Genomic DNA, 55,039 nt, shown 5'->3' with positions numbered 1-55,039 from the left:
GCGCATCTTCTGCATGCGCTCCATCTTGTCGGCCGGCGCCGCCATTTCTTCGGCTGTGATGGCGCCGTCGCCATCGGCATCCAGATGCTGGAAGCGATCCACCATCATCTCGCGGATCATCGCGCTGTGCAGCGCCTCGAATTCCTCGATAGACAGGGTGCCGTCACCGTCGCTGTCGTATTCGGTCAGCTTGGCCTGCAGTCCGGCGCGCATTTCCTCGGGCGTCACCGTGCCGTCGCCGTCAGCGTCGAACATCTGCATCATTCCGCCGCCCATCGGACCCATTCCGCCCATCATGCCGCCGCCCATCATCTGGCCGTGCATGCGCTTCATCATGCCCATCATATCGGACATGCCGCCCATGTTGCCCATCATTCCGGAACCGCCCTGCATCATGCCAGCGCGATCCTTCGGGCCGGACTGGCCCCCATGTCCGTGATTGGAATCCGCGATCGCGGCTCCTCCGATTGCAGTTGCGGCCAAAACGGTCGCTGCGAGCAGGGTTTTGCGGGTCATCGTTATCTCCTCATGTTTCGGTTTCGATAGATTTCATATGGCAGCGTTAGGCCGTGATGAAATGCGAGGAAACAACGGTATTGTATCGCCGTGTCACAAGCGCCGCCCCTGTTACATTTCGTGACAAATCTCTTCGGGAAACCAATGCGGCAACCGTTAGAAGGAAGAACATGAACGATCAGCCTCATATCCTCGTCGTCGACGATCATCGCGAAATCCGAGACTCGGTTTCGCGCTATCTGGAGAAGAACGGCCTGCGTGCGACCTCGGCGCGGGATGCGGTCGAGATGGACGCCAAGCTCGCGATGGGTCAGTACGATCTGATCGTTCTGGATGTCATGATGCCCGGCGAGGACGGGCTGTCGGTCTGCCGCCGTCTGTCATCCACGGGTGGCGTACCGATCCTGATGCTGACGGCGCTTGGCGAAGAGACGGATCGCATCGTCGGGCTCGAAATCGGCGCGGACGACTATCTGGCCAAACCATTCAATCCGCGAGAGCTGCTTGCGCGGATCAAGGCCATCCTGCGGCGTTCATCCCTGCCCGAGACCTATGCCGGAAAACTCTCGGGAAGACGCATCGCATTCGCACAATGGACTCTCGATACCGACAGCCGGTTGTTGACCGATGAAAACGGTGCGCAAATCGATCTCACCGGTTCGGAACTCAAGCTTCTGGTTGTCTTGCTCGAACGGCCCCGCCTCGTCCTCAACCGTGATCAGCTTCTCGATCTCACTGCAGGGCGCGCGGCCTCCCCGCTCGATCGGACGATCGACAATCAGATCAGCCGCCTTCGCAGAAAGATCGAGGCCGATCCATCCAGGCCCCGGCTGATCACGACCGTGCGCGGTGGCGGATATTGCCTTGCCGCCGATGTGACGGAGTTGGATTGATGTGGCGCTTCTTTGACAGTCTGCGCGGCCAACTGGTCCTGTTAATCATCGCGGCACTCGCCGCCGCCCAAGCGGTCAGCCTCTGGTTGTTCGTTGACGAGCGCGGCCTGGCCGTGCGGGCCGCGCTCGGCTTCGAGGCAGCGGGGCGGGCCGCGAACGTCGCGCGGTTGATCGAGGAAGCGCCGGCAACGCTGGAACCGGCCATTCTGCGCGCGGCGAATTCACCGCTGGTGCGCTTTGACCTGTCTGATACACCGACCGTCGATCACGACAGCCACGCGGACAGCGGTGCTATCGAGGCAAGAGTGCGTGGTCTTCTCGGAGCCAAGGACAACCGTGAAATTCGCGTGGAGGTGCACGAGGTCGATCACGGCATCCTTCCGATGCCGCATATGGCGCCCGAGATGGCGGAAATGCATCTGGCGATGATGCGGGGCGATCTGTCGGCCATCGAGATGCAGCTGTCCATCGCCCTGACGGGCGGACAGTGGCTCAATGTCGGCACGCGGTTCGAGCGCCCGCCCCTGCAATGGCCCTGGGCCTCTTTCCTGAGCTTCGGGCTCACGGCTGCCATTATTCTTGTTGCCGCCTGCTGGTTTCTTCTGACCCGTCTGACTGGCCCGCTCTTGCGCGTGTCCCGTGCCGCCGACAGTCTCGGGCGCGGCGAAAATGTCAGACCACTGCCCTTGATCGGACCCGCCGAGGTGCGCGACCTGACCCGGACATTCAACCGGATGCAGGCCCGGCTGACCCGCTTCCTCGCGGACCGGACCCGGCTTCTCGCGGCCCTTGGACATGACCTGCGCTCGCCTCTCACGGCACTCCGCGTTCGCTCGGAGATGGTCGACGAGCGGGAAACACGCGACAGCCTCATAACCTCAATCGAGGAGATGCAGGAGATGGTGGACTCGACGCTTTCCTTCGCGCGCGGGATCACAAGCTCGGAAGACTACGAGACCGTCGAAATGGGCGCGTTTCTGGGTCAACTCCGCGCCGATATGCTGAACGGTTTTTCTCTGAAGGAGGGCGAAACCATTCACCTGCGCTTGCGGTCGCAATCAGTCCGGCGCGCGCTTCGCAACCTCATCGACAATGCCGAACGCTATGGCGGAATGGTTGATGTCAGCTATGGACGCGAGGACGATCACGCCATTATCCGCGTCGCTGACAATGGCCCCGGTATACCGGACGGCGAGCTTGAACAGGTCTTCGAGCCCTATTTCAGGCTTGAGAAATCCCGCTCGAGAGAGACCGGCGGCACCGGACTTGGACTGTCCATCGCCCGGACGATCGTCCGGGCGCATGGCGGGGACATTGGCCTCACCAACCGGGCAGAAGGCGGCCTCGTGGCGACCGTGACGCTGCCGCTGGGACCGGAACCCCTGAAACAGGAAAGGACAACGACATGAAACTCAACGGCTCAGTCATCTCTGCAGGATCGCTCCTCTTCGTCGCAACGCCGGGCATGGCCGATATCTACGATGGCTCCGGCCACATGATGTGGGGTGGGCACGGTATCTTTGGAGGCCTGATGATGGTGATTTTCTGGGCACTTATCATCGGTCTGATTTTTCTTGCGGTTCGCGGCTTTTCCAACCGCTCCGACACCGGGAATGGTCAGACTGCGATGGATGTCCTTCGTGAACGCTATGCCCGCGGCGAAATCGACGAGGATGAATTCGAGCGGCGGCTGGCCAAACTGGAGGCCCGAAAACGATGATGTGTACGGAACCGGACCGGTACTGAAAGTGCCGGTCGGAGTCCTCGTCAGCCCGGCACGTCGGTGTTTGCCCGTCTTTACACGAAAAAATTGTCTCTCACTGTAACAGGCTCCGGCATTGCGACAAACGCTTACATGAAAGGCCGCGAGGCTGTCTTGATAGTCGCAATCCCGTCCGTACGTTCTCGATAGACGCAATTACACCCATGAAAGGAAATACATCATGCGCATCACGACCCTGACACTCAGTGCGGTCTTGATGACCGGCAGCGCCGCGATTGCCGACGTCTACATCCCCGAAGGCGAGCTCGGAACAGTGCTTCATCTGGATCGATCCTTCAATGAGATGGGTCGCATCGAAGGGCTCGATAACGTCCACGGTCTCGCCGGTGCGCCCGAACGGGGCATACTGGTGGCCGGCAGCCTGTCGGAATCCACACCCGGCGATGTGGCCAAGCCGGCCGCCGTCTCGGAAGAGGAGCACGCGGCCCATCACGGGGGTGGAAACACGGCCAAGCCGGACGCGGTAAGTCTGGTAACGCTGGTTGACGCTGACAGTCGCGAAATTCGGCGCCGAATCGAGGTGCCGGGCATCGTTCACCATGTCGGGATTTCGTCGGATGAACGGTTTGCCGCCGTGACCCACCCCGGGCTCGATGCTGTTTCGGTAATTGACCTTGAGAGTGGCCAGGTCACCGCGACGGTCGCCACCGGCCCGATTCCGGAATATGCGGTCGCCGATCCGAAGACCGGAAACTTCCTTGTCTCCAACGCCGGCAACGCAACGATCAGTGTGCTTGATCCGGAGGACGGGATCGTGACGCGAAATTTCAAGCTGCAGGGGCCACCCAAGCACATCCAGCTCGATGCCGATACCCGTCAACTGATCGTCAGCGAATCCGACAACGGAACCGTTTCCATCGTCGATGCCGACAGCGGCGAGATCCTCGACAGGTTCGACATCGGCGGAGAATTGCATGGCGTAGCGGTTGACCCGGACGCGATCTGGTCGAGCGCGCGTGAACGCAATCTCGTTGTGCGTGTCGACCGGTCGACCGGTGAACGCCTGGAAGTCAACGTCGGACCTGAACCTTACCACATGGCGCGCGTTGAGGATGCCTTGCTGGTGAGCAGTGCCGGCAAGCCGGAACTGTGGATTCTCGATCCCGAGACGCTGGAGCTTCGCCAGACGATTGCCACGAACAGTACCGCCCATCAGTTCGCCGTAATGCCGTAGGCCGGACCGGGTAAACGGCAATGATCCAACTAACGGCAATGTGAGACCGGGTGCCGATACCGGACTTGACGTTCCAGTCCGGGAAGGCGGCATGCACCGCCAAAACGAGAGATTGACGAGGAATCGACATGACACCTGAAATCGGACAATTCGCGCTGGCACTGGCGCTGATCATTGCCCTGGTGCAAAGCGTTCTACCGATCCTCGGCGCCTCGCGCGGCGATCTGGTCTGGATGCGGAGTGCGCGGACATCGGCGCTCGCTCAGCTGGTTTTCATCGGTATCGCGTTCGCCGCCCTCATGCGCTCCTTCATGGTCAGCGATTTCACGGTGGCGAATGTCGTCGAGAACTCGCATTCGCTCAAGCCGATGCTCTACAAGATCGCAGGGACCTGGGGAAGCCATGAGGGGTCTCTGCTGCTCTGGGTGCTGATCCTCGCGGCTTTCGGCGCAGGTGTCGCCCTGCTCGGGACGAACATTCCCGATGCGCTGAAGGCGCGGACCCTGTCCGTGCAAGCCTGGATCAGCACGGGATTCCTATCCTTCCTGCTGCTGACCTCCAACCCGTTCGAACGTGTGTTCCCGCCGCCGCTGGATGGCAACGACCTCAATCCGCTGCTGCAGGATGTGGGGCTGGCGATGCATCCGCCGCTTCTCTATTTCGGGTATGTCGGGTTCTCGATCGTCTTCTCCTTCGCGGTTGCCGCACTGATCGAGGGCCGTGTCGACGCGGCCTGGGCCCGCTGGGTCAGGCCGTGGACGCTGGCGGCTTGGATGAGCCTGACGGCGGGCATCGCGCTCGGATCATGGTGGGCCTACTACGAACTGGGCTGGGGCGGTTGGTGGTTCTGGGATCCGGTGGAGAATGTCAGCTTCATGCCCTGGCTTCTGGGCACGGCGCTGTTGCATTCGGCCATCGTCACCGAAAAGCGCGATGCCTTCAAAAGCTGGACGATCCTGCTGGCCATCCTGACATTCTCGCTGTCTCTGCTGGGCACGTTCATCGTCCGGTCGGGCCTTCTGACATCCGTCCACGCCTTCGCCGTCGATCCCGAACGAGGCCTCTACATTCTCGGCCTGCTGGGCCTCTCCATCGGCGGCTCGCTCGCGCTCTATGCCTGGCGCGCCCCGTCGATGGAAGGCGGCGGCCTCTTCGCGCCGATCAGTCGCGAGGGTGGCCTCTTGATCAACAACCTGCTGCTGGTCGTGGCCACCGGAACCGTGCTGGTCGGCACGCTCTATCCGCTGTTCACCGAAGCCCTGGCCGATCAGAAGATTTCGGTCGGACCACCGTTCTTCAACGCGTCCTTCATACCGATCATGCTGCCGTTGCTGGCGATCATGGCCGTCGGGCCGCTCCTGTCGTGGAAACGCGCCGACCTGAAGGGGGTATTCCAGCGCCTGCGCTTTGTCGCGCTGCTGTCAGGGCTGGCCGCACTTGCGGTCTGGTACCTGACCGAGGGCGGGCCCGCCCTGGCCTATCTTCCAATCGCGATAGCCACCTGGCTCCTTCTGGCGACATTGCGGGAATGGGCGGCCCGGATCAGACTCTTCGATGTGCCGTTCGCGCAGGCTGTTCGGAGGGCGCGCAACCTGCCCCGCGCGGCCCACGGCATGACGCTGGCACACGCGGGACTTGCCGTGGCGGTCTTCGGCTTCGTCGGGTCGAGCGCCTGGAAATCCGAGAAAATTGTTTTCGTCCAATCCGGCGCCGTGACCGAGATCGCAGGTTTCGACGTGCGCTTCGACGGTGTCCAAAGGGTGCAGGGTCCGAACTATGTCGCCGACCGCGGCACGCTGGTGGTCACGCGCGATGGTGCACCCGTCACGACACTCTACCCCGAGCGCCGTTTCTATCCGGTCGCCCAGAGCACGACCACCGAATCTGCCATCCGCTCGACGCTGGCGGGCGACCTCTACGCCTCGCTGGCCGAGCCGGCCGCGGAGGGCGCGGCGCAATCTGGGGCCTGGACCTTGCGAATCCTCTACGAGCCGCTGGTCAATTTCATCTGGATCGGGGCGGCGCTTCTGGTGCTGGGCGGCGGTCTGTCGCTTTCGGATCGGCGCCTGCGGGTCGGTGCGCCGCGCCGCGCTACTATTCCGAAACCACAAGCAACGCCGGCGGAGTAAGTCCATGACCCGAGCCCTCGCCGCCCTGCCGATCCTGATTGCGCTGATTGTCGGCGGTTTCTTTCTCTGGGGCCTCAATCCAAGCCGCGACCCGAACGCGATCCCGTCGGTGCTGATCTCTCAGCCGGCACCGGAATTCGATCTGGCGCCGGTGGATCACGTGGGTGTGCCCGGCCTGTCACGGGCGGACCTGACGGACAATCCTGCGCCGGTCGTGGTCAATGTCTTCGCCTCCTGGTGCGTCCCCTGCCGGGCCGAACATGCGGTCCTGACCCGAATGGTCGAACAGGGCGGCGTGCGACTCATGGGCATCAACTACAAGGACAAGCCCGAGGACGCGCGCGCCTGGCTGGAGAACCTGGGCAACCCCTATGAGCGGATCGGATCCGATCTGAACGGCCGCGCCGGGATCGAGTGGGGCATTTCAGGCGTGCCGGAAACCTTCATCGTCTCGGGCAACGGCACGGTTCTTTTCCGCTATGTCGGCCCGGTCGTCGGCGCAGAGGCGGAAGAGAAGTTCGCAACCGCGCTCGCGCAGGCACGTGCTGCAACAGGAGCGGGAACATGATCCGAATTGTCGTGCTGACGATCCTGATCGTGATCGCCTTGCCGCTTGCCTCCCATGCCGTCGAACCCGACGAAATGCTGGCTGATCCGATCCTTGAGACCCGTGCGAGAGAGATCTCCAAAGACTTGCGCTGTGTGGTCTGCCAGAACCAGGACATCGACAGCTCGAACGCGGGCGTTGCGCGCGATCTGCGGCTGCTGGTCCGTGAAAGGCTGGTTGCCGGAGACACCGATCAGCAGGTGCTGGATTACATTCAGGCGCGCTATGGCGATTATGTCCTGTTGAAACCGCCATTCAAACCGGAAACCTATGCTCTTTGGTTGACGCCGCTCGCACTCTTTTTGCTGGGGGCCGGCGGTGTGGTCGCGGTCCTTGCCAGGTCCGGTCGGCGCAAGGCGAAGGCAGGCCTGAGCGCCGAAGAAGAGCGCCGGGTTTCCGAACTGTTGGCGCAGCGCGAAAGGAATGAGCCGTGATGCTCTGGATTGTCTTTGCGTTTCTGGCGCTGCTTGCCGCAGGTTTCCTGCTGCTTCCACTGCGGTCCTTCGGATCGAAGGTTTCCGACCGAACCGACGGCTCCATTTCCATCCTCTCCGATCAGCTGCGGGAGGTGGACGCCGATGCGGAACGCGGCCTGATCTCGCCGGAGGAAGCCCGCGCCGCCCGGATCGAGATCAAGCGGCGTATCCTGTCGCTGGAACGGAAAGGCCAACGCGCGCGGCCGGCCATGTCGGGTCGCTCCGCCGGCGTCGTCGTCTGGGCGACCGCCTTGACGGTGCCTGTGGCCGCGGCAGCGCTCTACCTGCAACTGGGATCGCCCGACATGCCGAGCATCGCGTTCGCCGAGCGTGAGGCGGAGCGAAACCAGCAGGTTGAAATCGCCGGGTTGACGGTACGTTTGCTGGAGCGCCTGCAAAGCGATCCGGGCGGTGGCCCGACCGAGGGGTGGATGTTGCTTGGCCAAACCTACATGCGCATGGGCCGCTACAGGGATGCGGTATCCGCCATGGAGAACGTGACCGAGCGCCCGGATGCCAGTTCGGCCATCCTGTCGCAATACGCCGAGGCGCTGATCGCCGCGGATGACGGGATCGTGACGCCCGCGGCCCGCGCGGCCATCGGACGGGCACGCGACATGGATCCGTCCAATCCGGCGGCCACGTACTACGAGGCCATCGCGCTCGATCAGGCGGGCGACGGCGCGGAGGCCCACGATCTGCTGATTGCCCGGCTGGACGCGGCCAATGGCCCCGCGCCCTGGATGGAGGCGTTCGTCGCGCAGGCCAACAGCATCGGCGAGACGCTCGGCCGCGAGCCGGTCAGCCTCGCGGCATTCGCGCCCACGGCTGGCGGCGATACGCCGGGCCCCACCGCGGGCGATGTCGCCGCCGCAGCGGACATGAGCGAGGACGACAGGGCCGCCTTTATTCGCTCGATGGTTGAGCGGCTGGCCGAGCGGCTGCGGGACGACCCTGATGACCTGGATGGCTGGATGCGACTGGGCAACGCCTATCGCGTCCTCGGTGAGGCGGCGAAGGCGCGGGAGGCATATCTGACCGCCAACAGGCTCGCCGAGACCCTGCCTCCCGACGACCCGCGTGCGCAGGAAATCCGGCAGGCGATGTCAGAGCTGCCCGGCTGAGGCCGAAACAGCGCTATGGTTTCCCTGCCAATGCGATCAGGTGCACTGACAGGGATGCGCCGCAAGGTTTGGATCGTCCCGGGTGGTCAGACGGGTCAGGACGAACCCGGCCGTCAGAAGCAACGCGCCGCCATAGATCATGCCCGTCGCCGGGACCTCTCCGAATACGAGAAAGCCCAGCGTTGCCGCAACCACCGGCGATACGATGATGTCGACCAGCGAATAGACGTTGGCGTTCAGCGTCTTCAGCACAAGCGAGATGCCGAAATAGGCGAACCCGGTAGAGACCAGTCCCAGCATCAGCGCCCAGAGCCCGGCCGGAGCAGCAATGCCGATCCGCTCATTGACTGTCATTGCCATGATGTCGCCGGGTCCGAAGATCACCAGCACCGGCGACAGCACGAGGGCGGCAACAAGCATGGACCAGGCGATGTCGTTACCGGTCTCGGATTTGCCTTCGTGGCGCATGTAGGTGATCATCGCGGCATAGATCGCCCCATCGGCAAGCGCGACAAGATTTCCGACCATGTATCCGCCCTCCAGCGGTTTCGCGAGAACAATGCCCATGATGGCGACCGCGAAGGTCAGGTAGTGACCCCAGCTTGCTTTCTCATCGAGAAACAGCGCCGAGAATATGAAGGTGAAGAACGGCGCGATACTCCAGAAAATGACCGCGTTGGCAATCGGCACCAGGGTCATGGCGTAATTGAAGACGCTGATCTGGGTGGCGATCAGCATACCGATGATGGCGGTGTCCTTGAGGTTCTTCCACGGAACGCGAAGCGGGTTCCCGGTTGCGAACGGCATCAGAATCATGAGGAACAGCGCGGCCGTGAGGATGGCGTAGAAATTCACCGTGTGGATCGGGATCAGACCGCCTGTCAGCTTGACGAAGACGCCGATTGTCGCCTCCGAGAAGGTGATGAGAAGCAGTAACAGGATGGTGCGCATGGGTCGGTTCTGATCCTCTCTCGTTCACGCTCTCAGGACGCCGCCGGCTCGTCGCGGTCCTCCTGGCCACTTATTGCGTCGCGGCTCGCGTTCCCGATCCAGCACATGTCGCAGACCGGGTCGCCATGGGACAGAGTACGCCGGCGGCGATAGTGACCGCGCTGGCCATCCCCGGCGATGACGTCGGCACCGGGCCAGTCGTAGCGGCACCAGCTCTGCCGGAACGACTCCAGCGACTCAGGATCGTCCTCCGCCCGGGCGATGCGGCGCACGAAGCTCTGCGGCGGGCAATGGGTGAAATGCGTGAACAGGTCGTCCCCGTCCCGGCTGACCCGAACGGCGTAACCCGGCGCACCGGAGGGCGCGAAGGGAAACACCAGCAGCGCGCGGATGGTCCAGCGCAGCCGACGGCCGGAATCGCGGGTGAGCAGGCGCACGGGCAATGCGCTGAGCGCCAGCATCCGCCGGTAGATGTCCCAGCCGAGATCGGCGACCACCTGTCGCGCGGTCTCGGGCGCGATGCCACAAGCGCGCAGGCTGCGGTCGGCTGCAATCGTCCAGATCGCCATTTCCACCATCAGCCGGCTACCGAAAGTCGGAAGCTCTGCCTGCTGCGCATGGGGGCGAAGGCGGACGGTTTCCGCGGTCATCGCCACCACGAATGCCTCGATTTCGGGCGTCAGCCAACGGATCTCGCACCCCTCCGTGTCGCGCAGGCCGCGCGTGGCAAGGCCGCGCCCCGCCGCCCGGGCGACGATGCGCCCGATCAGCTTGCGTGCCAGCCACAAGCGGAGCGAACCGTCAGACATGGCCGACCTGATGGCCCGAGGTGATATCGATCGTCTCGGCACCCGACTCGTCCAGACACTCGGTTTCAGTCTGGAGCGTTACGAAGAAGAAGCCGTGATCGCGGCGCAGCAAGCGGTGCGCCCGTCGTTGCACCGCCTGCGGGTCCACGCCGTCACCCACGCGAAGGTGCGCCGAAAACACGTTCCGCCCGCTGGTCAATGTCCATGCGTGGACATGATGCGCGTCGTGCACACCGTCGAGCGCTTCCAGATCCGCGATCACCGAGTTCAAATCTATCTCGCTCGGCGCTGCCTCCATCAAGAGCCGCGCCGCATCCCGCAGGATGCCCCAGCTGGCCCAGAGCAGCACGAAGCCGAAAGCCATGCCCAGAAGTGGGTCGATCATCAGGAAACCGGTAAAGCGGATCACCAGCGCCGTGACGATGATGAGCAGGCTGCCCACGAAGGTCTGGATGATGTGCCAGAGCGCGCCGCGCACGTTCATGTCGCTCCGGCTCTGTTTCCAGATGAGGCCAAGCGAAATGAACTCCGTCACAAGACCCCCGGCTGCAGCAAGCAGCATTGGCCCTGTCGGCAGGTCGATGGGCGCGTTCAGCCGCATCGCGGCCATATAGATAACGACGAAGGCCATTCCGGCCAGGAACCCGCCATTCACCAGCGCGCCGAGGATTTCGGAGCGGTACCAGCCAAAGCTGAATGTTGCATCGGCAGGCCGCCGGGAAAGCCGGGCCGCGCCCACGGCGACGAGGATTCCGCCCACGGCGGAAAACGTGTGGAATGCATCCGACAGGACAGCGATCGATCCGGTCCAGAGCCCGATACCAAGCTCAATGATGAAATAGACGCCGGTCAGCCAGGCCGAGATGACCATACCCCGCCCGCTTGTCGGCATGTGCGATCCGTGTCCACGAATATGGAATTCTGTTTCGGAACTCATCGAACCTCCTTTCCGTGGCAGTTTATTGATGCCTCCCCACATGAAGAGCGCGCCCTATCCGCCCGACGCCACCGCGCGCTCCGCCGCCTTCTCGAGCGCTGATAGAACCGCTTCGGACGACAGGAGCTCGGGCAGGACGATACCCTCGGGAGCGCCGGGTCCATAGACAGCGTTGAACGGAATACCGTAGCGGTCGAAGGTCTCCAGATAGCGCGAGATTGCCTCGTCGGGCCGGGTCCAATCGGCCTGCATCGCCGTCACGCCCGGCGCGCGAAGGGCCGTTCGAACCGGCGCGCGGTCAAGCACGAGCGCCTTGTTGGCCTTGCAGGTGAGACACCAATCGGCGGTCACATCCACGAAAACCACCTCTCCGCGCGACACGAGCTTCGGAATTTCTCGACGGTCGAATGCGGCCCAGTCCGTCGCCGGCTTGGCGTTCGGCGTGCCGGCCGCAGAAAGGAATCCCGCCAGGAAGATGGCCAACGCGCCCGTGGCCGCAGCCCCGGACAAGCGAGCACCTGCGGCCAGGCGACTGAAAGACAGAATCACGACGAGGACTGCGCTGGCTGTCAGAACCGCAAGCGCGGACGTCATGCCACCGACACCGATCAGCACCCAGAACAGCCAGCCGGCTGTGCCCGCCAATGCCAGCCCCAGCAGGATCTTCAGCCACAGCATCCAGCGGCCCGGTTTCGGCAGGCGCGAGATCGCCGCCGGAAACGCGGCAACGATGAGATAGGGCAAGGCCAGACCGATCCCCAGGGCCGTGAAGATCACCGCGATATCGAGCAGCCGCCCGGCCAGCGCAAAGGCAACAGCCGTGCCCAGGAACGGCGCCGAACAGGGTGTCGCGAGGATGGCGGCAAAGGCACCTGTCGCAAAGTCGCCGCTATAGCCTTTGCCACCGCCGGCGCGGGCGAGCCGGGTCTGCAAGGAAGACGGCAGCTCGATTTCGAATGCCCCGAAAAGGTTGGCGGAAAACACGGCCAGGACAATGAACATCACCGCCAAGAATACGGGGTTCTGGAATTGCAGCCCCCAGCCCACGGTCATCCCCAGACCGCGCGCCGCGAGGGTCAAAGCGGCGAGCGACCACATGAACGCCAGAACGCCGAGTGCGGAGACGGCAAACCCCTTGCGAATACGGCCCACGCCCTGGTCGCGGCTCTTCATCGCCGAGGACAGCTTGATGGAGAGCACCGGCAGCACGCAGGGCATGACGTTCAGGACAAGACCGCCGAGGAAGGCGATTGCGGCGATCCAGGCCAGTTCCGCCAGACCCGGCAGCACGCGGTCCAGGGCGAAGGGCGGCTGCGGTGCTGCATCGGCCAACTCCGTGAACAGGCTGGCCGCACGGTCGCCATCGGTCACGGTGATCCGCAGATCGGGCAGATCCGCGGCCGCGCTCAGAACGGGCAATCGGGCCCAGAGCAGACGGCCCCCGTCGCCCAGACGAATATCCGGCTTGCCGAATGCCGTGCCCGCGCCCAGTTCGGGAAAGACATCCGGGCCCGCGAAGGGACGCTCACTGTGTGCGACCAGCGTCAGGGCGGTCATGTCCGGGTCGAGATAGGCCGACTGGATCGAGATACCGCTCTCAGCCCCCTCCTCCGGCACCTTTTCGGCATAGGCCGAGATGAGCGCCGCCGCATCCGCGTCGATTCCGCTGGCTCGTGGCAGCGACAGGGTCAGTGTGAACTCCTGCGGGACGCAAACGGTCGAGCAGGTCAGAAGCGTGACATTGGCGTTCAATCGCACCGGCGCGCCGGGGTCGGACAATGCGATACGCAGCGGAAATACGACCTCGTCGTGATATCCGAAATTCTCGATCCCGAAGGCCGTGAACCGTTCCGGGGCGGGCCAGAGCAATTCGACCTCTTCCACATTCTCCGATCCCGCCCAGTCGATCGAGGGCGGGATGCCGACCTCGCCCGGGGACCGCCAATAGGTCTTCCAGCCCTCGCCCAACTCCAGATGCAGCCCGGCGGACAGGGACGTCGCGTTCGGGCCGACTCCGTTTTCGGCTGCGATCAGACGCGCCTCGAGAGCCGGGTTGGAAAAGCTCCCGGATTCGGCGGCGTTCGACATACTGGCCAGCCCCGCGCCGAGAAAACCGAGGCAGACCAGCAGAATCAGCTTTGCGACGAAAAGCCGCGAGAATTTGTTCATCACGCTGTCTGACACTGGGACGTCCAATCTTCCTCGATTTCCATCTCGGCAACACGCAGAATGGTCTTCTCATCGATCTGGCCCTGGATGATCGTTCGCCCGATTATCAGGGCGGGCGTTCCAAAAATGCCGAATACCCGTGCGAGAGCAGCACTGTTTTCCAATTCTTCGGTAACAGGGGCGCTTCGCATGTCGGTAATCAGACGTTGGTGATCGACACCGATGTCTCGCGCCAAAGCCTGTAAATATTCCGGTGTCGCCACAAACGAGGATTTCATGAGCCGTTCATGAAATGCGACATAGGCACCCTGGCGTTTCGCCGCCAGCGCCGCCTTGGCCGCGACCTCCGACGATTGCCCGAGAAGCGGCAATTCGTGCCAGATGGCACGCAGGTTGCTGTCGGGACGTGCATCGAGCGCCGCAAGCGTCCTGGTCTGAACACGGCAATAAGGGCAATAATACTCTGTAAAAAACGCCACCGGAACGCGCTGTGTTGCAGACAGGTCATCGCCGTAGAGCGCACCGCAGATATCTGCCCTGACCCGCGCTTCGGCATCCGCCAGACTATCCGGACCCATGGCGTTCATTCCGATGAAGAGATCGAAGCCGCTCGAGCTTTCGCTGGCGGACAGCCTGCGAAAGCCCCGCGGGTATTGAACGTCCTCGAAGTTGAGTTCGGTCGAACCGAGTTCCGGAAAATACCAAAACCCGGCGTAGGCGGCCGCAACAGTCGCAAGAACTGCCAATGTATTCCGCCGTCCTTCAATCATATCCCGTCACCTTCACAACTATTCCAAAGCGAAGGCGAAGCCCTCCCTGCCGTCCCGACATTCAAGCACTGCCAGCCCACTGCCCGTTATTTCCTTTACCTCACAACCTGCAGGCAGGTCGGCCACCTGACCGCTCGAAGAGAGCCGGACATCACCGCTTCGCTCGCATTGCGCGATGGTCTGGGCGCAGGCGCCAAGTAAGAGCATCGCCCAAAGCGGCAGAAGACGGCGAACGATACCCAATCTCACCCCGGCCTAATTGGCGGCTACTTTTTGATCCACCTGGATCGCAACATCATCGGTCCGCTCGCTCTTCGTATCATGGCATGATTTTCCCATCATCTGATGCATGATCAAATGTGCGGCGACGCACAAAAGCAGAGGTGCGAAGACGTAGAGCCCGGAGGTCAATCCGCCCGCAAGTCCCCCCGTCATCACGAACGCTGCGATTGGAAGCAGCATTACCGCGCAGCAGGCCCACATGGCGTATTTCATCACCGGCATCGTGCTCGATTTCTCAACAGGAGTTTCAGATTCATTCATTTTCGTTGCATCTCCAAGCATACAGGAGATGGGCTAAAGCCTTCCTGCGCCGGAAGGTCAACGATACAAACCGATACAAAAATCACGGTCTTGTCAGGGGGCATCTGCTTGACCTTCCGGTGCTGGAAGGTGGTTTATCCCGCTAAAACAGGCAAGAAATAGATGTGAGAGCAGGTTATGATAAAAAATGGCGAAAAGCCCCTCAACCGGCGCGGATTTCTGGCGGCGGGTGCCAGCGGTGTTATCGCGCTGGCGACCCCAACACTCCTTCGGGCGGAGGAAGCGTCCGTGGTGAGGCGCAACATGTCTTCCTTCCGGCTACACGCTTGGCAGGATCACTTCGACAGCCTTGGCAAAGGCATCCTGCTCTCGGACACGAACACCAGGGTGCTCCAGCATTGGACTGCCGATGGGGAGATGCGTATCTATCCCACCTCGGTGCCGTTGTCCGACGAGCTGACACGCCGCGGTTATACCGAAGTGGTCTTCAAGGATGAGGCCCCCGATTGGGCGCCGACACCCTCGATGATCGAGCGCGATCCGACGCTGCCGCGCTATGTGGCGCCCGGGCCGGACAATCCGCTGGGTATTCGTGCCATGCACCTGAGTTGGCAGTACTATCGCATTCACGGCACCAACGACACGCGCAAGATCGGTCGCAAATCGTCGAATGGCTGTATCGGCCTTTATAACGAACAAATTGTCGGGGTTTTCGACAGATCGCCGGTTGGTACACAGGTCAAACTTATTTGACCGAAGCATTCGGTTGCGAGGGGCAAGAAAAGTATGAACAAGACATTGCTGGCGATCGTCGCCTTCTTTCTCGTCGGGGGGTTTGCGGTCTACTGGAATGCGACGCAACGGGCGACGCAAGGCACGGGCCATTCGATGATTCCGCCCGATACCAGCACCCTGGCCGAGGGCGCACCGATCGTCGAGGTGGCGCTTCCCGCCGAACTGTCGGCGGACGCGCAGATCGGAAAGCGGGCGTTCGACGCCAAATGCGCCGAGTGTCATGGTGCGAATGCGGCGGGCCAGAACGGCGTCGCCCCACCGCTTGTACACAAGACCTATGAGCCAAACCATCACTCCGACATGGCATTCGTCCTCGCGGCAAAAAACGGCGTCCGTGCGCATCACTGGAACTTCGGCAACATGCCGGCGGTGGAGGGTGTGACCGATGGCGACGTGAAAATGATCACGCGTTACATTCGTGAGCTTCAGAAGGAAAACGGCATCTTTTGAACGAAAGACGCAAAATCGAACCTGTCGGCTTGCTACGCGCGATGATTCTCTGCGCGCTTTTCGCATTCGGCTTGACCCCTCAGGGCGCTGAAGCCCATTCTTCTGCTCCCGCCGCGACAAGCTCAACGCACGCCGTGGTCGACGATGATCATGGCGAAGATCATACTGTCATCCAGGAGGCATTCGGACATTGCCATCCGGGAATTGACTGCGCACTTGCGGCGATCACGGTGGATTCAGAGCGCGCACACCCCGTCAGGCGTGCCGCGACCACGAAGGTCCGGCCTCCTCACGTGATCGGACCCGTCTCGAAATCAGGATTTGAAGGACAATGACATGAAACCTACAGGGATTATCACTTCCGCCGTGCTTGTCGGCGTGGCATCGGCGGCGCTCGCCCATAGCGGCGCGACCGGTATCGTGAAGGAGCGCATGGACGCGATGTCGGCAATGGGCAAGGCCGTGAAACACGGTCGCCCCGATGATGAGCGGCGAGACGGGGTATGATGCTGATACCGTGCGGCACGCTGCGGAAACCATCGGCATGCACGCTGGCGATGCCATGACCCGTCTGTTCCCGGACGGCAGCGCAGGCATGCCATCGGTCGCGAAAGACGCCATATGGAACGATTGGGAGAGCTTTGCAGGCCTGGCCGAGGAGTTGCACAGATACGCCGAAGGCCTGGCTCTTGCCGCTGACAACGCACCCGCAAGTCAGTCGGACACCAAGTCGAATACAAGCGCCATGATGGGCGGCTCCGACATGATGGGAGCCAACTCGATGATGGGCAGTGGTGACATGATGGCCGATGACACGATGGGGCGCGAAGAACTGGCCGAGATGCCCGCCAACGCGGTTTTCGCGAAGGTCAGCGACACCTGTTCGTCCTGTCACACCCGCTTCCGCGCGAAGGTGAAATGACATGAGGCGGGTTCTTGCAGGTGTTGCCGTCCTTGCCCTTTCCGGCACGGCGGCAATCGCGGCGTTGGTGGTTTGGCCGATTGGCCGACCGCCCGCCGAGATCGAGTTGACCGGCGATGTCCAGCGCGGTGCCTATCTGGCGCGCGCGAGCGGTTGCATCGCCTGTCACACGAATTTCGAGGATGGCGGCGCTCCGCTGGCGGGCGGTGCCCCGCTCGAAACCCCGTTTGGCGTCTTCTACCCGCCGAACATAACCACCGATCCCGAGCACGGCATCGGAGACTGGAGCCTGTCTGACTTCGCGATGACTGTCAGGCAGGGCGTTTCGCCCGATGGCGAGCCCTTGTTTCCGGCATTCACCTATCCGTTCTATGCGGATTTTTCCGATCAGGACGTCGCCGATATGTGGGCAGCATTCCAGACCGTCGCACCGGTAACCAACCCCGCACCACCGCACGATGTCGGTTTCCCGTTCAACCAACGCTGGGGCCTGAAACTATGGCGTGCGCTTTTCATGCATGATCCGCAGACCGAACCGGTGGAAGGAAAGAGCGTCGACTGGAACCGCGGCCGGCAACTCGTGCGCGGCGCCGCCCATTGCGGGGCCTGTCACACCGGTCGGAACCTCGCGGGCGGCCGGATGCCAGATGCCGTTTTTGCCGGCAACGACGACCTGCCCGGTGGAAACAAGGCACCATCAATCCTGTCCGACGATCTGGCAGATCGCGGATGGACCGTCGCCAATCTGTCATATGCTCTGCAAAGTGGTGTTACCCCGTCAGGAGACGTGTTCGGCGGCAGCATGGGTGAGGTTGTCCAGAACGGAACGCGGTTCCTCTCAAAGTCCGATTTGAAAGCGATGGCGATCTATCTTCTCGACAGCGATGTACCGGAAGGCAGGGCTTTGGCGGGGACGCCGAGTATCGGCAAAACCATCGATTGACACGGGCGGGGCGGCGTATCGCCCCGCACATTTCAAGGACACGGAAAAGATGACGACACGGCGAGAATTTCTTGAGCAGGGCGCGGCGACGATTGCGGCTCTGGCCGTTCCGGCCCTGGCGCGTGCTGCAACGCCACGCTTTGCCGAACTCAAGGCCCGGCCCGCGCGCGTCCAACTTGCACCCCCAACCTATCCCAAGACTGAAATCTGGGGCTATGACGGCGCGATGCCGGGACCCGAGTTGCGGATGGCTCAAGGCGCCCGCATCCAGAGATCGTTCCTGAACGAACTGCCGCAGGCAAGTTCGGTTCATTGGCACGGGATCCGCATCGACAACGCGATGGACGGGGTTCCCGGGCTGACGCAGCCAGCTGTCGAACCGGGACAGGGTTTCGACTATGATTTCGTGGTGCCGGACGCCGGCACCTACTGGTATCACGCGCACAACCGGTCAACCGAGCAGGTCGCGCGCGGACTCTATGGTGCGCTGATCGTGGAAGAGCCCGAGGCGCCGGATATCGACCGCGAGGAGGTATTGATCCTCGACGACTGGCTTCTCGATCCCGAAACGGCACAGATCGACCCCGACTTCACGTCACGCCATGATCGCAGCCATGCCGGGCGGCGCGGCAACTTCATCGCCACCAACGGGCGCTTTGATCTGTCGCTGGACGTGAAGCAGAACGAACGCCTGCGGCTGCGGCTGATCAATGCCGCCAACGCCCGGATATTCGTTCTTTCGATTTTCGGGATGGAAGGCTGGACCGTGGCCCTTGATGGCATGCCGCTGTCCGAGCCCAAGCCAGTAAGTGAGGTGCTGATCATTGGGCCGGGCCAGCGCGCCGATCTGATCGTGGACGTCACAGCGGCGTCGGGCGAGACAGCGCATCTTGTGCGCGTCGAGGATCAGGAGGGCGTCTCACAGGTGGCGTTTCCGGTATCGGGCCGCGCGGCGGCGGCGCGGCGCGGGTCGCCACATCCCCTGCCCCCGAACCCACGCATGGACATATCCGGCATGGAAAAAGCGGTAACGGCGCGGCTCAATATGCAGGGCGGGGCAATGGGCACACTCGATGCCGCCACCCTCGACGGCGAACGCAAGAGCTTTCGCCAGTTGGTCGAGGCAAACCAGTTCTGGTCCTTCAACGGGACGATCGGGATGACCGACACCCCGCTCGTGAGCGTGCCCGTGGGTGAGACGATCAAGCTGGAAATCTACAACGACACGTCCTTCCCCCATGCAATGCACCTGCACGGGATGCATTTCCGCGAGGTGACCAAGGACGCGGCCCTTGGTCCCTTCCGCGATACGCTGCTGATGTTCGGCGGCGAGACCCGGACCATTGCCTTTGTCGCCGACAACCCGGGAAAATGGCTGTTTCACTGTCATATGCTGAGCCATGCGGCTTCGGGCATGATGACGTGGCTCGAGGTGACATGATGCGGAAATACCTGATCCTGACCGTCATTCTGGTGTCCGGTGCGGCAGCAGGTGCCTGGCTCATGACGCAGGCCGGCACCCAAACCAGTGCTGCTCCGGAAGACTTCGATCTGGCGCAGGGCGAGGACCTCTACCAGGGCTACTGCGCCTCCTGCCACGGCGCGAATCTCGAGGGTCAGCCCGACTGGCATTCACCGGGCCCGGCTGGCGTGTTGCCCGCCCCACCGCATGACGAAACGGGTCATACATGGCACCATTCTGACAGCGTGCTCTTCGACTACACCAAGCTCGGCGGCAAGGCGGCCCTCGCCGCACAGGGCGTCGATTTTGAAAGCGGCATGCCCGGTTTCGGCGACCAACTGACCGACGATCAGATCTGGAATATCCTCGCCTATATCAAATCCACATGGCCGGATCGGCAACGGCAGATTCAGGCCGAACGCAGCGCCGCCGAAGCCCAGAGAGAAGGAAATTGACAATGCACCCGATGAAAACCACAGCCCTGGCGCTTGGTCTGGCTATCGCGCCGATTGCCGGCTTCGCGCAAGATCTGAGCGATGCTCGGATCAAGGAACTGGCGCTGGAAGCGATCCGGGAAAACCCGCAGATCATCATGGAAGCCGTGCAGTTGCTCGAACAGCAGCAGGCGGCTACGCAGGCAGACGCAGCTGCCGACGTTCTGAAGAACCAGCGCCAGTCGCTCGAACATGATCCGAACGCGCCGGTCCTCGGAAATCCCGACGGCGATGTCACGGTCGTGGAATTCTTCGACTACAACTGTCCCTACTGCAGACGGGCCATGTCCGAGGTTCAGGGGCTGCTCGATGCCGACCAGGATGTCCGGCTCGTCTATCGCGAATGGCCCATTCTCAGCGAAGGGTCTGTCTTCGCGGCCAAAGCCGCCCTGGCCGCGAGGGAACAGGACAAATACGAGGAGTTTCACTGGGCGCTGATGGGTATGGAAGAACGTGCCGAGGAAGCATCGGTCATGCGCCTGGCCGAGGAGATCGGGCTCGACGTCAAACGACTTCGTACCGATATGGACGAACCCGAAGTGCAGGAGCATATCGACGAGTCGATGCGCCTGTCCCAGGCGCTCGGCTTTAACGGAACACCGTCTTTCGTGATCGGAGACGACCTCGTGCCCGGCTTTGTCGAACAGGATCAACTGGAGGCTCTGGTCGACAAGACACGGGAAAGCGACTGATCTCGCTCGCCAGATCAGATGTTGGAATGGCGCCGGACCCGCCGGCGCCATTTTTCGTATCAGGTCGCTTTCGTATCAGGTCGCTGCCGGTGTTTTTGCATCATAGCCGGCATCGCGAATTGCTTCGGACACGGCCCGCTCGCTTAGAAAGCTCTCCACCTCGACAATATGCGCCCCAAGGTCACAGGAAACCCTGGCGGTTGGATCAATTGCCTTGATCGCCTTCTCGATTGCAGCGGTGCAGTGCCCGCAGCTCATGTCCGGTACGCTCAATCTGGTCATGCCTATCTCCTTCGAATTCCAGTTCAGGTGAGGTCTTCCACCGCAGGAAGGTCAAGGACGGAATGGAATATTTTTGAACCCTATTGACCTTCCATCAGGTGGAACCCCTATCTTTCGGACAAATCCAGACAGGAGTCCGCCATGCCAGATTCGCAAACCCTTCGGCTTTCCGTGCAGAACATGTCTTGCGCTTCATGTATCGGACGGGTCGAGCGGACCCTGTCCGCGCTGCCGGGCGTCGATGACGTCCATGTGAACCTCGCCAATGAGACCGCGCAGGCGCAGATCGATGCGCCCGAGCGGATCTCCGACGTCATGACAGCGCTGGATGAGGCGGGTTATCCGGCACGGACCCAGGATGTGCGTCTGAACGTGGCGTCGATGTCCTGCGCCTCCTGCGTGGGGCGCGTGGACAAGGCGCTGGCGGCGGTACCCGGTGTGCTGGAGGTCAACGTCAACCTCGCCTCGGAAACCGCGACCGTGACCTATGCCGAAGGGGCGGTGGAGCTTGCGGATTTGCTGAAGGCGGCCGAGGACGCAGGCTACCCTGCGGAGCCCGCAGAGGACACCGCCTCGGAGGATCGCAGCGCCCGCAAGGACAGCGAGGCCAAGGCGATGGCGCGAAAAACCGCGCTGGCCGCCGCCTTTGCCCTTCCCGTCTTCCTTCTGGAAATGGGCGCGCATGTCGTGCCGGGTGCGCATGACCTGATCGGGCGCACCATCGGCCATCAGACAAGCTGGATGATCCAGTTCGTGCTGACCACCATCGTGCTGGCCTGGCCGGGGCGTGCCTTCTACACCAGGGGCTTCCCGGCGCTCTTCAAGGGCGCGCCGGACATGAACAGCCTCGTCGCGGTCGGCACCTCGGCGGCCTATCTCTTTTCGCTGGTGGCCCTCTTCGCGCCCGCACTGCTGCCCGAAGGCTCGCGCGCCGTCTATTTCGAGGCGGCGGCGGTGATCGTGGTGCTGATCCTGCTGGGCCGCTGGATGGAGGCGCGCGCCAAGGGCCGCACCGGCGCCGCGATCCAGAAACTGCTGGGGCTTCAGGCGCGCACCGCGCGGGTTCTCGTTGACGGTGAGGCGCAGGACGTGGCGATCGAGAGGATCCGCGCGGGCGACATCCTCGTCGTGCGTCCCGGCGAGCGGATTGCAGTGGACGGAGAAGTGACCGACGGCAGCGCCCATGTCGATGAAAGCATGATTACCGGCGAGCCGGTGCCGGTGGCCAAGGGCACCGGCGATCCGGTCACGGGCGGCACGGTCAATGGCACCGGCGCCTTCCAGTTCCGCGCCACGCGCGTCGGCGCCGATACCACGCTGGCGCAGATCATCCGCATGGTCGAACAGGCGCAGGGCGCCAAGCTGCCGATCCAGGGCATGGTCGACCGGATCACGCTGTGGTTCGTGCCTGCGGTGATGGCCTTCGCGGCGCTGACGGTTCTGGTCTGGCTGGTCGTCGGCCCCTCGCCCGCGCTGTCCTATGCGCTGGTGGCCGGGGTGTCGGTGCTGATCATCGCCTGCCCCTGCGCGATGGGTCTGGCCACGCCGACCTCGATCATGGTCGGCACCGGACGGGCCGCCGAGATGGGCGTGCTGTTTCGGAAGGGAGACGCGCTGCAGCAATTGTCCGGCATCGGCGTCGTGGCCGTCGACAAGACCGGCACCGTCACCGAAGGCCGTCCGGAGCTGACCGACATGGTGCTGTCGGGCGGGTTCGTCCGGACCGAAGTTCTGGCACTGGTCGCTGCGGTCGAGGCGCAGTCGGAACATCCCATTGCCGATGCCATCGTCCGCGCGGCCCGGGCCGAAAACGTGGCGCGGCATGAGGTGGAGAGCTTCGAGTCGATTACCGGCCACGGCGTCCGCGCGCATGTCGCCGGGCGCGATGTCCTGGTCGGGGCCGACCGGCTGATGACCCGCGAAGGGTTGGAACTTGGTGCCCTCGCCGAGGCGGAAACGCGCCTCGCCGAACAGGGGCGCACCGCGCTCTTTGCCGCCATCGACGGGCGGGTGGCCGCGGTGATCGCGGTGGCTGACCCGGTGAAGCCTTCCAGCGCGGCGGCCATCGGTGCGCTGCACGATCTGGGACTGAAGATCGCCATGATCACCGGCGACAAGCGCGAGACGGCGGAGGCGATTGCAAGGGAAACCGGTATCGACCAGGTGATCGCGGGCGTTCTGCCCGATGGCAAGGTCGCGGCGCTGGACGATCTGCGGAAAGGCGGGCGGCAGGTGGCCTTCGTCGGCGACGGCATCAACGACGCGCCGGCGCTTGCGCATGCGGATGTGGGCATCGCCATCGGCACCGGAACCGATGTGGCGATTGAGTCGGCCGATGTGGTGCTGATGTCGGGCGATCTGCGCGGCGTGGTGAATGCCTATCAGGTGTCCACCCGCACCATGCGCAATATCCGCCAGAACCTGTTCTGGGCCTTTGGCTATAACGTGGCGCTGATCCCGGTGGCGGCGGGTGTGCTCTATCCACTGTTCGGCCTGTTGCTGTCGCCGGTTCTGGCCGCGGGCGCGATGGCGCTGTCCTCGGTCTTCGTGCTGACCAACGCGCTCAGGCTCCGCCGTGTGTCCCCCGCAATGGACGAGACGAGGTCGGTCCGCCCGGCCGCCAACCTTTACCCCGCCCCTGCCGAATAAGGAGGATTTTGAGATGAACATCGGAGATGTCGCGGAACGCTCCGGCCTGCCGGCCAAGACAATCCGCTATTACGAGGATATCGGGCTGGTCAAGCCGCTGCGCAGCGCCAACGGCTATCGCAGCTTTCGCGACCGCGACGTGCACAAGCTGGCATTCCTCGGGCGCGCCCGCGCGCTCGGCTTCAGCATCGAGGATTGCCGCAATCTCCTGAAGCTCTACGAGGACGACGACCGCACCAGCTCCGAGGTCAAACAGATCGCCGAAGTGCAGCTTGATCGGATTGACCGGAAGATCGCGGAGTTGACGGAGATGCGCGCGACGCTTGCGCATCTCGTCGATGCCTGCGCCGGAGACCACCGGCCCGACTGCCCTATCCTGGCCGATCTTGCAGCGAAAGAGGAAGAAATCGCTCTGCTGAATGAAGCCGGTTAAGAGGGACAGTCGCGTATGACACTGGCTGCAGGGCTGGCCATCATTCTTTTCGGATTGTGCGGCGGCCTGCATGCGCGTGCGATGGCATTCGCCATGCACCTTACCGACCGGAAGCACATCACCGGCACAGGTGCACTGTTGATCGCCCTTTACGTCCTGGCGGCCGCGCATATTGCCGAGGCAGGGCTCTACGCGGTCGGCTTCTTTATCGGCGAATCGACGGGCATTGGCGGTTTTGCGCAATCTGACGTGAACTCGTTCATGGATGTGTTCTATTTCTCAGTGGTGAATTATTCTTCCCTTGGGCTGGGCGACATCTATCCGACAGGTCATCTGCGCTTTCTGGCGGGGATTGAGGCGCTGAACGGTTTCTTGCTGATCAGCTGTTCGGCTTCGACCATCTTTCTGGTCACGACCAGACGCCATTCCTGACGCCTGCCGCATATCTGGACTTTCCAAAGCTTGGGAACCCTCCAGCGCTGGAAGGTCGTTACCTTGTTTTAACGCGAATCTGAAAGGTCACTCATGTCATATTGGAGATTTGCCGCAATGATCGCGACCTCGACGGTCGTGATGTTCATTCTGATGTATCTCAATACCTACCTCTGGGCGCATGTCTTCTGGTCGGAGACGCGAGCCTACATGGCGGTCCTGATGGGCGCGACAATGGCCTTCATCATGCTCGGATTCATGTTGTCGATGTATTCCAGCAAGGCGATCAATGCCGCGATCTTCGCGGGCGCGGTCCTTGCCTTCGCCGCCTCGCTCTGGCTGGTGCGCAGCCAGGTGACGGTGGGCGATACCAGCTTCATGCGCGCGATGATCCCGCATCATTCCATCGCCATCATGACGTCGAGCCGGGCCAATATCGAGGATGTCCGCGTGCGCAAGCTGGCCGATGAAATCGTCTATGCCCAGGACAAGGAAATCGCCGAGATGCGTTATCTCGTCGACGAGATCGAGGCGTCGGGCGTGGTGTCGGGATCGCAAGAAGCACCCGCCGGGGACGTGATGAACCTGGAGCAGGCGCTTTCCACGGCCAATATCGCGGTTCTCGATCCAGGGTTCATGACGGAAGCGGACATCGCCCGCCTGTTCCCCGATGGCCCCATCTGCACCTTCGCCTATACCTCGGACAGTCCCGCGGTTCTGGCGATCGGTTCGGTTGGCGACGGGATGGCCGGCCTGTTGAAACTCAGCGGCGATCTGGTGCGCCTCGACGTTTCCTCGGACGGCGACATCGCGACCGGCGCCGCGCCGCGCGCCGACGGCCTTGCCATGCATGTAAGCGCACCGGGTGGCGGTGCCCTGAACGCGGGCGGAACCATGCAGGAAGCCGACCTGACGCTGGAGCTGGACGCGGGCCTGACCGCCGGCTTCCGCGGCTTCTACCGTTGTGCGGCGTGAGCGTTGCTTCGGGTTGGCGCAGGCAGGCGCGATTGCAGCAGGATATGATCCTTCGCGAAAAGGGTGGTAAAGCGTCGGGAAAAACGCCGCATGGGATGTGAAGGAGGACAGCACGATGACCGAGATTGCGATGCCACTCATTCTTGTGCTGTTCGCCGTGGCCTTTGCGCTCGCGGTGCAGCGGATCGGGTCGCAGGACGGAGCGACATGGCCAGGGCGCGCGGCCTTTCTCGGGGGCGGCCAGCCGGAAGCCCATGCCTGGCAGCGGTTCCATGTGCGCTATTATCCGATGACGCTGCTCTTCATCGCGTTCGAGATGGAGATGATGTTCATGTATCCGTAGGCCGTGGCCTATGTGGAGACCGGGGCGAAGGCGCTGGCGAAGATGGGGATGTTCCTCGGCATCCTCTACGGCTGGCGCGAGGGGGTGTTCCGGTGGCAATGAGGCTGCTCACCGCGCTGGCGCGCCGGGCCGAGGTACCGGTCTTTCCGGTCGTCGGCGCACGGGGCCTTGCGCGGGTCGAGACGCTGCGCCGCCGGCCCGGCCTGCGGCTGGTGGACAGTTCGCGCCACGCCCGCGTGCTGCTGGTGGCCGGAGAGGTGGCGCCGGCGCACAAGCGCGCGCTGGAGCGGCTGCACGCCCAGCTTCCCGCCCCGCGCGGTACGGTCTGGTGGCAGGGGTCGCCTCTGGGGTCGCGTCTGTTCGAGCGCGGTGAAACGGTGGCTGGGGACGACCCGCTAGAGGCGATCCGCCGGGCGGCGCACGCGGGCGACCCCGACCAGCGCCCCGACGTGCCGCCGCACCCGTGGGAGAGGCCGCGAGCCACACCCGCGTATTGCTCGGAACCGGGATCATGCCATCAGACCCTGCACGAGGCCGACAACCGATGACAGCGCCGTCGACCCTTCGACAACGACCCGTCGTCCATCCGACAGCGTGATGTCGACCCTATGCGCCAGAAGGCGGGCAGATGTCAAACCCGCTGTCGCGTTGCCCTTTAATCGGCTCTGCCTCACTTTGTGTGGCGCAACTATCCTGAAACTGGAAAATTCAGGAGGGATAATTGTGAGTTCGAAGCACCATTGGTCGCCCGGGGGCGAAGTTTCGGTTCAAAGCGTCGAGCGAAGTGATTCCGGCGGGTGGATTGTATCGGGCAGTCTGACACCAAACGGCATTTGCCCGGACTGTGGATTGCATTCACGCCGACGTCACGGATGGCGGCGTCGGCGGCTGCAGGATTACCCCGCCCATGGAGACGGGGTTACGGTGGCTCTCTGGGTTTGCCGTTGGCAATGTTTGACGCCCGCTTGCCCACGTCGGACGTTCTCGGACCAGATCGCCTCGATTGCGCGTCCTTATGCGCGGCGCACCTCGCGTGTCGGGGGGATTGTCAGCCATCTTGGGCATGCGACCGGCGGGCGGCCGGCCGAGCGGCTCTTGCACCGTTTGGGCCTTGGGATCAGCGATGACACAGTGCTCAGGCAGTTGAAGAAGCGTGCTCAAGACACCGCCGCGCCGCCGACAGTCATCGGGATCGACGACTGGAGCTGGCGGAAGTCGCAGACCTACGGCACGATCATTGTCGATCTGGAGCGGCGCGTGGTCATCGATGTTCTCGAGGATCGAGATGTCGTCACCTGCACCAACTGGCTGAAGCGACATCCCGAGGTGGAAGTGATCAGTAGAGATCGCTGCGGTCTTTACGCCCAGGCCGCACGGCAAGGGGCACCGCAGGCGAAGCAAGTCGCTGACCGGTTCCATATCGTACAAAACCTGCGGCAGGCCATAGAGGAGCAAATGAACCTTCATGGCCGTGCGACCGGCAGGGCGCTGCTGTCCGACGCCGACAACATCACCGCCGCCGGCAACCTTCTGAAGTCACGCCTTGCGCACAGGACGTCTCGGGAAGAGATTTTCGCCACCATTCATGCACTCCGAAATCAAGGGCTTTCCTGCAGCGAGATCGGGCGACGAACAGGGTTCCCGCGTCGTAGCATCGCGAAATGGCTGCAGTTCGAAACACCACCGGACCGCAGGCGGGCCGCTTTGAAACCAACTTCGCCGTGGTACTTTGAAGAGTTCCTGAGCCAAAGCTGGAAGGAGGGCATTCGAACTGGCAGCGCCCTGTTCCATATGATCCAAGAGCGTGGTTACGAGGGGAGTCAGTCGCATTTGCAGCGGCTGCTGGCGGGTTGGCGCAGAGCCGAACAGCAAGCGAGCGACCCCAAGGTAGAGCACGAAATCCTTAAGCCAGTCCGAGACCCGGAAACTGGGCACGCGATCTCCCCGGTCATCGCGGCCGCGCTGTGCATCAAGCCGCGCGGAAAGTTCACCCCGGATCAGGCGCGGAAAGTCGACACGCTCAAGACCGGCTCTCCCGCCTTCGCAACGATGCGCAGCCTCGCCATGCGGTTCAACGGTATCATGCGTGGCCGCCAAGCAGACCCGCTCCCTGCATGGATCGACGACGCGATCGAAACCAACCTGGCGCCCATCATGCGCTTCGCCCGCACCTTGAACCGGGACTTCGATGCGGTCAAAAACGCAATCGAGATGCCTTGGAGCAACGGCCAGGCGGAAGGTCAGATCAACCGCCTGAAAACCCTCAAACGCGCCATGTACGGCCGGGCTGGTCCAGAATTGTTGCGGGCGAGAATGCTACCGTTCTGCCACACAGATTGAGGCAGAGCCTGATTGATGACAACATGACAGCCGAAAAAGCAGATCCCGAGATCGAGAAAACCAGACTTCAAGATGAACGCGAGGCGGCCATGCCGCCTCCGATCAAAGCTGCGGCAGAGAGCGACGCGCTACGCGCCCGGATTGAGGATTTCAGCTTTTACTACGCCAACGGCTTTCAGGCGATCAAGAGTGTCAGCATGCCGATCCTCGACCGTAAGGTGACGGCGATCATCGGCCCCTCGGGATGCGGCAAGTCCACCCTTCTGCGCAGACTCAACCGGATGCACGATCTCTACCCCGGCAACCGCTATGAGGGGCGGGTAATTCTGGAGCCGGAGGGCGAGAACCTGGTCGGTCGCGACGCCGATCCTGTGCTGGTGCGACTGCGCATCGGCATGGTGTTCCAGAAACCGAATCCCTTTCCCAAGTCGATTTACGAAAACGTGGCTGCCGGCTTGCGCGTGCGCGGGATCAGCAAACGCCAGGTGATCGACGAAGCGGTGGAAAGCGCATTAAAGCGCGCCGCGATCTGGGACGAGGTCAAGGACAAGCTCAATGGCTCGGCCTACGACCTTTCGGGCGGGCAGCAGCAGCGTCTGTGCATCGCACGCGGTCTGGCTCCGAACCCGGAAATCCTGCTTCTGGACGAGCCGACATCGGCGCTTGATCCGATAGCGACGGCCAAGGTAGAGGACCTGGTCCAGGAACTCGCGAAATCGGTGACCATCGTGATCGTCACCCACAACATGCAGCAGGCGGCACGCATCTCGCACCGCACGGCATTCATGTATCTGGGCGAACTGACAGAATTCGGCGAAACGAGCCAGATTTTCAATAATCCCCAGCATCCCCGCACGGAGAACTACATCACCGGGCGCTACGGTTGATGAGATGTCGAAAGGAAGCAAATGGAAAAGCGACATACACTGCAAGCCTTTGAACAGGCACTGAGTGACCTGTCCGCCGCCGTCCTGATCATGACGGAACATGTTCAGGCCATGGTTGCAAGCGCAGCCCACGTGCTTCTCGACAACGATCTGGTGCGCGCCGGTGAAGTGGTTGAAAACGATCTGGTGGTGGACCGCGAATTGGAGACAATCCGCGCCCGCTGTCTGGATATACTGGTGCGCTATCAGCCGGTGGCCGGTGACCTTCGTCAGGTCATCGCCATCGAGCACAGCGCGGGAAACCTTGAGCGCGCGGCGGATCATGCGAAGAATATCGCCAAACGCGCCATTGCGGACCGCAACTCCCGGATATCGGCGGATGCAGCTGAACTGTTCAGACAGCTGCATGCCGCGGTTCTTGGAGCATTGGAAGATGCCAATGATGCCCTTGTGCGCCGGGATGTTGACCTGGCGCACAAGGTGGTGCGCGGCGACAGGCGTATCGATGTCCTCCATGATGATCTGTTTCACCTTGTTCTGGCGGGCAGCCGGCGAGACACCTCGAAACTGAAGTCCGATATCCATCTGCTGTTTGCCGCCAAAAGCCTGGAGCGTATCGGTGACCATGCCACGAATATTGCCGAAGAAGTGATTTTCATGAGCAGACGCGAAGCGCCAGACGGATCGATCGACACATAAGACGGGTCAACAAATAAGACGGGAACCGCCATGCTGAAGCAGAAAGCACTCGATCTGCTGAAACCCAGAATTCTCGTGGTCGAAAACGGGATGGTCGAACGGGACTCCCTGTTCCGGCAACTGCAGGACAGCGGATATGCCGCGTGTGTGGCGATGGACGGCAAGACGCCGCTGCAGGCGGCAAGAGATGAGAGGCCGGACATCGTCCTTTTCAATTGGGTCGCACCGAATGATTATGGCTTCAACCTGTGCCGCAGCTTCAAACAGGACAGCGCCACGAGGCAGATGCCGCTGATTATTCTGTCCGGCAGTTCCGGCGAGGAAGACAAGGTCAAGGGGCTTGAACTGGGCGCAGACGATTACCTGTCCAAACCCTACTCTTCATCAGAGCTGGCGGCGCGGCTCCATGTCCAGCTTCGTCGTATCGATTCCGGAAAGGTAAGGCCCTGCCTCACCTTTGAGCGCATCGCTCTGGATGAAGACGCGCTGCGGGTCTATATCGAAGGACGCCCCGTGCATCTCGGTCCAACCGAATATCGCATGCTTGCGGCCTTCATGAGTCGTCCTGGACGACCCTTCACCAGGGAACAGTTGTTGGAACGCGCCGGACGGCGCAAAGGCGATGTCGATATTCGCAGTGTGGATGTGCATATCGGCCGTCTGCGCAAGGTGCTCAACCAGAAGAAAACGAACTACCCGCTCCGAACAATCAGGGGAATAGGGTACGCCCTCGGCTAAACCTTGCGGCTGACACAAAATCGTTGTCTCTTCCGGTCATAAGCATAAATCGGACTTATGACTGCACTGAAGAGGCATGCACGTAATGATAGATGACATGGTCGGGATGCTCGATGCGCTCGGGCACGCCGAACGGCTCCACGTATTCCGCGTTCTGGTTCGACGATATCCGCAATCAGTGGCAGCCGGTGAACTGGCCGAAACACTTGGCTATAAACGCTCGACGCTTTCTATCTATCTATCGGTTCTGCGGCGTGCGGGTCTCGTCCATCAGGATCGCGACGGGAACTCGTTGTTGTACAGCGCCGATCTATCCGGCGCGAAGTCGCTGATAGGCTTCCTCTCGGAGGATTGTTGTCGGGGCCGAACAAACAATGACCATCGCACGATAGATTTCGACGCGAACGATCACCGCAGATATAATGTCCTGTTCGTCTGTACGCGCAATTCAGCGCGGTCAATCTTTGCCGAAGTCATCCTGCGTGACACCGCGCCTGAGCGGTTTGCAGCCTATTCCGCAGGCACATCGTCACATGGCGCGGTCCATCCCTTGACCCTGCAGGTTCTTGAAGAAAACGGACACGAGATTTCAGAACTGGGGACAAGCTCGATCGCCGAGTTTCAGAAGCCGACCGCGCCGCAAATGGACTTCGTTTTCACTGTGTGCGACCAGGCGGCCAATGAAGAATGCCCGGTCTGGCCCGGACAGCCGGTTACAGCGCATTGGGGTCACCCGGATCCTGCCGCGGGCGTTTTCAGCGATGAAGAACGCCTCGAATTGTTTCGCCAGACCTATCAGGCCATGCGCCGGCGCATTCAACCCTTCGCTCAACTCCCGGGACCGACCCTCGATCGCGCCGCCCTTCAGGAGCATGTTGACGATATCGGTAGGCTGCGCCTGGCCCGAGTCTGAATACTGTCGAAGAGCGGCGCTTTCACGCTGTCTTGGGCAGGATTCGCCTTCTGGCCAGGCGACCAACCGGCTATTACGACAGCGTCATCGTGCCGACGGCAACTTCCAGGCAGCGAAACTCACCGCGCCATGACCCAAGATGCACCTATGGCGATGGCGGTAGAGCCGGTAGCCAGAAAGCCAGGGCGACCAGGCTTGCCAGCAATACCGGCGGTGTTATCAGAAGACCGATTTTCATATACTGGCCCCAGCCAATCCTGTAGCCCTTTCCGGCCAGCACATGGAGCCAGAGCAAGGTCGCGAGACTGCCGATCGGGGTGAATTTGGGCCCCAGATCATTGCCAATGACGTTGGCGTAGATCATCAACTCCCGCGTTGCCGCAGGCACGTTGGCCCGATCGATAGACAATGCACCGACCAATGTCGAGGGCATATTGTTCATGATGGAGGCTGCGATGGCGGAAAGCACGCCGGTGCCCAGCGTGGCGACAAACTCACCATGTTGCGCCAACCACTCAATCGCCAGGGCGCCGTAATTCGTCAGCCCCGCATTGCCAAACCCGTAGACGACGAGATACATGCCGATTGAGAACAGAACGATCTGCCAGGGGGCGCCGCGAAGCGCGTCCGATACGGAGACGATTGCACCGCGGCCGGCCTGCCACCAGCGCCCGGCAATTGCCATGAGCAGAACTGCGCCAGTACCTGTCACAAACGCGATGGGAATGCCCAGCGGGGCCGTCACGAAATAGGCGGCAAGCAGCACGGCCAGCAAGGGAAACGCAGCCCGGAAGACCAGTGGATCCTTGACGGCCATGTGCGGCGGGTCCAGGCTCTCGACGGAGTAGTGTTTGGGAATTCGACGGCCGAATGCCAACCAGAGCACGGCCAGTGTTGCTGCCAGGGAAACAAAATTCACAGGGACCATGACCGCCGCGTAGCGGTCGAACCCGATATCAAAATAGTTGGCACTGACGATATTGACGAGGTTGGAGATCACCAGCGGCAGGCTTGCCGTGTCTGCGATGAACCCGGTCGCGATGATGAAGGCCAACGCCGCCGGCGGCCCAAAATTCAGGCGCAGGAGAATAGCGATGACAATGGGCGTCAGCAGAAGGGCTGCGCCGTCATTGGCAAAGAACGCAGCAATGATCGCCCCCAGTATAACGACAAGCGGGAAAAGCAAATGGCCGCGTCCGTTGCCCCAACGTGCCACATTCAGCGCTGCCCACGCGAAGAACCCAGCTTCGTCCAGGATCAGCGAAATGATAATCAGCGCCACGAAAGTGAAAGTGGCATCCCAGACGATATCCCATACCACGACGATATCGTCCGGATGCACCACGCCCGTCAGCAGTGCCACCAAAGCGCCGCCGAGCGCGCTCCAACCAATCCCCAGACCTTTCGGCTGCCAGATCACCAGAACCAGGGTGACGACAAAAATAGCCAGTGCCAACATGAAAAGACCTTATCGTCAGTGCGTGTTCTGGTTGACGCGTCGAGAGAGCTCCTCAGCACTCTCGACGCGCTCTGAATAACGGTCAGTGAGATAGGCAGACCTGCCGCGCGTCAGCCAGGTGAACTTCACAAGTTCCTCACACACATCGACGATACGCATGTAGAGGGGTGAAGGCTTCATGCGCCCGGCTTCGTCAAACTCGGTGAAGGCCTTGGGTACGGATGATTGATTGGGGATGGTGATCATACGCATCCAGCGCCCGAGGATTCGCATCTGGTTGACGGCATTGAAGCTCTGGCTGCCGCCCGAAACCTCCATGACCGCCAGTGTCTTGCCCTGGGTGGGCCGGATACCGCCCAGCGATAGCGGTATCCAGTCGATCTGCGTCTTCATGATGCCGGTCATCGCGCCATGCCGCTCGGGGCTGACCCACAGCATGCCCTCGGACCATTGGGCGAGGTCGCGCAACTCCTGGACTTTCGGGTGGCCGGAATCCGCATCGTCAGGCAGAGGTAGACCCGACGGTTTGAAAGTGCGCACTTCGCAGCCGTACCAGCGCAATAGTCTCATCGCCTCTTCGGAGGCCAGGCGTGAAAAGGAGCGCTCGCGCAACGAGCCGTAGAGCACCAGAATCCTGGGGGGATGGCGCGGCGCATCCGGCCCCGCCAGCAAATCGACGTCAATTGGACGTAACTTGTCCGGATCGATATTCGGCAGGTCATCGAGGCGTTCAGTCCCGCTCATTGAGTTGCCCCGCCGAAGCGTAACACATCGCCGTCTTCCTTGGTAAACACCGCCACCGGGTTTGCCAGCAGTTCAAGGACCCGCTCTGAAGGCCGGCATAACCGCGCACCTTTTTCTGTCACCACAATTGGACGATTGATCAGGATCGGGTGCGCCATCATTGCATCGATCAGTTGATCATCACTCAGCGTCGGATCATCAAGATTGAGTTCCTCAAAAGGCGTTCCCTTGCGGCGCAGCAACTCTCTTGGCGTGATGGCCATCATCGAAATCAGCTCGATCAGCCGTTCACGACTGGGTGGGGTCTTTAGGTATTCTATCACGGTCGGGGTTTCGCCCGACGCCTCGATCATCGCTAGGGTATTTCGGGAGGTTCCGCATGCCGGATTGTGAAAGATTATCGCTTTCAAGCGTTCTCGCTCCTTCTTTTGTCGTTGAGGCCACCTTCACTCAGAGCCGCCGAAAACGGCTCGCAAACTTCTGGGTGGCCAGCGCAGCAGTCGCGAACCAGAAAACGCAGAGTTTCCTGCATGTGCTCGAGATTGGCGCGATAGATGATTGAGCGGCTCTGTCGGCGCGATATCACCCATCCTGCCCGTGAAAGCACCGCAAGATGTGCCGACATGGTGTTGTGCGGTACAGATAATTGACGTGCGATCTCCCCGGCAGGGAGCCCGTCGGGTTCATGGCGAACAAGGAGACGAAACGCCTCAAGACGGGTCTCTTGGGAAAGCGCGCTAAAACTCGCGGTGACGATGCTTATTTCCATGTGTCCAATAATATGGACAAAATAAATATTGGCAACCGAGTTTCGCCGATTATACGATCTGTCTTGCCCTGCCTGAAACCATCTTTGCCGAACTCGAAAATGGCGATATTTAGCCAAGAGTGACCGCGCTGGCAGCCTCCCTCAATCGGCCCGGTCTGTTCCTCTCCTATTCAGATTCTGTTTTTGACGAAGGACCCAATTTTCGTTTCGGGGGTGACCGTCTCCGTCGTGTTGTGTCGGGAATTTCCTCGCATCGAAGGAACAGAGCCCCTTTCGGATTCGCTGCGACAGGCCGTTTCGTGCTTTGTTGTCCATGCAGACTGTGTTCTTTGCCAGTATCGACACCCTGTTGCACAAAGCTGACGCGGGCTGCCATGGCGAAGGAATGTCCAGCCGTTGTTGTTTGCGAGCAATTGACGATGGGACTGTAAGGCCCGGGGTCTGTCAGCAACGTCTCCGTCCAAAAAAGACGGCTTCCACCTTCGGCGGACCCTCCGTCTTTTCCGGTCCTGCGCCGCCCTTCGCTTCGCTGCGGCCCTGAAGGGTGCAGTCATCCTTTTCCCGGTCCTTGTTGGCGTCCCCGTCAATTCGATCAAACAACGGAGACATACCAATGGCAGACCTGATCAACTTCATCCGCTTCAACGACAACGGCACTTTGGCGGGTAACATCGCCGCACTGGACTTCGACTTCGACATCACTGGCGAAGAGCTCAACAGCACGAACCCGAAAGCGCCTGTCTACCGCTTGTATGGCGTATCTCCGCGAGGCCGGAAGATCGAGGTTGGCGGCATCTGGCGTCAGACGAACCAGAGCGGTGAAGAGTATCTGCAACTGACTGCTGCGACCCCGAGCCGGGCGTTCCGTGCAAACCTCGGCAAGTTTCCCGGCCAGGACGATGATGATCTGATGACCGTGATCCCCTGGAGCTAAGCTCCCTCGGCGCGGCGGATACCGCCGCGCCGGTTCCGGCAAATCCGCGACGTACCTAATAGTCCGCACTTGTTTCGCTTCTGTCCTCACTTTAGGTATTATGGGTTTGCGAAAAGTGCCAAATCGCTCCTTGCTCTTTCGGCGTCATCCCACCGGATCACAATGGCAATCGGGCCTTGAAGCACATATAAGAAACACCATGTGGGTTCGAACAGCTGTCGCGAGAGAATGACAAGAGAAGAGATTATAAAGGGGCTGGGTGCGCAGCCACATGACCCGTTTGTGTGGTTCGATGGACCACCGATTCTGGAGCAAATTCCGCCCGGAACTGTAGGTGTTAACGCTCTCAAGGTTGCGACCGCCATTGAGAACCGGCCGAGCCGCTACGTGCACCTGCTTCCGATGTTGCGCGTGAGCCTGATTGGCTTGATCTACGATCCGCAGCTGGACGGAGGAATCCTGCCCCTGCAAATTCTTGCGGAACGCCTGGGCGTCAGCCGGTTTACGGTTCCGCGCAACTGCGTGGTGCTCGAGGAAATGGGGCTCTTCTATAAAGTCACGAAGAACGGCCGCTACGCTGTCGAGCCCGATACGGCACTGGTCGTGTTTCATGACCTGTTCGTTCCGTTGCCTGCGAAGCGGCTCCGCAAAGACGATTGATGCACCCGATAACTGGGTCAAACATATAAAAAAACAAGAGAATTCTTCTTCCGATTCTGGTATAGTTGGCGTGGTCAATAGACTTACGCTGAATTTGTCGTCCAGGAGCGAGAGTGCATAGCAGGACCGTGCCGGTTCAAGGGTTGAGAGATTCTAGGAAGACCGGCCTGCCTGTAAAACCGCACCGATCTTAAGAAGGAAAAGACCATGGCGAGCACCCTTGAGAAAGCGCGCATCTCCGATGCCGAGATGAAAAAGCGGCGCCGGCTGGTCAACAGCGCCGATCACTCCAATGCCATGGAAGGCCTGAAGCGCGATCCTGCCACCGATCACATTTTCAAGGCTTTCATTCGCGGCGAGATCGAGGCCACCGATATCGTTCCGATGCTGAAAGAGTTTCGCGCCGCCAACGGATGACGAACTACGCTTACGAAAACGGCACCCTCAAGAACATCGATGGCTTAACCGATCCCGACAAACTCTCTGCCGTTGAGGCTGAACGTGTTGCCGGCCGTCTCATCGAACTGCGTCTTGGGGGCGGGCCGCAGCCGACCTTCGACGCTCGGCACCTGAGAGCGCTTCACCATCATCTTTTCCAGGACGTCTATGAATGGGCCGGGCGAACCCGCGATGAGCGGGTTCAGCTTTCTGACGGCACGGTCGCGACCATGCCGGCCATGCAGAAGATCGACGGCGAGCAATTCGCGATCGGCCCGGCCATTCCCAGCGCGCTGGACCGATTTTCCGAGGACCTGCGCGGTCAAGACCTCCTGCGCGATCTCGACCGGGAGACGTTTGCCGATCAGGCCGCAGTTTACTTCAATCGGCTCAACTCGATCCATCCGTTTCGCGAAGGCAATGGCCGGACGCAGAGGGAGTTCATGACTGCGCTGGCGAAGAACGCCGGTCACGAGCTTAACTTTGATGTCGTGTCGGCCGAGCGCATGGCGCAGGCCAGTATTGCCGGTCATGAACGCGGCGATGTCGATGCCTTCAAGCGCCTGTTCCGCGAGATCTCTGATCCCGAACGCGTGCAGGCGTTGGAGAAGGCACAGAAATTTCTGACCTCGCAAGGCTTTGATTGGCAAAATCGCTATATGGCAACGACCGAGCCTGGCCGTCGCTATGATGGCGTCCTGGTCGGGGTTGGCGGGTCAGATTTCATGATGCACGACAAGCAGAATATTCTCGTCGGCAAGACAAAGGACCTGCCAAGGCCTTTGCCCGAACAAGGGCAGCATGTGACGTTCGAAACGCCACAGAAGACCCGCGCGAACGCCCGAAAGGGTAGGGGGCGTGACGACGACTTTGGGCACGGCCGCGGCTAAAATCCCATCTTCGCGGTCTCGCGGCGTAGATTGCCGGCTGGACGCCGGATTCGGTCGCGGCCGTTGGGGCCGCGGTTCTCTTCTTTTTTTGCCGGGATAGCGTACGGCTCCTTAGTCAGCGTCAATGACGAACGGTGCCCCCAATTTTGCCGCTGCCCGGCGGGCAGCAACAAAATCGGCACCCCCATTCACCGGCCTTGCCGGTCGCTTCGCGATCATTGACACTGCCCTGCGATCACCGGTGGCCGGTTTCCGTCAACAAAAGGAGACGGAAACATGACGACTATCGATCAGATCAATGAACTTCGCGCCGAGCTGACGAACTGCGACTTCTCGAAGGGCGAGCGGCAGGATGCTGAAGCAGAACTTGAAAAGCTGGAGGCGCAGGTGGCGGCAGAGGAGCTTCAGTTGGAGCAGAATATGGCAGCCTGGAACGCTGACCTCGAATGAGGTCAGTTTGAAGGAAGGCTGTCAGCCTTCCTGGTCTCTAGCCGACACTCGAAAAGCCGAATATTTTGAGCGCTGAAGCTGCGATTCCGTGCGCCATTTCAAAATAGAAAGCTTGAAGTCAGGAAAACTATTGAACCGACAAATCGAGCAATGCTGCGCGAACACGTAACATGAGCAGGCTGTGACTTATAGTTTGCAATTCGGCTCGGTGTGACCTATAGTAGGCGTATGGTCGAGTTAATCAAAACGGCAACATTTGATCGCTGGCTTTCGAGCCTGAAAGACCGAACTGTGGCCGCAAAGGTCGCCGCTCGCCTCGTGCGACTTTCAATGGGCAATCCCGGTGATGTGGAGCCCGTGGGATCGGGGATTTCCGAGCTTCGAATTCACTACGGCAAGGGATATCGAGTTTACTATATGAGGCGCGGCGAGTTGATTATCGTTTTGCTTTGCGGCGGCGACAAGTCGACGCAGAAAAAGGACATCAAGGCCGCAAAAATGCTGGCCGACGAGTGGAAGGATTGAAACTATGGCAAAGGAAGTTTTTAGCCGTTTCGATGCGGCCGATTACCTGAAAACCAACGAAGACATTGCTGCCTTCCTGGATGCCGCGATGGAAGAAGGCGGAGACGATCCTGAATATATCGCTGTCGTTCTTGGAACCATTGCACGGGCGCGCAATATGAGCCAATTGGCGCGTGACACCGGGCTTTCTCGGGAAGGTCTTTCACGCGCGCTTTCCGGCAACGGGAACCCGACAATGGCAACTTTGATGAAAGTGGCCAAAGCGCTCGATCTTAAAATTCAGGTTGTTCCAGCGGTGTCCGCTGGGGCAGCATCGAACGTTCCCGAACATAGTACAGCTTCCTGATTTTATTGGTGCCGCTCTACTGCGCAGTAGGCTGATTGATGCTGGTGCGGTTGCCGGAGGCGGACCACGCGTCGAAGGGCGCGTTTCGCGCCTCAGTCGCGGTAGCCGCGCTTGCGCTTGCTTTGCTCAAGAACACCAAGGGCATCATGGGCCTGTCCGGCCGAGGTGAACCAATCAAGCTTCAGTTGACCGCTGGTCCCGATCCGGCCCCAGCGGCGCACAAGGCACCAGTCTCCGAACAGGCCGCCCTCGATACTGAGATGATAGAACCGCCACTTATTCGTGGCCGGCTCGATGCGACGCAAAAGCACGTCTGTCGGAAAAAGGTCAAACTGCGCCGACATTTTCAGATCCCCGGCAGTTGTCCAGCGAACAAATCGATCGCGTCGCCTTCCACCACAGATGTGTTCCTGGGCTTGCCGATCGGCTCCATTCCCTTGAGAACGTCAATGGCATCTTTCGGATAGCCTTCGTCACTCTTGTCAGTCTCGGCGTAGTCGTCGGCCGCGGCGCCTTCAAGTCGGTTGACGGTGATAAGGTCGAGGGTCCATTGCGCCGGCGCTTGGGCATCGCGCGCATGGACGAGGGTTGTATAGGGAACGCGCACCTTGTAGACGTCCTCGCCAATGCCCGTGACGAGGACATCGATGCCGTTCTTGCGAGGCCCGAGCTGCGTCTCGAATTCGGAGCGCTCAATCGTGTTCTCGCGCCGCTCGTCGCGCACCCATTCCAATCCGTTTCCGCGTGGCTCACGACGATTATAGACCACGGTGGCCTGACCGACATCGCTTTCAAGTCGCTGAGCGGTCGGCCCCGAATTCACCTTGGCGATGATCTTCGTTCCGACGATCGACATCCACGCGTCGGCGCGTTCGCGCCCATAGGTGTCACGGATCTGTGCAATATCCTGAACGCCGAGGCACACGCAAACCCCCTTCGATCGGCCGATATCCAGTAGCGCGGAAAACCGGCTGATCTTCGGCAGCTGGGCGAATTCGTCGACGAAAAACCAGATGCGACGGAGCTTGGCGTCGCCAAGCTCCGGATCGGACACGATGCTGGAGGCAATGGTCAAAAACGCGCTGATCCAGCCGTCAGACTGGTCAGAAAACCGGCCGGACTTCTGCAGGATGACGGTGCGTCGATCTGTTTTGTAGAGCAGCCAGTCGCGCAGCGAAAAACGTTCCAGACCTTCATAATTCGCCCACGCCGTTGCCAGCAGACGCAGCGTGTTCGTATCAGCGGTGAGTGTCGAAAGCGTCGAGGCGACTTGTCGATAGTCAGCATCCAGAAAGCGAACCGCGTCGGGGTGATAGCGATGCGCGACCTCAAGAAGTTCAAGATGGTCACGGCGCGTCTCGGCTACCAGATCCGCCCACGTCCACCTTCCAGGGTTCTCATGCATCAAGCGTATGGTGCATGCGGCCAGCACGGCACGGGCCGAGTTGGAAAAGAACCGATCTCTTGATTCAGGGATCAGTCGCGTGGCCAGCTCAACGGCATCCTCTGCAATGCGCAAATCCTTGGCGATATCCCAAACATGGGAACGCCGATCCTGTGGAGCAATGATGATTGGCTGCACCCTGGAACCATCCGGCTTGATCGTTGGAGGCAGCTTCTCGGTAAAGTCTCCCTTGATATCGAAGACGAGAACCTTGTCATGTCGCGCGATCGCCGAGACGATCAGCCCGATCATGGCCTGTGTCTTGCCGCTGCCAATGGAGCCAAAGATGATGAAGTGTCGCACCTCGCGTTCGAGCGCCAGCCGCCATCCATTGAACCAATGAAGGCCGTCCCTCTTGTCGATCTTTTCGGCTTTTGCGGCCCGTAGCAATTCGGGCATGCCTGCGACAGTCCGGCCGGACTTGATCCATTTATCCGGTGGCATGAGGAAAGCAATATAGCCGCCGATCGCAATGGCAATGATGCCTGCCACAAGCGTGGCAGCCAACAACCATTGCAGTTTAGCCAGATCGGCCGGGACGTAGCCGAGTGCCTGAATGAAGTGACTTCGGCAAAGATCGGAGGACCAGAATTTGAGGCAATCGATCGCCTGCGAAACCGATAGGCGGTAGGCCGATCCGTTCGTGTCGTTCCATGAACGAAGCGCAAAAAAATAAACCCAGACAGGTGCCGAAATGTCCACAAGGAAGAGACCGGCATAGAGCAGAATAGCAAGTTCGGAACGTCTGGGTTTGGTGATCATTGGCGCAACGCCTCGCGACCCAGCTTGATCATTTGTTCGCGAAGTCGAGCGTCACCCTTTCTCCGATTTCCTGTCAGCAGAACGCCAAGAATGTAGGCGCGGTCCTCATCTCCGAGGCTTGCTTTGATGACCAGTCCGCCAAGCTCGATCTTGTGACGGGTGTCTTCGCTTCGTTCGCGCTTGCGCATTTTTCTATACTCGCTTTGCAGGTTGCTAAGCGTTCTGCGCAACGTCAGAAGGTCGCTGCTCATTCTTCCGCCCGGAACGAAAGGAATGAACCATCTCGGCAAATGCCGCCTCAAGTTCATTCTCCGAAAGATCAAGGGTTTCAACGCCTGCTTTCATGGCGATTTGTCCAATCCTGAGTGCCTCCTTTTCTTCAGCTTCGCGCAACTGCTTTTGCAGAATTCTGATCTGGTCACGGATCGCGGAAGGGGATTTTGCGCGTGCCATGTGCTTTCTCCTTTTCGGCATCAAACGATGAGAAGATTGCAGAGATGTTCTGTGTTTGTAAACACCGATGATGCGTGAAAAAGAGCCCATGCTGTTTAAGATGAATCGGCGGAGCCGATGCCGCACTCCGTCATGCGAACAAAACGATCGTTTTGTTAAATGCGCACTTATACATTGTTTTCAACAATGTAAGATGGTACGCCCGTTCCATGGCGATCTATCATTTGCGCGCTCATCAGATATCCCGTGGTAAAGGGCAGAGTGCGGTTGCTGCCGCTGCATACCGCCATGCGACACATATGAACGTCGCGCGCTCCGGAGAGATTACCGACTACAGTCGAAAAAAGGGCTGCATCCACAGTGAAGTCGTGTTGCCCGAAGGTGCCCCGCAGTGGATACATGCCTGGGATGATCGATATTCGCCACATGAGTTTGCCGAGCGTTTCTGGAACCGTGTGGAAGCGAGTGAAAAGCGCGATGACGCACAGCTCGCGCATGAGTTCGTCGTCGCACTGCCCGTTGAGTTGTCCGTAGAGCAGAACAAGGCTCTGGTTCGTGATTTCGTGCGCAATCAGTTTGCGGCGCGTGGGCAGGTCGCAGACTGGAACTATCATGATGCGACAGGCAATCCGCATGTTCACATCATGGTGGCGTTGCGGCCACTGACAGAAACAGGCTTTGGCCCAAAGCGGGTTCCGGTTCTTGATGGTGATGGTGAACCGGTCCGAAGGCCGCCAAAGGTGGAGGGCCAAAAAGGGGAAATCGTCTATCAGCACTTCGCGGGTTGGAAGGACCGGCTTCCTGAGATCCGTGCAGCCTGGTCACAGGAGGTCAATCGTCATTTGGTCGAGCATGGCTATGACGCAACGGTCGACCATCGCAGCTTTGAAGATCGGGACATTCCGCTGGAGCCGACGACGCATCGCGGTCCCGCCGTTGACGACATGGAGGCGCGCGGCATTCAGACCGAGATGGTGCAGCAGCACCAACAGGTCATGCATGAGAATTTCCGCAAGCTGGCGGAAGATCCTTCGCTTGTTTTGAAAATGATCACGGCGGAAAAATCCGTCTTCGATGAGCGCGATGTTGCGAAGTTCATCCACCGGTATGCGTCAACCTCTGAAGAATTTTCCGGGCTTTTCCTCCGGGTCGGTGCGCTCGAAAACCTTGTGACGCTTTCCCAGGAAATCCGCGACCCGTTCACGAACAAGCTTCTTGAGCGGGAGAAGATGACCACGCGAGAAGTCCTGCAGATGGAAGCGCGGATGATCGATGGCGTCCGTCAGCGCGCGACGGATCAATCGTTCGGTGCACCGCCGCGGCGCGTCGAGAAGGCGCTGGCGGAATTCTCGAAATCGCATGGATTTTCTCTTTCCGACGAACAGGCAATGGTGGTTCGCGCCGTTACGTCCGATCGCGGCGTTTCGACGGTGGTCGGCTATGCCGGTGCTGGTAAATCCACGGTGATGGATGTCGTGCGGCAGGTTTACGAAGGGCAGGGGCGGCGTGTTGTTGGCGGTGCGCTTGCCGGCAAGGCGGCCGAGGGCTTGTCTGAATCTGCGGGTATCGAGAGCCGGACGCTGGCGTCCTGGCGCATGTCATGGGAGCAAGACAGACGCCGCCTTCAGAAAGGCGACGTGTTCGTTCTGGACGAGGCCGGAATGGTCTCATCGAACGACATGGCGATGTTGGTGAACGCGGTGAACGCGGCACAGGCCAAGCTTATTCTTGTCGGAGATGCGCGGCAACTTCAGCCTATTCAGGCTGGCGCTGCGTTTCGCGCCATTGCGGATAATACCGGGTTTGTCGAACTGACCGAGGTGCGCCGTCAAAGCGAAACATGGATGCGGGACGCTTCCCTGGCATTCGGTCGCGGTGACAGCCGCGCGGCGCTTCAAGCCTATGCCGACAACGGACACATTCATATCCAGGGCAATCGTGATGATGCCATGTCTGAATTGGTTGGTGCATGGGGAGCTGATTGGCGTGCCGGCGCCGATACGCTGATGCTGGCGCATACCAAGGATGCAGTGTTCAGTCTGAATGAGCTGGCACGCCATACCATCAAGGAGCACGGGGGGCTTCAAAACGAAGTGACGTTTGACGCGGTGCGTGGCCCGCGCGCTTTTGCCGTTGGCGACCGGCTGTTGTTCCTGGAAAATGATCGCGACCTTGGCGTCAAGAACGGAATGCTGGCGACCGTGGAAAAGGCGAATGACGGCATTCTTGATGTTCGGCTCGACAATGGCAGGGCCGTTACGGTCAACCATGAGCATTACAACAACGTTGATTATGGCTACGCGACCACGATCCATAAGTCTCAAGGGGCGACTGTCGACCGGGTGCATGTGCTTGCCACACAGATGATGGATGCGCAGCTTTCCTATGTCGCGCTTTCGCGCCATCGCGAAACGGTGGCGCTTTATGCCGGCCGGAATGACTTTCCTGAAACCAGGAATCTGCTAGACACGCTGTCGCTAGACCGGCTCAAGGATTCAACGCTGGCCTATGAGCATACGCCCGACTATCAGCTCGAACGCGAAGCATTTGTGCGTCGGCGCGATCTTCCGGACATTGGCGAATTGCGCGATCTTTGGCGTCGATCGCTCAATGCCATGCGGTCACGGTTCTCGGATATTGCGGAACGGTTCAGGGTAATTTCCGAACGGCTTTCGCTTGCGCGTCCGCAAGCCGTTGACGTATCGCCGAATGTCCCGCCTGCCGCCGGCGCGCGGCCTGTTGAAGCCGAAAGGGAGATCAGGATTCCCGAATTGACGCCGGCGGTCAGTCAGGCGCTTTCCCGGCTTTCGGAGGTGGACCGCAACACCAAAGGCTACAGCGGCAAGCGTGGGCGCTGGTTCCGGGCTGCCGAAACTGAGCTGACGCAGATGTCGTCCGCAACCGATCTTGTCATGTTCAATGAACAGATCGCAGCGCTGGTTTCTCCGGTTGAAGTCCGGTCTCTTGGACGCGATCCGGATGAGGACAAGCTACAATCGCTTGTCGCACATCTTCCGCCATCGGCGCAGACCTTCATCAAGGCAAACTGGCAGCTCGTGCATGTCGGTCAGCTGGCCGCGGACGACAAGAGCCGCGTTGATGTTGCGTCCGCCATGGTCACGGAGCGACGCGATGCTGGCCTTGAGGCCGATTATGAACAGGAACGGGCACGTTATCGCCTTCCCGATGTTCCGCTTATTCCGGCCGTGACGCAATGGCCCGCCTCGGTCGAAGCCGTTGCCCGTGATCCGGCCAATCAGGCGGCCGTCACCAAGTCGCTGTGCCAATCCGCACTCAAGAACATGGGCAAGGTCTGGCGCGATCCCGCCCCGATCCTCGACAAGGTGTCTGCCGCGGTGATGAGCGACGGAGACGCCAGTCAGGTTCTCAGATCAATGCGTGAGAACCCGGCGTCTCTTGGTGAGTTGCGTGGCAAGACCAACTTTCTCGGCCGACCCGATGAGGACCGGAAAACGGCACTTGCAGCCGTGCTTCCTGCAACCAGCAGTGCCGGCGATTTTGTCCGGTCACTCAAGGTTAGTATCAAAGGCGCTGAAGAGGTTGAGAGGAAGCTGCGGAGCCAGATGGCCGCGCCGATCGACGGGCTGTCGACGGCCGCCAAAGATGTGCTGTCCGCCCTGGCAAAAGCGTCCAGTCTGCCGGAGCGCTCTGACGAACGTCGCGCACTTGAAAGGGCCGTGATCGACGACAGCGAAGCCATCGGCCAGCTGCGGGGTGTCGCTCATGACATCAGCGCGCGTTTTGGCGACAGCAGCGGTGTGCCGGCGCAAGATATGATCGCACGCGCAATGCCGGAGCTTTCTCCAGAAGCAAGATCGAGGATCTATCGTGATGCCCGCCAGATCTGTACGGCCTATGACAGGTGTGTCGAGATTGAACGGACACAGCGGCGCGAAATTCGTCTTGAGCAGGAGAAGTCGCAGTATCATTCTATTGGGAGATGAGCGCCCCAGGATTGGCAAAAGCGGCGACTAACCGCCTCTTTTGTTCCCTTTGATGTTGCATCAAGGAGGCCGTTGTGGTGAATTGCGGATGTCATACGCTGCAATTTCCGCACCGCAAGAGGTTTCCCCATGCGCATCGCGATCAGCCTGGCACTGGCTGTGCTCGCTGGCTGTACCAGCACAAGAGACGTTCCGTCGGATTCCCCTACGATCAATTACATCGACAATCAAGTCCATCTCGTTCGAAGGGAGTTGAACGACGCAGCGCTCTATCAAAATGTCCTGGAGCCGCGCGCTACGAATACGGTTGAGGTGCGCAATCCGGAGATTGCCCAAGGCCCGCTCATGAAGATCGTTGATGCCGAATGGCAGGGAACGTTGGATGAGCTGACAACGCGGGTTGCCAACGAAGTGGACTACAGCGTGTCGGTGTCCGGGGAAAAGTCCGGCGCTCCGATTTTGATCTCGACCAATTTCTACAATCTGACGGCCTTGGGACTGCTTCGGGAAGCCTACGGGCAGGCGAAAGGGCGAGCGCGCCTTGTGATCGATCAGGGTGCCAGACACATGACGATCTATTACGCTCGCCCTGAGCAAAGCCCGATCCCGCATCGGGAGGATCTCAAGCCGTGAGCCAGCCCCTTTCTCACCGTCGCAATCGTGCCATGGCGCTGACAGGCATTCTGATGGCCGCGTTTTTGTCTTCATGCGCAACCATGAAGGACGAAACACCGCAACCGCCGCCTGTCCCGCAGCTCGGTGGCCCTGATGACCTCACCAGTCCGCGATATGCGCCTTTGTCCTACAAGCAGTTTGCTTCCCGGGCCAAACGCGGAAAGCCTGGCGGGACCGAGGTTGAGGAGCAGCGCTATTCGGTCCTCCGGGACGCTGCACTTGCCTATGGTGCGCAAGCAGGATTTGAGCGGCGCAGCTGGGAGATCATGAACGATCTAGAGCGTGAATCGGACAAGCTCTCGGAAACCTTCAATTTCAACCGGGTCGCATTCAAGGCGCCGCGGGAAACAGGCTACGTGTTGCCGCCGGTGATCACCCGCGCCACGGCGGCGATCAACGTCACCGACAACGGCCGCAAGAGTGTTGCCGCCGACGAATACTACCGCATCGAGGAGCCCGGTCGACTGGTCGCCATTCTGCCGACCTGGCGCGACTATCTTGTGCTCCCGCTCGATACGCCGCGTGAGCCTGACGATCGATTGTTGCCGCAGGATGACGATGAAACGAAAATCTGGTCGCAGTATCTTGATGAAGGCTGGGCGCAGGGCGAGCAACAGGCCGACGCCGCATTGCAGGAAAACATGAACCTGTTGCGGCGCGACTATCTCGGCATGGTCGAGTATCGCAAGGCAGTGGAAGCAGGTCTCATTACCAACCTCGTGCTGAAGTCGAGTGAGACGCGCGCGGCCGGTAATGTCGACGAGCTCTATATTGGCGAGCGCCGTGTCGAGATCGATGATGCTGCCCGGTTCGTCAAAAACCCGGCCCGATGGAAGCCGATCCAGAGACGTTTTCAGGTGGCCAAGTAATGCCGGCGGTTGATCTATCGAATTTGACGGAAGACGCCTACGATCCGAAGGAGCCCTATGCGCGCGTTCTGAACCATGAGCCGTTGCGTTTTGACGGTGACATGGACCCGTTTCAGCAGTTGCTGGTCGGGGCCTCGATCAAAGGGGCGTCGGACATCCGGATACAGACGGACAGTCGTATTCGGATCAAGATGCATGGCACGCAGCATTTTGCGACCGCAAAACCTCTGAACGCCTCAGAGGTCTTGAGTATCCTGAGCCACATGTGGCGGTCGGAAGATGCCTTCAGCATCTTGCGGCAAGGGCGACCTCTGGATTTCTCGTTCGAGGTTCCGATTGACCGTCACCGGCGCCAGCGTTTCCGTGTGAACGCCAAGGGCGTGATGAAAGGTGCTGGCGACGGCATTTCCATGACGATGCGACCGTTGCCGACAAAGACGCCAACGATCGATGATGTCGGACTCGATAGTGAGGTCCGCCCGTACATGTCGCCTCAGCATGGCATTGTCGTTGTCGCCGGCGCGACCGGCCAGGGAAAGTCCACGACGCTTGCCGGGATCACGCGCTTTCATCTTGAAAACACGGCCGATCCGAAAGCGATCGTCGATCTGCAGGCGCCTATCGAGTTCACCTATTCCGACGTGCTGACGGATCACAGCGACTGCGCGTCTTCCATTGAGCAGTCGGAGATCGGCGAAGGGCGCAACCTGCCGTCGTTCGGCGACGGAGTGTGGGCGGCGCTGCGCTGCGCGCCTGATATTATTTCGCTCGGCGAGGCCCGCGACAAAGCCTCCCTTGAGGGTTGCCTGGAGGCCAGTCTGACCGGCCACTTGGTTTACACCACCACGCATGCGGGATCGGTCGCGGAAGGCTTGCGGCGCATGGTCGTGAACTTCCCGGCCGAAGAACGCGATGCGCGCGCGTTCGACCTGATCACGTCGCTCCAGCTCTTCGTCGTTCAACACCTGGTCCGCACCAGCGACCATCGCGGCCGCGTGCCATTGCGCGAGTATCTGCTGTTTGACGACTATGTGCGCGATCAGTTTGTTTCTGTTCCTATCGGCGACTGGCCGAAAGCCGTGAGCCGTCTGATGCAGGAGTCGGCCGACCGCGTTCTTGCCCGCTCCATGCATGATGCGGCCCAACAGAAAGTTGATGAGGGCAAGGTTTCGTATGACGACCTCAGGCGATTGCTGCCGCGCCACTGACGGCCGCTGATGACGAAGGAGGAAAATATGCAAATTCCAAAGTACCTTCGCCCCGTCAGGGATCATAAGAACTATGAGGCCGGCGTCGGAGAACGTGCTGTTCGAAAGCTTGTCTATTGGCCAATCATCTTGCTTCTCTGCTTGCCGGCCGCCGCCGCGATGGCGGCTGTTGCTCTATCCTTCGGCCTGTTGTTCTTGAAATTTCTGAACATCATTGAGACTGCTATTGCAAATCATGACTGGCTTATGCTGTTTTTGATCGCTCTCGCCGCAGCGGCTATCCTGTCGCTATGGAAGCTCGCCTACGTAATTCATCGGTACTTCATTCTTTAGTGGGCATTTGCAGAATGGGTGATGGTCCTCACTCCTTCGTGCAGGGTCCATAATTTGGCCTGCTTTGGGAATGACCGGGATGGGGCCGTCTGCTGACTGGCAGCTTCTGGCACGAGATGTGGTTGAGCGGACATTCATCAGCGCGCCATGAGGTCTGCCCGGCTCCTCAAAACCACGCCGGTAGTGGATTTGTCTCACGGGCAACTGTCCAACGGGAACGTCGTACATAGCGCCAGTTCAAGAGGTCTTGGCTCTGCCTTGGTGCGGAGCCGGTTGTCCGTGCAGACCGTATTGCTCTGTATCTCATGTAGGCGGATGGCTCTTGTGAGAGGGCGAGTTGACATGTCTAGAACGTCAAAAATAAAACAGCTCGCGCGAGATACAACTTAGGAACGGAGCCCATGCTCACATGACGATTCTTGCCTATACCGGAGCAGCTTTGGCAGAGATTTCCGGGTGCTTCGCGTTCTGGGCCTGGCTACGTCTCGATAAATCACCATGGTGGATTGCGCCTGGTGTTTTGTCCCTCGCTCTGTTCGCCTACCTCCTCACATTGGTTGACGTCGCTGCAGCGGGTCGGACCTATGCTGCCTACGGCGGCGTCTATATCTTCGCGTCGCTTGCATGGCTCTGGCTCGTTGAGGATGCCCGGCCGGACCGGTGGGATGTTACTGGAGCCGTGATCTGCCTTGTTGGTGCGGCCGTGATTATTTTCGGTCCCCGTCAGTGAGCGGCACGCCTCTTGATCCGTATCAAACTCGATGAAACGACCCTGCAACGCGCTCAGTTCGTTTCCATATCAGGGCGATAGCGCTTCGATAATCCGGCACTCGGCTATTGTACCGCAACCGCACTGATCGATGATGCTCCCCAGTTCGTGACGCAAGGCCTGCAGGTCCGCAATCTTGCGTTCCACCTCGGCTAGATGCGCGCAGGCGATCGCGTCGACAGCGTCGCATGATCGGTCGCGTTGATCAGAAAGACTGAGTAGATCGCGCACCTGCTCGATCGTGAAACCGAGGTCTCGTGCCCGACGGATGAAGCTCAGCCGGCCGAGATGTGCGGCCGAGTAGCTGCGATAGTTTCCGGCGGTGCGCTCCGGCTTCGGCAGAAGGCCCACACGCTCGTAGTAACGGATCGTCACCACTTTCGTGTCAGTCGCCTTCGCAAGATCGCCGATGGAGAAGTTTTCGTGCCTCACGGCCTTGACCCTATAGTTGCTACAGGGTGCATATAAGGTGTCGCATCGAACAAGTCGAGGTGGCACATGCCGGTCGAGGCCAATACAACACTTAAACTCCGTGTCGAAGGGATGGATTGCGCTGCCTGCGCGGTCAAGATCGAGAACGGACTGAAGCGCCTGCCGGGCGTCAGCGAGATCAACGTGAACTACGGGCTCGAGAGGCTGTCGCTCGTCTTCGATGAGGATCGGACATCTCGTGGGGCCGTCGAAGGGCGCATTCGCTCGCTCGGTTACACACCGCTTTCAATGCCGGGTGAGCCGTCCGATGGAGCTAACGCTTCGCCCCTGCGACCCGAAACAGCTGGCCGGGTATGGTGGCGGACACGTAAAGGTCAACTCGTCATCGCAACCGGTGTTCTGCTCGGTCTCGCCTTTCTTGTCGCGACGGTTGCGCCCGCGATGGCCGAATGGGCCTATCTGGCGACGGCACTGCTCGGAGTTCTGCCGATCCTCCGGCGCGCGATAGCCGGTGCCCGGCACGGCACGCCATTCAGTATCGAAACGCTGATGTCCGTTGCCGCGATTGGCGCTGTTGCAATCGGCGAGAGCGCGGAAGCGGCGATCGTCGTCTTCCTCTTCGCGGTTGGAGAAATCCTGGAGAACGTTGCCGCGGGCCGGGCGCGCGCCGGCATCGAGGCGCTGATGAACCTCGTTCCGCGCGTGGCGCGCCGCGAGCGTGCCGGCGTGGTGACGGAGGTGCCCGCGGATGAACTCGCCCTCGACGATGTCGTCGTGGTCCGGCCCGGCGACCGCGTGCCGTCGGACGGAGAGGTGATCGAGGGCAGCTCCGAGTTGGACGAGGCGCCGGTCACGGGCGAGTCCGTGCCGGTGCTGAAGGAGGTGGGCAGCACCGTCTATGCCGGCAGCATCAACGCCAATGGTGTGCTCAAGGTGCGGATCACGCACACGGCCGCCGATAATACGATCGCGCGCATCATCCATCTGGTAGAGGAAGCGCAGGGCTCGAAGGCACCGACCGCCCGCTTCATCGACCGCTTCAGCGCATACTACACGCCCGCCGCCATGGCGGTTTCCGCTCTCATCATTGTCGCGCCGCCCCTGCTTTTGGGGGCTGACTGGGGCACCTGGATTTATCGCGGGCTGGCGACGCTGCTCATCGCCTGCCCCTGCGCGCTTGTCATCTCCACACCGGCGGCGATCGCCTCCGGCCTTGCCGCCGGTGCGCGGCTCGGGCTTCTGATCAAGGGCGGGGCGGCGCTGGAAACGCTTGGCAAGGTAGCCACGGTTGCCTTCGACAAGACGGGCACGCTGACGGTCGGAAAGCCGCGTGTGACCGACATCATTCCGCTCGAGGGCGACGAAGCCGGACTGCTCGCGAAGGCTGCCGCGGTCGAAGATGGATCCAGTCACCCGCTTGGCATGGCAATCGTCGAGACAGCCGAAGAACGCGGTCTCGAACTGCCGAAGGTCTTCGGCGGGGCGATGGCCATTCCCGGCAAGGCCGTCACGGCGCGGCTGCGGGAAGGCTTCGTCTCGGTCGGCTCGCCGCGCTACGCCGCCGAGCAGAATGATCTCTCGCCCGAACTCAGCGGAAAGCTGGAGGCGCTGGAGGCCGGGGGCAAGACGGCGGTGATCGTGTTGTCGGGCAAGCGCCCCATCGGCGTCATCGCGCTGCGCGACGAACCGCGCGAGGACGCTGCGAGCGGTGTCGCGCGCCTGAAGGCGCTCGGCATCCGGGCCGTGATGTTGACGGGCGACAACCGGCGCACCGCCGACGCGATCGCCTCCGGTCTCGGACTCGAGGCAAAGGCCGAACTGCTGCCCGACGCCAAGCTCTCGGAAATCGCCGCGCTCCGTGAGCATGGCGGCATCGCCATGGTCGGCGACGGCATCAACGACGCGCCTGCGCTTGCCGCGTCATCGGTCGGCATCGCCATGGGTGGTGGCACCGACGTCGCGCTCGAGACAGCCGACGCCGCTTTGCTCAAGAACCGCGTGACCGGCGTGGCCGAAATGGTGGGGTTGTCACGCGCCACGCTCGGAAACATCTGGCAGAACATCGCGCTCGCACTCGGGCTCAAGGCCGTCTTCCTTGTGACGACGCTCACCGGCACGACGACCTTGTGGATGGCAATCCTGGCAGACACAGGCGCGACCGTACTTGTCACGATCAATGCCCTGCGCCTTTTGCGGTTTCGCGGCGACCGGGAGACGCCTGCGGCAGCGGTCGAAGAGTCGGTCGGGTACGCTGACAGTTCACCTGCGATTGGCGATGAAACGGAAGGTCATCCGGCCCGTGGCTGATTGCCAGATTCGACATACTCATAAAGAGGACCAGAAGAATGTCTTTCATAAAGCCGCTCATCATCGGCTTCACATTGACAGCGATGGCGCAACCCGCACTTGCTCATGATTATGAGTTCGGTTCGCTCAAAATCGATCATCCCTGGGCGAGAGCGACGCCGCCTGGCGCGCCGGTCGCCGGTGGGTATCTCACCATCACCAACACGGGGACTGAGCCTGATCGGCTGCTCGGCGGATCGTCGGATGGAGCAGAGGCAGTCCAGGTTCATGAATCTACCGTAGTGGACGGCGTTGCCCGGATGCGGCATGTTGCGGAAGGAGTCGTGATCGCACCCGGAGAAACACTGAAGCTGGAGCCCGGCGCCTTGCATCTCATGTTCATCAATCCGAAAGAGCCGTTGAAGAAAGGCGATAGCTTTGCTGCGACAATCACGTTCGAAGCCGCCGGCGATGTTGCGCTCGAATTCTCGGTCGTCCCGATGGGAGCGACACCTGCAGCTACAGATGCTCACCAGGGTCGCGGGAAGACACCCGAATGAAGCGCCTGAAAACTATCCGGTTAGTCACCTGGGGCGCGGTTGTTGTTGTGGCCGGCTTTCTCATGATGTTCAGCGGGCTGTTGCCCGGGCTGGAGCGGCCGGGAACAGTCTCAACCAGCAGCTCTGGCGTCGCTGCAGTTGGCGGGACCTTCGAGCTGACGACGCATTTGGGCGAGACTCTGACCAACGAAGAACTTGAGGGCAAACCCTATCTGGTCTTTTTCGGCTTCACTCACTGTCCCGACGTTTGCCCGACAACCCTGTTTGAGCTGACGAGCCTATTCGATGATTTGGGACCGGCGGCGGACAAGATCACGCCGCTCTTCATCACCGTTGATCCCGAACGGGACACGCCAGAGCTTCTGGCGAGTTACCTGACTTCTTTTGACAGCCGCATCATCGCGCTACGCGGCACCAAGGACCAGACCGAACAGGCTGCGAAGGCATTTGCCGCCTTTTACGAAAAGGTGCCGCTGGAAGGCGGAAACTACACAATGGACCACACCGCCGGCGTCTATCTGGTCAACGCCGAAGGGAATTTCATGGGCATGCTGGACAGCCATGAGCCACGAGAAACCCAAATGCAAAAACTTCGCCGGCTTGCCGACACGGCAGACTGAACCAAGGAGAAACACCATGTCACTGCTTCGCAGAACCGGATTCGCATTCATCGCCTCGCTCCTGATGAGCGGAACCGCGCTGGCCGCCGCGCAGCACCTTGAAGTGCTGTCCACCAACGGCTGCGGCTGTTGCATCGCCTGGACGAAGCACGTCGAGGAAAACGGCTACACGGCCGAGATCGAACATCTGCCGATGGCCGACCTGATGCAGGAGAAGATCAAGGCCGGCTTGCAGCCGGATCAGACGAGTTGCCACACCGCCATGATCGAGGGCTATGTTATCGAGGGCCACGTACCCGCGCGCGAGATCGACCGCCTGCTGGCCGAGCGCCCGGGCGCAATCGGACTGGCCGTGCCCGGCATGCCATACGGATCGCCTGGCATGGGCGAACCCGGGCCTGACGCAGACCCGTATGATGTCCTGCTTGTTCGCCGCGACGGATCGACCGAAGTGTTCGCCAACTATCCCGACGGCCGGAACTGAAACCGGTCATGTCTTCGTTCGAAGCCGTCTCTGCCGCAGTCGTGCTTACCTATATGGCGCTGTTCCTGATGTGGACCATGTGGGCTGGCCGGGCGTCAGGGCGATCCGTTTGGCTTTTCGGCAAGGGATCGGAGAGACAAGGGCTTCCGGCGCTGCTGTTTCGCCTCTTGTTCACCGGCACCTCAATCTACGCCCTGGTCGCCCTGTTCCTCGGTGGCGCGCCTGCCGATCCGATGCACGTTGCGCTCTTCGGCGGCCCGCTCGCGCCGTTCGGAGCACTGATCGTACTCGCTGGGGCCGCGCTGTCACTCTATTCGCAGGTTTATATGGGGCGCTCCTGGAGAATCGGGGCGGCGTCCGGTGAACTGGGCCGGATCGTGAGGACAGGTCCGTTCGCCATCTCTCGCAATCCCGTCTTCGTCGGACAGATGGTGCTGTTCTTCGGATTGTTTCTTGCGCTGCCGAGCCTCGCAACTCTAGCCCTTACTCTGGTGCTGATCGTGGCTGTCCACCTTCAGGTTCGGATCGAGGAACGTGTCTTAGACTTGGAACTCGGCGTGGAATACAGGAACTACCGCCGTGATGTGCATCGTTGGATCTGATGCCAATGGGATGAAAATCCATTTCTCCGCCGAGCCGCTCGCATGCTTGAAGGAACCTCTCAACGGGCAGCGTCAGATAATAAACCAAGTCTGAATATTGCTGGCCGTGTTTCGCGCAACCGCGACCTGCAGAATATTCAATGGATATGTCTGCTTTCAGGAATCGCCAAAACTAGTCTGAGAGCCGGATTCAAAAGTTCATGACGGGAAACAATATCGTGCGAGCCGCCTTGTCATCACCCTGATGCTTGCGATGTTGACCCATGCTGTGGCGCTTGCGATGGACTTCTCCCAATCTTTGGCCAGTCGACGGCATCGACCGAACCAGCCGAAGGTGCGCTCAACCACCCATCGGCGGGGCAGAACCTCAAAGCCTTTCGCTGTGTCGGAGCGCTTGATGATCTCAAGGTTCCATTGGCCGCATCCGCGCAGCGCTTTTCGCAACTTCTGCCCGGCATAACCACCGTCTGCGAAGACATGGCGCAACCAGGGGAAACGGTAGCGGATGGCTTTCAGGACGCTGGGCGCACCGTCACGGTCCTGGATATCGGCTGCATGGACATGCGCGAACAGCATCAGCCCGAGCGTATCGGTGATAATGTGGCGCTTGCGGCCCTTGATCTTCTTGCCGGCGTCGCAGCCCGAAACCCCGCCACTTTCAGTGGTCTTGACACTCTGGCTGTCGATGACACCGGCCGTGGGCGAGGCCTCGCGCCCCTCCAGTTCGCGCGTAGCGCAGACAAGCAGATGGTTGATGGTCTGCCAAAGGCCGATATCGCGCCATCCATAGAAATAGCCTCGCACCGTGGAGACCGGAGGAAAATCCTTCGGCAGGGCCCGCCATTGGCTGCCGCTGCCCGCAATATAAAGGATCGCGTTCACCACCTCCCTCATGTTCGTTTTCCGTGGTCGCCCACCGGGCTTGGCCGGCGGTATCAGTGGAGCAATTACAGCCCACTCACGATCCGTCAAATCGGTTGGATAGCGAAGGCGATCACGGTTATGCTGCAGGCGGGTGATATCAGTCCAGGG

The 55,039-nt window shown here is 60.8% G+C and carries 64 protein-coding genes (2 of these 64 cut by a window edge); 46 read left to right on the top strand and 18 right to left on the bottom strand.

The features are described 5' to 3' along the window. On the bottom strand, window positions 1-516 hold the 5' portion of the coding sequence (locus tag Mame_RS25255; protein ID WP_018065800.1) for an EF-hand domain-containing protein. 72 nt of this gene lie to the left of the window's left edge; the window shows 516 of its 588 coding nt (coding positions 1-516); it begins with the start codon at window positions 514-516; the stop codon falls past the left edge of the window. A 170-nt stretch (window positions 517-686) separates the two neighbouring features. On the opposite strand from Mame_RS25255, the gene Mame_RS25250 reads away from it, so the two are divergent. From Mame_RS25250 to ccmI, 8 genes are all read left to right on the top strand, one after another. Continuing rightward, window positions 687-1,409 (top strand): response regulator, encoded by a 723-nt coding sequence (locus Mame_RS25250; RefSeq protein ID WP_018065801.1) that lies wholly within the window; start codon window positions 687-689, stop codon window positions 1,407-1,409. After that, window positions 1,409-2,818, top strand: coding sequence for an ATP-binding protein (locus tag Mame_RS25245; RefSeq protein ID WP_018065802.1), 1,410 nt, complete (start codon window positions 1,409-1,411; stop codon window positions 2,816-2,818). The genes Mame_RS25250 and Mame_RS25245 overlap by 1 nt, the downstream gene beginning before the upstream one ends. Further along, entirely contained in the window at window positions 2,815-3,129 is a 315-nt protein-coding gene (locus Mame_RS26955) for an SHOCT domain-containing protein (protein WP_018065803.1), read from the top strand. Before Mame_RS25245 ends, Mame_RS26955 begins: the two co-directional genes overlap by 4 nt. A gap of 223 nt (window positions 3,130-3,352) precedes the next feature. Continuing rightward, window positions 3,353-4,366, top strand: coding sequence for a YVTN family beta-propeller repeat protein (locus tag Mame_RS25235; RefSeq protein WP_018065804.1), 1,014 nt, complete (start codon window positions 3,353-3,355; stop codon window positions 4,364-4,366). Window positions 4,367-4,494: 128 nt separating this feature from the next. Next, entirely contained in the window at window positions 4,495-6,495 is a 2,001-nt protein-coding gene (locus Mame_RS25230; protein ID WP_018065805.1) for a heme lyase CcmF/NrfE family subunit, read from the top strand. A 4-nt stretch (window positions 6,496-6,499) separates the two neighbouring features. After that, a complete protein-coding gene (locus tag Mame_RS25225) occupies window positions 6,500-7,063 on the top strand; it encodes a DsbE family thiol:disulfide interchange protein (RefSeq protein ID WP_018065806.1) in 564 nt (187 codons plus the stop codon). Continuing rightward, entirely contained in the window at window positions 7,060-7,536 is a 477-nt protein-coding gene (locus Mame_RS25220; protein ID WP_018065807.1) for a cytochrome c-type biogenesis protein, read from the top strand. Before Mame_RS25225 ends, Mame_RS25220 begins: the two co-directional genes overlap by 4 nt. Then, window positions 7,536-8,702, top strand: a complete 1,167-nt coding sequence (gene ccmI / locus Mame_RS25215; protein WP_018065808.1) for a c-type cytochrome biogenesis protein CcmI — start codon at window positions 7,536-7,538, stop codon at window positions 8,700-8,702. The genes Mame_RS25220 and ccmI overlap by 1 nt, the downstream gene beginning before the upstream one ends. Before the next feature lie 36 nt (window positions 8,703-8,738). Here ccmI and Mame_RS25210 read toward each other — a convergent pair whose 3' ends face one another. The 6 genes from Mame_RS25210 to Mame_RS25180 form a co-directional block, all read right to left on the bottom strand. Further along, the gene (locus Mame_RS25210) at window positions 8,739-9,653 is read right to left on the bottom strand and encodes an EamA family transporter (protein WP_018065809.1); all 915 of its coding nucleotides are present in this window, start codon (window positions 9,651-9,653) and stop codon (window positions 8,739-8,741) included. 32 nt (window positions 9,654-9,685) lie between these two features. Then, window positions 9,686-10,462 (bottom strand): hypothetical protein, encoded by a 777-nt coding sequence (locus Mame_RS25205; protein ID WP_018065810.1) that lies wholly within the window; start codon window positions 10,460-10,462, stop codon window positions 9,686-9,688. Then, window positions 10,455-11,333: a cation diffusion facilitator family transporter gene (locus Mame_RS25200; protein WP_018065811.1), complete on the bottom strand. Its 879-nt coding sequence runs from the start codon at window positions 11,331-11,333 to the stop codon at window positions 10,455-10,457. The genes Mame_RS25205 and Mame_RS25200 overlap by 8 nt, the downstream gene beginning before the upstream one ends. Before the next feature lie 120 nt (window positions 11,334-11,453). Continuing rightward, on the bottom strand, window positions 11,454-13,568 hold the full coding sequence (locus Mame_RS25195; protein ID WP_018065812.1) for a protein-disulfide reductase DsbD family protein: 2,115 nt from the start codon (window positions 13,566-13,568) through the stop codon (window positions 11,454-11,456). Next, the gene (locus Mame_RS25190; protein ID WP_018065813.1) at window positions 13,568-14,338 is read right to left on the bottom strand and encodes a DsbA family protein; all 771 of its coding nucleotides are present in this window, start codon (window positions 14,336-14,338) and stop codon (window positions 13,568-13,570) included. The genes Mame_RS25195 and Mame_RS25190 overlap by 1 nt, the downstream gene beginning before the upstream one ends. A 255-nt stretch (window positions 14,339-14,593) precedes the next feature. Beyond that, window positions 14,594-14,881 carry a DUF2933 domain-containing protein gene (locus Mame_RS25180; RefSeq protein ID WP_207903861.1) on the bottom strand — a complete coding sequence of 96 codons (288 nt, stop codon included), beginning with the start codon at window positions 14,879-14,881 and terminating at the stop codon, window positions 14,594-14,596. A gap of 177 nt (window positions 14,882-15,058) precedes the next feature. Between Mame_RS25180 and Mame_RS25175 the strand changes: the two genes are divergently transcribed. The 9 genes from Mame_RS25175 to Mame_RS25145 are packed head-to-tail and all read left to right on the top strand — an operon-like array spanning window position 15,059 to window position 20,639. Beyond that, the gene (locus Mame_RS25175; RefSeq protein ID WP_018065816.1) at window positions 15,059-15,634 is read left to right on the top strand and encodes a L,D-transpeptidase; all 576 of its coding nucleotides are present in this window, start codon (window positions 15,059-15,061) and stop codon (window positions 15,632-15,634) included. A 33-nt stretch (window positions 15,635-15,667) separates the two neighbouring features. Further along, window positions 15,668-16,126, top strand: a complete 459-nt coding sequence (locus tag Mame_RS25170) for a c-type cytochrome (protein WP_018065817.1) — start codon at window positions 15,668-15,670, stop codon at window positions 16,124-16,126. Beyond that, entirely contained in the window at window positions 16,123-16,461 is a 339-nt protein-coding gene (locus Mame_RS26950) for a hypothetical protein (protein ID WP_155122302.1), read from the top strand. The genes Mame_RS25170 and Mame_RS26950 overlap by 4 nt, the downstream gene beginning before the upstream one ends. Window position 16,462: 1 nt before the next feature. Next, the gene (locus tag Mame_RS27645) at window positions 16,463-16,633 is read left to right on the top strand and encodes a hypothetical protein (RefSeq protein ID WP_207903860.1); all 171 of its coding nucleotides are present in this window, start codon (window positions 16,463-16,465) and stop codon (window positions 16,631-16,633) included. Next, the gene (locus Mame_RS25165; protein WP_207903859.1) at window positions 16,608-17,048 is read left to right on the top strand and encodes a cytochrome c; all 441 of its coding nucleotides are present in this window, start codon (window positions 16,608-16,610) and stop codon (window positions 17,046-17,048) included. The genes Mame_RS27645 and Mame_RS25165 overlap by 26 nt, the downstream gene beginning before the upstream one ends. A 1-nt stretch (window position 17,049) precedes the next feature. After that, window positions 17,050-17,991, top strand: a complete 942-nt coding sequence (locus tag Mame_RS25160) for a cytochrome c (protein ID WP_018065818.1) — start codon at window positions 17,050-17,052, stop codon at window positions 17,989-17,991. A 49-nt stretch (window positions 17,992-18,040) separates the two neighbouring features. Next, window positions 18,041-19,432 carry a multicopper oxidase family protein gene (locus Mame_RS25155; RefSeq protein WP_018065819.1) on the top strand — a complete coding sequence of 464 codons (1,392 nt, stop codon included), beginning with the start codon at window positions 18,041-18,043 and terminating at the stop codon, window positions 19,430-19,432. Then, the gene (locus tag Mame_RS25150; RefSeq protein WP_018065820.1) at window positions 19,429-19,908 is read left to right on the top strand and encodes a c-type cytochrome; all 480 of its coding nucleotides are present in this window, start codon (window positions 19,429-19,431) and stop codon (window positions 19,906-19,908) included. Before Mame_RS25155 ends, Mame_RS25150 begins: the two co-directional genes overlap by 4 nt. Window positions 19,909-19,910: 2 nt before the next feature. After that, window positions 19,911-20,639, top strand: a complete 729-nt coding sequence (locus Mame_RS25145) for a DsbA family protein (protein WP_018065821.1) — start codon at window positions 19,911-19,913, stop codon at window positions 20,637-20,639. A gap of 75 nt (window positions 20,640-20,714) precedes the next feature. Here the strand turns inward: Mame_RS25145 and Mame_RS25140 are convergent, their stop codons facing one another. Further along, a complete protein-coding gene (locus Mame_RS25140) occupies window positions 20,715-20,921 on the bottom strand; it encodes a heavy-metal-associated domain-containing protein (RefSeq protein WP_018065822.1) in 207 nt (68 codons plus the stop codon). A 141-nt stretch (window positions 20,922-21,062) separates the two neighbouring features. Here Mame_RS25140 and Mame_RS25135 point away from each other — a divergent pair, with 141 nt between their 5' ends. The 11 genes from Mame_RS25135 (at window position 21,063) to Mame_RS25080 (ending at window position 31,330) form a co-directional block, all read left to right on the top strand. After that, entirely contained in the window at window positions 21,063-23,570 is a 2,508-nt protein-coding gene (locus Mame_RS25135) for a heavy metal translocating P-type ATPase (RefSeq protein WP_018065823.1), read from the top strand. Window positions 23,571-23,583: 13 nt separating this feature from the next. Next, window positions 23,584-24,003 (top strand): Cu(I)-responsive transcriptional regulator, encoded by a 420-nt coding sequence (gene cueR / locus Mame_RS25130; RefSeq protein ID WP_018065824.1) that lies wholly within the window; start codon window positions 23,584-23,586, stop codon window positions 24,001-24,003. A 15-nt stretch (window positions 24,004-24,018) separates the two neighbouring features. Next, window positions 24,019-24,435: an ion channel gene (locus Mame_RS25125; RefSeq protein WP_018065825.1), complete on the top strand. Its 417-nt coding sequence runs from the start codon at window positions 24,019-24,021 to the stop codon at window positions 24,433-24,435. Window positions 24,436-24,528: 93 nt separating this feature from the next. Then, window positions 24,529-25,410, top strand: a complete 882-nt coding sequence (locus tag Mame_RS25120) for a DUF305 domain-containing protein (protein WP_026173646.1) — start codon at window positions 24,529-24,531, stop codon at window positions 25,408-25,410. Window positions 25,411-25,525: 115 nt separating this feature from the next. Beyond that, window positions 25,526-25,753: an NADH-quinone oxidoreductase subunit A gene (locus tag Mame_RS25115; RefSeq protein WP_207768750.1), complete on the top strand. Its 228-nt coding sequence runs from the start codon at window positions 25,526-25,528 to the stop codon at window positions 25,751-25,753. A gap of 98 nt (window positions 25,754-25,851) precedes the next feature. Beyond that, window positions 25,852-26,301 carry a hypothetical protein gene (locus tag Mame_RS26945; protein WP_018065829.1) on the top strand — a complete coding sequence of 150 codons (450 nt, stop codon included), beginning with the start codon at window positions 25,852-25,854 and terminating at the stop codon, window positions 26,299-26,301. Between the two features lie 175 nt (window positions 26,302-26,476). After that, window positions 26,477-28,093 carry an ISL3 family transposase gene (locus tag Mame_RS25100; RefSeq protein WP_418287803.1) on the top strand — a complete coding sequence of 539 codons (1,617 nt, stop codon included), beginning with the start codon at window positions 26,477-26,479 and terminating at the stop codon, window positions 28,091-28,093. An 89-nt stretch (window positions 28,094-28,182) separates the two neighbouring features. Further along, entirely contained in the window at window positions 28,183-28,980 is a 798-nt protein-coding gene (gene pstB / locus Mame_RS25095; RefSeq protein ID WP_051085132.1) for a phosphate ABC transporter ATP-binding protein PstB, read from the top strand. A gap of 21 nt (window positions 28,981-29,001) precedes the next feature. Next, the gene (gene phoU, locus Mame_RS25090; protein ID WP_018065832.1) at window positions 29,002-29,679 is read left to right on the top strand and encodes a phosphate signaling complex protein PhoU; all 678 of its coding nucleotides are present in this window, start codon (window positions 29,002-29,004) and stop codon (window positions 29,677-29,679) included. A gap of 30 nt (window positions 29,680-29,709) precedes the next feature. Then, entirely contained in the window at window positions 29,710-30,417 is a 708-nt protein-coding gene (locus Mame_RS25085; RefSeq protein WP_018065833.1) for a winged helix-turn-helix domain-containing protein, read from the top strand. A 76-nt stretch (window positions 30,418-30,493) separates the two neighbouring features. After that, on the top strand, window positions 30,494-31,330 hold the full coding sequence (locus Mame_RS25080) for an arsenate reductase/protein-tyrosine-phosphatase family protein (RefSeq protein WP_018065834.1): 837 nt from the start codon (window positions 30,494-30,496) through the stop codon (window positions 31,328-31,330). Window positions 31,331-31,475: 145 nt separating this feature from the next. Here the strand turns inward: Mame_RS25080 and Mame_RS25075 are convergent, their stop codons facing one another. The 4 genes from Mame_RS25075 to Mame_RS25060 are packed head-to-tail and all read right to left on the bottom strand — an operon-like array spanning window position 31,476 to window position 34,302. Further along, window positions 31,476-32,789: an arsenic transporter gene (locus tag Mame_RS25075; protein WP_018065835.1), complete on the bottom strand. Its 1,314-nt coding sequence runs from the start codon at window positions 32,787-32,789 to the stop codon at window positions 31,476-31,478. A 15-nt stretch (window positions 32,790-32,804) separates the two neighbouring features. Further along, window positions 32,805-33,533 (bottom strand): arsenical resistance protein ArsH, encoded by a 729-nt coding sequence (gene arsH / locus Mame_RS25070; RefSeq protein ID WP_018065836.1) that lies wholly within the window; start codon window positions 33,531-33,533, stop codon window positions 32,805-32,807. After that, entirely contained in the window at window positions 33,530-33,943 is a 414-nt protein-coding gene (gene arsC, locus Mame_RS25065) for an arsenate reductase (glutaredoxin) (protein WP_024707217.1), read from the bottom strand. The genes arsH and arsC overlap by 4 nt, the downstream gene beginning before the upstream one ends. Next, window positions 33,940-34,302, bottom strand: coding sequence for an ArsR/SmtB family transcription factor (locus Mame_RS25060; RefSeq protein WP_079921054.1), 363 nt, complete (start codon window positions 34,300-34,302; stop codon window positions 33,940-33,942). Before Mame_RS25060 ends, arsC begins: the two co-directional genes overlap by 4 nt. Before the next feature lie 613 nt (window positions 34,303-34,915). On the opposite strand from Mame_RS25060, the gene Mame_RS25055 reads away from it, so the two are divergent. The 7 genes from Mame_RS25055 (at window position 34,916) to Mame_RS25030 (ending at window position 38,545) form a co-directional block, all read left to right on the top strand. Then, window positions 34,916-35,236, top strand: a complete 321-nt coding sequence (locus Mame_RS25055; protein WP_018065838.1) for a DUF736 domain-containing protein — start codon at window positions 34,916-34,918, stop codon at window positions 35,234-35,236. A gap of 201 nt (window positions 35,237-35,437) precedes the next feature. After that, window positions 35,438-35,896, top strand: a complete 459-nt coding sequence (locus tag Mame_RS26940) for a hypothetical protein (RefSeq protein ID WP_155122301.1) — start codon at window positions 35,438-35,440, stop codon at window positions 35,894-35,896. Window positions 35,897-36,103: 207 nt separating this feature from the next. Then, window positions 36,104-36,313, top strand: coding sequence for an antitoxin VbhA family protein (locus tag Mame_RS25045; protein ID WP_018065840.1), 210 nt, complete (start codon window positions 36,104-36,106; stop codon window positions 36,311-36,313). After that, window positions 36,310-37,224: a Fic/DOC family protein gene (locus tag Mame_RS25040; protein WP_018065841.1), complete on the top strand. Its 915-nt coding sequence runs from the start codon at window positions 36,310-36,312 to the stop codon at window positions 37,222-37,224. Before Mame_RS25045 ends, Mame_RS25040 begins: the two co-directional genes overlap by 4 nt. 276 nt (window positions 37,225-37,500) lie before the next feature. Beyond that, window positions 37,501-37,674 carry a hypothetical protein gene (locus Mame_RS27095; protein ID WP_018065842.1) on the top strand — a complete coding sequence of 58 codons (174 nt, stop codon included), beginning with the start codon at window positions 37,501-37,503 and terminating at the stop codon, window positions 37,672-37,674. A gap of 228 nt (window positions 37,675-37,902) precedes the next feature. Beyond that, window positions 37,903-38,199 carry a type II toxin-antitoxin system RelE/ParE family toxin gene (locus Mame_RS25035; protein WP_018065843.1) on the top strand — a complete coding sequence of 99 codons (297 nt, stop codon included), beginning with the start codon at window positions 37,903-37,905 and terminating at the stop codon, window positions 38,197-38,199. A 4-nt stretch (window positions 38,200-38,203) separates the two neighbouring features. Further along, complete coding sequence (locus Mame_RS25030; protein WP_018065844.1) at window positions 38,204-38,545, top strand: addiction module antidote protein; 342 nt, start codon at window positions 38,204-38,206, stop codon at window positions 38,543-38,545. Between the two features lie 92 nt (window positions 38,546-38,637). On the opposite strand, the gene Mame_RS25025 is transcribed toward Mame_RS25030, so the two are convergent. The 4 genes from Mame_RS25025 to Mame_RS25010 are packed head-to-tail and all read right to left on the bottom strand — an operon-like array spanning window position 38,638 to window position 41,204. After that, a complete protein-coding gene (locus tag Mame_RS25025) occupies window positions 38,638-38,889 on the bottom strand; it encodes a WGR domain-containing protein (protein ID WP_018065845.1) in 252 nt (83 codons plus the stop codon). Window positions 38,890-38,891: 2 nt separating this feature from the next. Further along, window positions 38,892-40,751, bottom strand: a complete 1,860-nt coding sequence (locus Mame_RS25020) for a type IV secretion system DNA-binding domain-containing protein (protein ID WP_018065846.1) — start codon at window positions 40,749-40,751, stop codon at window positions 38,892-38,894. Beyond that, the gene (locus Mame_RS25015) at window positions 40,748-41,002 is read right to left on the bottom strand and encodes a conjugal transfer protein TraD (RefSeq protein ID WP_085986569.1); all 255 of its coding nucleotides are present in this window, start codon (window positions 41,000-41,002) and stop codon (window positions 40,748-40,750) included. Before Mame_RS25015 ends, Mame_RS25020 begins: the two co-directional genes overlap by 4 nt. Next, window positions 40,965-41,204, bottom strand: a complete 240-nt coding sequence (locus Mame_RS25010) for a TraC family protein (protein WP_018065848.1) — start codon at window positions 41,202-41,204, stop codon at window positions 40,965-40,967. Before Mame_RS25010 ends, Mame_RS25015 begins: the two co-directional genes overlap by 38 nt. Window positions 41,205-41,413: 209 nt before the next feature. Between Mame_RS25010 and traA the strand changes: the two genes are divergently transcribed. From traA to Mame_RS24980, 6 genes are all read left to right on the top strand, one after another. Then, complete coding sequence (gene traA / locus Mame_RS25005) at window positions 41,414-45,169, top strand: Ti-type conjugative transfer relaxase TraA (RefSeq protein WP_079921052.1); 3,756 nt, start codon at window positions 41,414-41,416, stop codon at window positions 45,167-45,169. 129 nt (window positions 45,170-45,298) lie between these two features. After that, the gene (locus Mame_RS25000) at window positions 45,299-45,802 is read left to right on the top strand and encodes a DotD/TraH family lipoprotein (RefSeq protein WP_018065851.1); all 504 of its coding nucleotides are present in this window, start codon (window positions 45,299-45,301) and stop codon (window positions 45,800-45,802) included. Beyond that, window positions 45,799-46,713, top strand: coding sequence for a type IV secretory system conjugative DNA transfer family protein (locus Mame_RS24995; protein ID WP_235726836.1), 915 nt, complete (start codon window positions 45,799-45,801; stop codon window positions 46,711-46,713). The genes Mame_RS25000 and Mame_RS24995 overlap by 4 nt, the downstream gene beginning before the upstream one ends. After that, on the top strand, window positions 46,713-47,921 hold the full coding sequence (locus Mame_RS24990; RefSeq protein WP_018065853.1) for a type IV pilus twitching motility protein PilT: 1,209 nt from the start codon (window positions 46,713-46,715) through the stop codon (window positions 47,919-47,921). Before Mame_RS24995 ends, Mame_RS24990 begins: the two co-directional genes overlap by 1 nt. A gap of 27 nt (window positions 47,922-47,948) precedes the next feature. After that, entirely contained in the window at window positions 47,949-48,254 is a 306-nt protein-coding gene (locus Mame_RS24985) for a hypothetical protein (protein WP_018065854.1), read from the top strand. A 409-nt stretch (window positions 48,255-48,663) separates the two neighbouring features. After that, on the top strand, window positions 48,664-48,984 hold the full coding sequence (locus Mame_RS24980) for a YnfA family protein (protein WP_018065855.1): 321 nt from the start codon (window positions 48,664-48,666) through the stop codon (window positions 48,982-48,984). 69 nt (window positions 48,985-49,053) lie between these two features. Here Mame_RS24980 and Mame_RS24975 read toward each other — a convergent pair whose 3' ends face one another. Next, complete coding sequence (locus Mame_RS24975; RefSeq protein ID WP_018065856.1) at window positions 49,054-49,455, bottom strand: MerR family transcriptional regulator; 402 nt, start codon at window positions 49,453-49,455, stop codon at window positions 49,054-49,056. A 66-nt stretch (window positions 49,456-49,521) separates the two neighbouring features. Here Mame_RS24975 and Mame_RS24970 point away from each other — a divergent pair, with 66 nt between their 5' ends. From Mame_RS24970 to Mame_RS24950, 5 genes are read left to right on the top strand one after another with little or no spacing between them, the layout of a single operon-like run. Beyond that, a complete protein-coding gene (locus Mame_RS24970; RefSeq protein ID WP_207903918.1) occupies window positions 49,522-51,762 on the top strand; it encodes a heavy metal translocating P-type ATPase in 2,241 nt (746 codons plus the stop codon). Window positions 51,763-51,800: 38 nt separating this feature from the next. Continuing rightward, on the top strand, window positions 51,801-52,301 hold the full coding sequence (locus tag Mame_RS24965; protein WP_018065858.1) for a copper chaperone PCu(A)C: 501 nt from the start codon (window positions 51,801-51,803) through the stop codon (window positions 52,299-52,301). Beyond that, a complete protein-coding gene (locus Mame_RS24960; RefSeq protein ID WP_018065859.1) occupies window positions 52,298-52,921 on the top strand; it encodes an SCO family protein in 624 nt (207 codons plus the stop codon). The genes Mame_RS24965 and Mame_RS24960 overlap by 4 nt, the downstream gene beginning before the upstream one ends. A gap of 16 nt (window positions 52,922-52,937) precedes the next feature. Then, window positions 52,938-53,405 carry a DUF411 domain-containing protein gene (locus tag Mame_RS24955; protein ID WP_018065860.1) on the top strand — a complete coding sequence of 156 codons (468 nt, stop codon included), beginning with the start codon at window positions 52,938-52,940 and terminating at the stop codon, window positions 53,403-53,405. 8 nt (window positions 53,406-53,413) lie between these two features. Then, a complete protein-coding gene (locus tag Mame_RS24950; RefSeq protein ID WP_018065861.1) occupies window positions 53,414-54,007 on the top strand; it encodes a methyltransferase family protein in 594 nt (197 codons plus the stop codon). Between the two features lie 198 nt (window positions 54,008-54,205). Here Mame_RS24950 and Mame_RS24945 read toward each other — a convergent pair whose 3' ends face one another. Further along, window positions 54,206-55,039 carry the 3' portion of an IS5 family transposase gene (locus Mame_RS24945; protein ID WP_026173651.1) on the bottom strand. 3 nt of this gene lie beyond the right edge of the window, so the window shows 834 of its 837 coding nt (coding positions 4-837); its start codon lies off the right edge, out of view; the stop codon is at window positions 54,206-54,208.

Origin of the sequence: Martelella mediterranea DSM 17316 (assembly GCF_002043005.1) — a bacterium.
GTDB classification, from domain to species: Bacteria; Pseudomonadota; Alphaproteobacteria; order Rhizobiales; family Rhizobiaceae; genus Martelella; species Martelella mediterranea.
The sequence above is the reverse complement of the archived record's forward strand: the minus strand, read 5'-3'. Positions and strand labels throughout refer to the sequence as shown.

Coding starts and splice junctions, on each gene's coding strand:
- Mame_RS25000 (WP_018065851.1), top strand. CDS start 45,299: ATGCGCATCGCGATCAGCCTGGCACTGGCTGTGCTCGCTGGCTGTACC.
- Mame_RS25120 (WP_026173646.1), top strand. CDS start 24,529: ATGTCATATTGGAGATTTGCCGCAATGATCGCGACCTCGACGGTCGTG.
- Mame_RS24970 (WP_207903918.1), top strand. CDS start 49,522: ATGCCGGTCGAGGCCAATACAACACTTAAACTCCGTGTCGAAGGGATG.
- Mame_RS25145 (WP_018065821.1), top strand. CDS start 19,911: ATGCACCCGATGAAAACCACAGCCCTGGCGCTTGGTCTGGCTATCGCG.
- Mame_RS25035 (WP_018065843.1), top strand. CDS start 37,903: ATGGTCGAGTTAATCAAAACGGCAACATTTGATCGCTGGCTTTCGAGC.
- Mame_RS25250 (WP_018065801.1), top strand. CDS start 687: ATGAACGATCAGCCTCATATCCTCGTCGTCGACGATCATCGCGAAATC.
- Mame_RS25220 (WP_018065807.1), top strand. CDS start 7,060: ATGATCCGAATTGTCGTGCTGACGATCCTGATCGTGATCGCCTTGCCG.
- Mame_RS24960 (WP_018065859.1), top strand. CDS start 52,298: ATGAAGCGCCTGAAAACTATCCGGTTAGTCACCTGGGGCGCGGTTGTT.
- Mame_RS25140 (WP_018065822.1), bottom strand. CDS start 20,921: ATGACCAGATTGAGCGTACCGGACATGAGCTGCGGGCACTGCACCGCT.
- Mame_RS25115 (WP_207768750.1), top strand. CDS start 25,526: ATGACCGAGATTGCGATGCCACTCATTCTTGTGCTGTTCGCCGTGGCC.
- Mame_RS25180 (WP_207903861.1), bottom strand. CDS start 14,881: ATGAATGAATCTGAAACTCCTGTTGAGAAATCGAGCACGATGCCGGTG.
- Mame_RS25030 (WP_018065844.1), top strand. CDS start 38,204: ATGGCAAAGGAAGTTTTTAGCCGTTTCGATGCGGCCGATTACCTGAAA.
- Mame_RS25160 (WP_018065818.1), top strand. CDS start 17,050: ATGAGGCGGGTTCTTGCAGGTGTTGCCGTCCTTGCCCTTTCCGGCACG.
- Mame_RS24980 (WP_018065855.1), top strand. CDS start 48,664: ATGACGATTCTTGCCTATACCGGAGCAGCTTTGGCAGAGATTTCCGGG.
- Mame_RS25060 (WP_079921054.1), bottom strand. CDS start 34,302: ATGGAAATAAGCATCGTCACCGCGAGTTTTAGCGCGCTTTCCCAAGAG.
- Mame_RS25245 (WP_018065802.1), top strand. CDS start 1,409: ATGTGGCGCTTCTTTGACAGTCTGCGCGGCCAACTGGTCCTGTTAATC.
- Mame_RS25040 (WP_018065841.1), top strand. CDS start 36,310: ATGACGAACTACGCTTACGAAAACGGCACCCTCAAGAACATCGATGGC.
- phoU (WP_018065832.1), top strand. CDS start 29,002: ATGGAAAAGCGACATACACTGCAAGCCTTTGAACAGGCACTGAGTGAC.
- Mame_RS25020 (WP_018065846.1), bottom strand. CDS start 40,751: ATGATCACCAAACCCAGACGTTCCGAACTTGCTATTCTGCTCTATGCC.
- traA (WP_079921052.1), top strand. CDS start 41,414: ATGGCGATCTATCATTTGCGCGCTCATCAGATATCCCGTGGTAAAGGG.
- Mame_RS25055 (WP_018065838.1), top strand. CDS start 34,916: ATGGCAGACCTGATCAACTTCATCCGCTTCAACGACAACGGCACTTTG.
- cueR (WP_018065824.1), top strand. CDS start 23,584: ATGAACATCGGAGATGTCGCGGAACGCTCCGGCCTGCCGGCCAAGACA.
- Mame_RS25210 (WP_018065809.1), bottom strand. CDS start 9,653: ATGCGCACCATCCTGTTACTGCTTCTCATCACCTTCTCGGAGGCGACA.
- Mame_RS25025 (WP_018065845.1), bottom strand. CDS start 38,889: ATGTCGGCGCAGTTTGACCTTTTTCCGACAGACGTGCTTTTGCGTCGC.
- Mame_RS25075 (WP_018065835.1), bottom strand. CDS start 32,789: ATGTTGGCACTGGCTATTTTTGTCGTCACCCTGGTTCTGGTGATCTGG.
- Mame_RS25010 (WP_018065848.1), bottom strand. CDS start 41,204: ATGGCACGCGCAAAATCCCCTTCCGCGATCCGTGACCAGATCAGAATT.
- Mame_RS25045 (WP_018065840.1), top strand. CDS start 36,104: ATGGCGAGCACCCTTGAGAAAGCGCGCATCTCCGATGCCGAGATGAAA.
- Mame_RS25125 (WP_018065825.1), top strand. CDS start 24,019: ATGACACTGGCTGCAGGGCTGGCCATCATTCTTTTCGGATTGTGCGGC.
- arsH (WP_018065836.1), bottom strand. CDS start 33,533: ATGAGCGGGACTGAACGCCTCGATGACCTGCCGAATATCGATCCGGAC.
- Mame_RS24985 (WP_018065854.1), top strand. CDS start 47,949: ATGCAAATTCCAAAGTACCTTCGCCCCGTCAGGGATCATAAGAACTAT.
- Mame_RS25195 (WP_018065812.1), bottom strand. CDS start 13,568: ATGAACAAATTCTCGCGGCTTTTCGTCGCAAAGCTGATTCTGCTGGTC.
- Mame_RS25205 (WP_018065810.1), bottom strand. CDS start 10,462: ATGTCTGACGGTTCGCTCCGCTTGTGGCTGGCACGCAAGCTGATCGGG.
- Mame_RS25170 (WP_018065817.1), top strand. CDS start 15,668: ATGAACAAGACATTGCTGGCGATCGTCGCCTTCTTTCTCGTCGGGGGG.
- Mame_RS24965 (WP_018065858.1), top strand. CDS start 51,801: ATGTCTTTCATAAAGCCGCTCATCATCGGCTTCACATTGACAGCGATG.
- Mame_RS25175 (WP_018065816.1), top strand. CDS start 15,059: ATGATAAAAAATGGCGAAAAGCCCCTCAACCGGCGCGGATTTCTGGCG.
- Mame_RS25015 (WP_085986569.1), bottom strand. CDS start 41,002: ATGAGCAGCGACCTTCTGACGTTGCGCAGAACGCTTAGCAACCTGCAA.
- Mame_RS24950 (WP_018065861.1), top strand. CDS start 53,414: ATGTCTTCGTTCGAAGCCGTCTCTGCCGCAGTCGTGCTTACCTATATG.
- Mame_RS24955 (WP_018065860.1), top strand. CDS start 52,938: ATGTCACTGCTTCGCAGAACCGGATTCGCATTCATCGCCTCGCTCCTG.
- Mame_RS25085 (WP_018065833.1), top strand. CDS start 29,710: ATGCTGAAGCAGAAAGCACTCGATCTGCTGAAACCCAGAATTCTCGTG.
- Mame_RS25190 (WP_018065813.1), bottom strand. CDS start 14,338: ATGATTGAAGGACGGCGGAATACATTGGCAGTTCTTGCGACTGTTGCG.
- ccmI (WP_018065808.1), top strand. CDS start 7,536: ATGCTCTGGATTGTCTTTGCGTTTCTGGCGCTGCTTGCCGCAGGTTTC.
- Mame_RS25165 (WP_207903859.1), top strand. CDS start 16,608: ATGATGAGCGGCGAGACGGGGTATGATGCTGATACCGTGCGGCACGCT.
- Mame_RS27645 (WP_207903860.1), top strand. CDS start 16,463: ATGAAACCTACAGGGATTATCACTTCCGCCGTGCTTGTCGGCGTGGCA.
- Mame_RS25235 (WP_018065804.1), top strand. CDS start 3,353: ATGCGCATCACGACCCTGACACTCAGTGCGGTCTTGATGACCGGCAGC.
- Mame_RS27095 (WP_018065842.1), top strand. CDS start 37,501: ATGACGACTATCGATCAGATCAATGAACTTCGCGCCGAGCTGACGAAC.
- Mame_RS24990 (WP_018065853.1), top strand. CDS start 46,713: ATGCCGGCGGTTGATCTATCGAATTTGACGGAAGACGCCTACGATCCG.
- Mame_RS25230 (WP_018065805.1), top strand. CDS start 4,495: ATGACACCTGAAATCGGACAATTCGCGCTGGCACTGGCGCTGATCATT.
- Mame_RS25200 (WP_018065811.1), bottom strand. CDS start 11,333: ATGGTCATCTCGGCCTGGCTGACCGGCGTCTATTTCATCATTGAGCTT.
- Mame_RS26945 (WP_018065829.1), top strand. CDS start 25,852: ATGAGGCTGCTCACCGCGCTGGCGCGCCGGGCCGAGGTACCGGTCTTT.
- Mame_RS26955 (WP_018065803.1), top strand. CDS start 2,815: ATGAAACTCAACGGCTCAGTCATCTCTGCAGGATCGCTCCTCTTCGTC.
- Mame_RS25135 (WP_018065823.1), top strand. CDS start 21,063: ATGCCAGATTCGCAAACCCTTCGGCTTTCCGTGCAGAACATGTCTTGC.
- Mame_RS25225 (WP_018065806.1), top strand. CDS start 6,500: ATGACCCGAGCCCTCGCCGCCCTGCCGATCCTGATTGCGCTGATTGTC.
- pstB (WP_051085132.1), top strand. CDS start 28,183: ATGCCGCCTCCGATCAAAGCTGCGGCAGAGAGCGACGCGCTACGCGCC.
- Mame_RS25150 (WP_018065820.1), top strand. CDS start 19,429: ATGATGCGGAAATACCTGATCCTGACCGTCATTCTGGTGTCCGGTGCG.
- Mame_RS25155 (WP_018065819.1), top strand. CDS start 18,041: ATGACGACACGGCGAGAATTTCTTGAGCAGGGCGCGGCGACGATTGCG.
- Mame_RS25080 (WP_018065834.1), top strand. CDS start 30,494: ATGCACGTAATGATAGATGACATGGTCGGGATGCTCGATGCGCTCGGG.